At 37.4% G+C, this 57,671-nt stretch carries 54 protein-coding genes, 2 tRNA genes and 2 other annotated features (1 of these 58 running past the window's edge); of the genes, 49 read left to right on the top strand and 7 right to left on the bottom strand.

Translation table 11 applies throughout. The features are described from left to right. From C564_RS0103240 to C564_RS0103215, 6 genes are all read left to right on the top strand, one after another. Nucleotides 1-973 carry the 3' portion of a GerMN domain-containing protein gene (locus tag C564_RS0103240; RefSeq protein ID WP_003200757.1) on the top strand. Its footprint begins 74 nt before the window's first position, so the window shows 973 of its 1,047 coding nt (coding positions 75-1,047); the start codon falls outside the window, past its left edge; the stop codon is at nt 971-973. A gap of 136 nt (nt 974-1,109) precedes the next feature. Next, entirely contained in the window at nt 1,110-1,847 is a 738-nt protein-coding gene (gene rph, locus C564_RS0103235; RefSeq protein ID WP_003200759.1) for a ribonuclease PH, read from the top strand. Nucleotides 1,848-1,858: 11 nt separating this feature from the next. Beyond that, on the top strand, nt 1,859-2,470 hold the full coding sequence (locus C564_RS0103230) for an XTP/dITP diphosphatase (protein ID WP_018764401.1): 612 nt from the start codon (nt 1,859-1,861) through the stop codon (nt 2,468-2,470). Nucleotides 2,471-2,483: 13 nt separating this feature from the next. Next, the gene (locus tag C564_RS0103225) at nt 2,484-2,990 is read left to right on the top strand and encodes a metallophosphoesterase (RefSeq protein WP_003200763.1); all 507 of its coding nucleotides are present in this window, start codon (nt 2,484-2,486) and stop codon (nt 2,988-2,990) included. A 101-nt stretch (nt 2,991-3,091) separates the two neighbouring features. Then, nucleotides 3,092-3,165, top strand: a tRNA-Gly gene (locus C564_RS0103220). 1 nt (nt 3,166) lies between these two features. Further along, nucleotides 3,167-3,240 (top strand) — tRNA-Arg (locus C564_RS0103215). Nucleotides 3,241-3,292: 52 nt separating this feature from the next. On the opposite strand, the gene C564_RS0103210 is transcribed toward C564_RS0103215, so the two are convergent. Next, nucleotides 3,293-3,907, bottom strand: coding sequence for a PH domain-containing protein (locus C564_RS0103210; protein WP_003200781.1), 615 nt, complete (start codon nt 3,905-3,907; stop codon nt 3,293-3,295). Between the two features lie 520 nt (nt 3,908-4,427). Between C564_RS0103210 and C564_RS0103200 the strand changes: the two genes are divergently transcribed. The 7 genes from C564_RS0103200 to ysxC all read left to right on the top strand — a co-directional run bounded on the left by C564_RS0103200 (nt 4,428) and on the right by ysxC (nt 14,082). Continuing rightward, nucleotides 4,428-4,676 (top strand): hypothetical protein, encoded by a 249-nt coding sequence (locus C564_RS0103200; RefSeq protein WP_018764400.1) that lies wholly within the window; start codon nt 4,428-4,430, stop codon nt 4,674-4,676. Nucleotides 4,677-4,874: 198 nt separating this feature from the next. Beyond that, nucleotides 4,875-5,873, top strand: a complete 999-nt coding sequence (locus C564_RS0103195; protein WP_003200785.1) for a hypothetical protein — start codon at nt 4,875-4,877, stop codon at nt 5,871-5,873. Between the two features lie 333 nt (nt 5,874-6,206). Beyond that, nucleotides 6,207-7,490 carry a trigger factor gene (gene tig, locus C564_RS0103190; RefSeq protein WP_003200787.1) on the top strand — a complete coding sequence of 428 codons (1,284 nt, stop codon included), beginning with the start codon at nt 6,207-6,209 and terminating at the stop codon, nt 7,488-7,490. Between the two features lie 269 nt (nt 7,491-7,759). Further along, complete coding sequence (gene clpX, locus C564_RS0103185) at nt 7,760-9,019, top strand: ATP-dependent protease ATP-binding subunit ClpX (protein WP_018764399.1); 1,260 nt, start codon at nt 7,760-7,762, stop codon at nt 9,017-9,019. Nucleotides 9,020-9,125: 106 nt separating this feature from the next. Beyond that, nucleotides 9,126-10,796, top strand: a complete 1,671-nt coding sequence (gene lonB, locus C564_RS0103180) for an ATP-dependent protease LonB (protein WP_018764398.1) — start codon at nt 9,126-9,128, stop codon at nt 10,794-10,796. Between the two features lie 362 nt (nt 10,797-11,158). Next, the gene (gene lon / locus C564_RS0103175; RefSeq protein ID WP_018764397.1) at nt 11,159-13,489 is read left to right on the top strand and encodes an endopeptidase La; all 2,331 of its coding nucleotides are present in this window, start codon (nt 11,159-11,161) and stop codon (nt 13,487-13,489) included. Beyond that, a complete protein-coding gene (gene ysxC / locus C564_RS0103170; RefSeq protein WP_018764396.1) occupies nt 13,486-14,082 on the top strand; it encodes a ribosome biogenesis GTP-binding protein YsxC in 597 nt (198 codons plus the stop codon). Before lon ends, ysxC begins: the two co-directional genes overlap by 4 nt. Nucleotides 14,083-14,109: 27 nt before the next feature. Here ysxC and C564_RS0103165 read toward each other — a convergent pair whose 3' ends face one another. Both C564_RS0103165 and C564_RS0103160 read right to left on the bottom strand, forming a co-directional pair. Then, complete coding sequence (locus C564_RS0103165) at nt 14,110-14,526, bottom strand: organic hydroperoxide resistance protein (RefSeq protein ID WP_003200800.1); 417 nt, start codon at nt 14,524-14,526, stop codon at nt 14,110-14,112. 2 nt (nt 14,527-14,528) lie between these two features. Then, nucleotides 14,529-14,981 (bottom strand): MarR family winged helix-turn-helix transcriptional regulator, encoded by a 453-nt coding sequence (locus tag C564_RS0103160; protein ID WP_006096077.1) that lies wholly within the window; start codon nt 14,979-14,981, stop codon nt 14,529-14,531. A 626-nt stretch (nt 14,982-15,607) separates the two neighbouring features. On the opposite strand from C564_RS0103160, the gene hemA reads away from it, so the two are divergent. The 8 genes from hemA to ysxE all read left to right on the top strand — a co-directional run bounded on the left by hemA (nt 15,608) and on the right by ysxE (nt 24,127). Beyond that, the gene (gene hemA / locus C564_RS0103155; protein ID WP_018764395.1) at nt 15,608-16,945 is read left to right on the top strand and encodes a glutamyl-tRNA reductase; all 1,338 of its coding nucleotides are present in this window, start codon (nt 15,608-15,610) and stop codon (nt 16,943-16,945) included. 16 nt (nt 16,946-16,961) lie between these two features. After that, nucleotides 16,962-17,795, top strand: a complete 834-nt coding sequence (locus C564_RS0103150; protein WP_006096075.1) for a cytochrome c biogenesis protein — start codon at nt 16,962-16,964, stop codon at nt 17,793-17,795. A 15-nt stretch (nt 17,796-17,810) separates the two neighbouring features. Beyond that, a complete protein-coding gene (gene hemC / locus C564_RS0103145) occupies nt 17,811-18,740 on the top strand; it encodes a hydroxymethylbilane synthase (protein ID WP_003200809.1) in 930 nt (309 codons plus the stop codon). A 2-nt stretch (nt 18,741-18,742) separates the two neighbouring features. Continuing rightward, on the top strand, nt 18,743-19,501 hold the full coding sequence (gene hemD, locus C564_RS0103140) for a uroporphyrinogen-III synthase (RefSeq protein ID WP_018764394.1): 759 nt from the start codon (nt 18,743-18,745) through the stop codon (nt 19,499-19,501). Nucleotides 19,502-19,532: 31 nt separating this feature from the next. Continuing rightward, the gene (hemB, locus tag C564_RS0103135) at nt 19,533-20,522 is read left to right on the top strand and encodes a porphobilinogen synthase (RefSeq protein WP_006096072.1); all 990 of its coding nucleotides are present in this window, start codon (nt 19,533-19,535) and stop codon (nt 20,520-20,522) included. After that, on the top strand, nt 20,522-21,811 hold the full coding sequence (gene hemL / locus C564_RS0103130) for a glutamate-1-semialdehyde 2,1-aminomutase (RefSeq protein ID WP_018764393.1): 1,290 nt from the start codon (nt 20,522-20,524) through the stop codon (nt 21,809-21,811). The genes hemB and hemL overlap by 1 nt, the downstream gene beginning before the upstream one ends. Before the next feature lie 180 nt (nt 21,812-21,991). Further along, complete coding sequence (spoVID, locus tag C564_RS0103125) at nt 21,992-23,023, top strand: stage VI sporulation protein D (RefSeq protein WP_080740069.1); 1,032 nt, start codon at nt 21,992-21,994, stop codon at nt 23,021-23,023. Between the two features lie 78 nt (nt 23,024-23,101). Further along, a complete protein-coding gene (gene ysxE / locus C564_RS0103120; RefSeq protein WP_026008448.1) occupies nt 23,102-24,127 on the top strand; it encodes a spore coat protein YsxE in 1,026 nt (341 codons plus the stop codon). A gap of 27 nt (nt 24,128-24,154) precedes the next feature. On the opposite strand, the gene C564_RS0103115 is transcribed toward ysxE, so the two are convergent. Beyond that, a complete protein-coding gene (locus tag C564_RS0103115) occupies nt 24,155-24,349 on the bottom strand; it encodes a hypothetical protein (protein WP_018764391.1) in 195 nt (64 codons plus the stop codon). A gap of 278 nt (nt 24,350-24,627) precedes the next feature. Then, nucleotides 24,628-24,859: a binding site (T-box leader), on the top strand. 37 nt (nt 24,860-24,896) lie between these two features. Between C564_RS0103115 and C564_RS0103110 the strand changes: the two genes are divergently transcribed. From C564_RS0103110 to pheA, 24 genes are all read left to right on the top strand, one after another. After that, nucleotides 24,897-27,542: a valine--tRNA ligase gene (locus C564_RS0103110; RefSeq protein ID WP_018764390.1), complete on the top strand. Its 2,646-nt coding sequence runs from the start codon at nt 24,897-24,899 to the stop codon at nt 27,540-27,542. 115 nt (nt 27,543-27,657) lie between these two features. Next, on the top strand, nt 27,658-28,959 hold the full coding sequence (locus tag C564_RS0103105) for a bifunctional folylpolyglutamate synthase/dihydrofolate synthase (protein WP_018764389.1): 1,302 nt from the start codon (nt 27,658-27,660) through the stop codon (nt 28,957-28,959). 322 nt (nt 28,960-29,281) lie between these two features. Beyond that, nucleotides 29,282-30,241: a hypothetical protein gene (locus C564_RS0103100; protein ID WP_018764388.1), complete on the top strand. Its 960-nt coding sequence runs from the start codon at nt 29,282-29,284 to the stop codon at nt 30,239-30,241. Nucleotides 30,242-30,439: 198 nt separating this feature from the next. Continuing rightward, the gene (locus C564_RS0103095; protein ID WP_026008447.1) at nt 30,440-31,015 is read left to right on the top strand and encodes a Maf family protein; all 576 of its coding nucleotides are present in this window, start codon (nt 30,440-30,442) and stop codon (nt 31,013-31,015) included. Between the two features lie 47 nt (nt 31,016-31,062). Next, the gene (gene radC / locus C564_RS0103090; RefSeq protein ID WP_018764386.1) at nt 31,063-31,740 is read left to right on the top strand and encodes a RadC family protein; all 678 of its coding nucleotides are present in this window, start codon (nt 31,063-31,065) and stop codon (nt 31,738-31,740) included. A gap of 159 nt (nt 31,741-31,899) precedes the next feature. Beyond that, nucleotides 31,900-32,916 carry a cell shape-determining protein MreB gene (mreB, locus tag C564_RS0103085; RefSeq protein ID WP_003200832.1) on the top strand — a complete coding sequence of 339 codons (1,017 nt, stop codon included), beginning with the start codon at nt 31,900-31,902 and terminating at the stop codon, nt 32,914-32,916. A gap of 41 nt (nt 32,917-32,957) precedes the next feature. Then, nucleotides 32,958-33,812, top strand: a complete 855-nt coding sequence (mreC, locus tag C564_RS0103080; protein ID WP_018764385.1) for a rod shape-determining protein MreC — start codon at nt 32,958-32,960, stop codon at nt 33,810-33,812. Nucleotides 33,813-33,824: 12 nt separating this feature from the next. Further along, entirely contained in the window at nt 33,825-34,367 is a 543-nt protein-coding gene (mreD, locus tag C564_RS0103075; protein ID WP_003200835.1) for a rod shape-determining protein MreD, read from the top strand. A gap of 35 nt (nt 34,368-34,402) precedes the next feature. Beyond that, the gene (minC, locus tag C564_RS0103070; protein WP_018764384.1) at nt 34,403-35,089 is read left to right on the top strand and encodes a septum site-determining protein MinC; all 687 of its coding nucleotides are present in this window, start codon (nt 34,403-34,405) and stop codon (nt 35,087-35,089) included. 2 nt (nt 35,090-35,091) lie between these two features. After that, nucleotides 35,092-35,895 carry a septum site-determining protein MinD gene (gene minD, locus C564_RS0103065; protein WP_003200838.1) on the top strand — a complete coding sequence of 268 codons (804 nt, stop codon included), beginning with the start codon at nt 35,092-35,094 and terminating at the stop codon, nt 35,893-35,895. 209 nt (nt 35,896-36,104) lie between these two features. Continuing rightward, complete coding sequence (locus C564_RS0103060; RefSeq protein WP_018764383.1) at nt 36,105-36,848, top strand: M23 family metallopeptidase; 744 nt, start codon at nt 36,105-36,107, stop codon at nt 36,846-36,848. Then, nucleotides 36,841-37,701, top strand: a complete 861-nt coding sequence (locus tag C564_RS0103055; protein WP_018764382.1) for a M50 family metallopeptidase — start codon at nt 36,841-36,843, stop codon at nt 37,699-37,701. The genes C564_RS0103060 and C564_RS0103055 overlap by 8 nt, the downstream gene beginning before the upstream one ends. Before the next feature lie 67 nt (nt 37,702-37,768). Continuing rightward, nucleotides 37,769-39,160 carry an Rne/Rng family ribonuclease gene (locus tag C564_RS0103050; protein WP_018764381.1) on the top strand — a complete coding sequence of 464 codons (1,392 nt, stop codon included), beginning with the start codon at nt 37,769-37,771 and terminating at the stop codon, nt 39,158-39,160. Nucleotides 39,161-39,233: 73 nt separating this feature from the next. Beyond that, nucleotides 39,234-39,311, top strand: a sequence feature (ribosomal protein L21 leader region). A gap of 14 nt (nt 39,312-39,325) precedes the next feature. Then, nucleotides 39,326-39,634: a 50S ribosomal protein L21 gene (rplU, locus tag C564_RS0103045; protein ID WP_003200848.1), complete on the top strand. Its 309-nt coding sequence runs from the start codon at nt 39,326-39,328 to the stop codon at nt 39,632-39,634. Nucleotides 39,635-39,645: 11 nt separating this feature from the next. Beyond that, nucleotides 39,646-39,990 carry a ribosomal-processing cysteine protease Prp gene (locus C564_RS0103040; RefSeq protein ID WP_006096063.1) on the top strand — a complete coding sequence of 115 codons (345 nt, stop codon included), beginning with the start codon at nt 39,646-39,648 and terminating at the stop codon, nt 39,988-39,990. Nucleotides 39,991-39,993: 3 nt separating this feature from the next. After that, nucleotides 39,994-40,284: a 50S ribosomal protein L27 gene (gene rpmA, locus C564_RS0103035; protein ID WP_000944957.1), complete on the top strand. Its 291-nt coding sequence runs from the start codon at nt 39,994-39,996 to the stop codon at nt 40,282-40,284. Between the two features lie 64 nt (nt 40,285-40,348). Continuing rightward, on the top strand, nt 40,349-40,897 hold the full coding sequence (locus C564_RS0103030; protein WP_003208615.1) for a sporulation initiation phosphotransferase B: 549 nt from the start codon (nt 40,349-40,351) through the stop codon (nt 40,895-40,897). Continuing rightward, a complete protein-coding gene (obgE, locus tag C564_RS0103025) occupies nt 40,897-42,183 on the top strand; it encodes a GTPase ObgE (RefSeq protein WP_003200852.1) in 1,287 nt (428 codons plus the stop codon). Before C564_RS0103030 ends, obgE begins: the two co-directional genes overlap by 1 nt. 497 nt (nt 42,184-42,680) lie before the next feature. Beyond that, nucleotides 42,681-43,388, top strand: a complete 708-nt coding sequence (locus C564_RS0103015) for a response regulator transcription factor (RefSeq protein ID WP_003200854.1) — start codon at nt 42,681-42,683, stop codon at nt 43,386-43,388. Continuing rightward, the gene (locus C564_RS0103010) at nt 43,378-44,460 is read left to right on the top strand and encodes a HAMP domain-containing histidine kinase (protein ID WP_018764380.1); all 1,083 of its coding nucleotides are present in this window, start codon (nt 43,378-43,380) and stop codon (nt 44,458-44,460) included. Before C564_RS0103015 ends, C564_RS0103010 begins: the two co-directional genes overlap by 11 nt. 94 nt (nt 44,461-44,554) lie before the next feature. Beyond that, nucleotides 44,555-45,331: an ABC transporter ATP-binding protein gene (locus C564_RS0103005; protein WP_006096061.1), complete on the top strand. Its 777-nt coding sequence runs from the start codon at nt 44,555-44,557 to the stop codon at nt 45,329-45,331. Beyond that, nucleotides 45,306-47,219 carry an ABC transporter permease gene (locus C564_RS0103000; protein WP_018764379.1) on the top strand — a complete coding sequence of 638 codons (1,914 nt, stop codon included), beginning with the start codon at nt 45,306-45,308 and terminating at the stop codon, nt 47,217-47,219. The genes C564_RS0103005 and C564_RS0103000 overlap by 26 nt, the downstream gene beginning before the upstream one ends. A 49-nt stretch (nt 47,220-47,268) precedes the next feature. Beyond that, complete coding sequence (locus C564_RS0102995) at nt 47,269-49,182, top strand: ABC transporter permease (protein WP_018764378.1); 1,914 nt, start codon at nt 47,269-47,271, stop codon at nt 49,180-49,182. Nucleotides 49,183-49,278: 96 nt separating this feature from the next. Next, on the top strand, nt 49,279-50,130 hold the full coding sequence (gene pheA, locus C564_RS0102990; protein ID WP_016116472.1) for a prephenate dehydratase: 852 nt from the start codon (nt 49,279-49,281) through the stop codon (nt 50,128-50,130). 34 nt (nt 50,131-50,164) lie between these two features. Here the strand turns inward: pheA and C564_RS0102985 are convergent, their stop codons facing one another. The 3 genes from C564_RS0102985 to C564_RS0102975 form a co-directional block, all read right to left on the bottom strand. Continuing rightward, nucleotides 50,165-50,812: an MOSC domain-containing protein gene (locus tag C564_RS0102985; RefSeq protein ID WP_018764377.1), complete on the bottom strand. Its 648-nt coding sequence runs from the start codon at nt 50,810-50,812 to the stop codon at nt 50,165-50,167. Nucleotides 50,813-50,900: 88 nt separating this feature from the next. Next, a complete protein-coding gene (locus tag C564_RS0102980; protein WP_003208602.1) occupies nt 50,901-51,443 on the bottom strand; it encodes a transcription repressor NadR in 543 nt (180 codons plus the stop codon). Further along, nucleotides 51,443-52,585 carry an IscS subfamily cysteine desulfurase gene (locus C564_RS0102975; protein WP_026008446.1) on the bottom strand — a complete coding sequence of 381 codons (1,143 nt, stop codon included), beginning with the start codon at nt 52,583-52,585 and terminating at the stop codon, nt 51,443-51,445. Before C564_RS0102975 ends, C564_RS0102980 begins: the two co-directional genes overlap by 1 nt. A gap of 373 nt (nt 52,586-52,958) precedes the next feature. Here C564_RS0102975 and nadB point away from each other — a divergent pair, with 373 nt between their 5' ends. The 4 genes from nadB to safA all read left to right on the top strand — a co-directional run. Beyond that, nucleotides 52,959-54,485 carry an L-aspartate oxidase gene (nadB, locus tag C564_RS0102970; RefSeq protein WP_018764375.1) on the top strand — a complete coding sequence of 509 codons (1,527 nt, stop codon included), beginning with the start codon at nt 52,959-52,961 and terminating at the stop codon, nt 54,483-54,485. A 19-nt stretch (nt 54,486-54,504) separates the two neighbouring features. Next, nucleotides 54,505-55,338, top strand: coding sequence for a carboxylating nicotinate-nucleotide diphosphorylase (nadC, locus tag C564_RS0102965; RefSeq protein WP_018764374.1), 834 nt, complete (start codon nt 54,505-54,507; stop codon nt 55,336-55,338). 21 nt (nt 55,339-55,359) lie between these two features. After that, nucleotides 55,360-56,466, top strand: coding sequence for a quinolinate synthase NadA (gene nadA, locus C564_RS0102960; RefSeq protein ID WP_018764373.1), 1,107 nt, complete (start codon nt 55,360-55,362; stop codon nt 56,464-56,466). Between the two features lie 204 nt (nt 56,467-56,670). Further along, nucleotides 56,671-57,671, top strand: a 1,001-nt coding sequence (safA, locus tag C564_RS0102955; RefSeq protein WP_018764372.1) for a SafA/ExsA family spore coat assembly protein, incomplete at its 3' end; no start/stop codon positions are given.

The raw sequence follows: 57,671 nt of genomic DNA, 5'->3' as shown, positions 1-57,671 counted from the left end.
AAATCAGGAGAAAGAAACGGAACAAATTGATCCACCGAAAAAAGTTACGTATACAGATGGTGAGAAGAAAGAGACTGCTACAAAAGAAAAACAAGGGCAAACGAAGAAATATGATTTATACCTCGTTGATAAAAATGGTTATGTTGTACCGCAAACATTTGATTTACCTGCGCCCAAAGGGAATGCAGTTGTGAAGCAAACATTGGAATATCTTGTGAAGGATGGTCCTGTAACAAATATGTTGCCAAATGGATTTCAAGCGGTTCTTCCAGCGAATACAACGCTGTCAGTTGATGTGAAAAAAGATGGGACAGCAGTTGTTGATTTCTCAAAGGAAATAAAAAATTATAAAAAAGAAGAAGAGCGTCAAATCGTGGAATCTGTAGCATGGACATTGACGCAATTTAAAGAAATTAAGCAAGTCAAATTTCAGATGAACGGTAAAAATTTAGAAACGATGCCGGTTGCTGGTACACCGATTGGTGAAGGGGTTAGCCGTGCGGATGGAATTAACTTTGATGATGAGCAAGTGGCGGATGTAACGAATACGAAGCCGGTTACACTTTATTTCCTAGCGCGAAATAATAAAAAACAGTACTATGTGCCAGTAACACGCCGCGTGGCAGAAGGAAAGGAACATGAAGTAGCAACGGTTGTGAATGAGCTTGTTAAAGGACCGTCGGGTTCAGCTTTACTTAATGATTTTAATCCAGATGTAAAGCTCGTTAGTGAACCGAAAGTGCAAGATGGAAAGGTTACATTGAATTTCAATGAAAATATATATGTGAACAAAGGAAAAAGTATGATTTCAAATTATGTACTGCAATCACTCGTTCTATCTTTAACGGAAAAACAAGGTGTGAAAAATGTTTCTGTTGAAGTAAATGGAAAAGCAAATCTTGTTAACGAGAAGGGTGAGAAATTAACAAAACCTGTTGATCGTCCGCAAAACGTGAATACAGGTAGTTTTTAATCGTAAATAATTTGATATACTTATGTAGGAAAGGGGAATTGCTTTTTGAGTTCCCCTTCTTCTGTTGATATACATAATCATAAATTTAAAACGGGCTATACTAACAAGTAGCAGTTACTAGGTAGGGGGTTATTTTATGCGAGTAGATGGTAGACAAGCGGCAGAACTGCGCAATATACATCTTCATACAAATTATTTAAAACATCCAGAAGGGTCTGTACTAATTGAAGTTGGAGATACAAAGGTTATTTGTTCGGCAACGATTGAAGAACGTGTGCCACCATTTATGAGAGGCGAAGGAAAAGGGTGGGTAACAGCTGAATACGCTATGATTCCACGCGCAACAGAACAACGTACAATTCGTGAGTCCAGTAAAGGGAAAGTAACTGGTCGTACAATGGAAATTCAACGTTTAATTGGACGAGCATTACGTGCGGTTGTTGATTTGGAAGCACTTGGGGAAAGAACGGTTTGGATTGATTGTGATGTAATCCAGGCAGATGGAGGAACACGAACAGCGTCTATTACGGGTGCTTATGTCGCGATGGTGTTAGCATTTGAAAAGTTATTACAAGCAGAAAAAGTATCTAAAATTCCAGTAAAAGATTATTTAGCTGCAACATCCGTTGGAATTGTTGAAGACCAAGGTGTAGTTTTAGATCTAAACTATGCAGAAGATTCTCAAGCTGATGTTGATATGAACGTTATTATGACGGGGAAAGGCCATTTTGTTGAAGTGCAAGGAACTGGAGAAGAAGCAACGTTTAGCCGTGCAGAGTTAAATGAATTACTTGATGCAGCTGAAAATGGGATTTTACAACTCATTGAAAAACAAAAAGAAGCATTAGGTGACATCGTATCTCATATAGAGTAGAGGTGGGAAATATGAAACATGTTGTTGTAGCAACGAAAAATATGGGGAAAGTACGTGAATTTGCCGAGCTATTTGAGAGATTTGACTTAGAAGTAAAATCTCTTCATGACTTCCCTAATATTGAAGAAGTCGAGGAAACTGGTGAAACATTTGAAGAAAATGCACTTTTGAAAGCGGACAGTTTATGTAAACAGTTAAATTCAATTGTTATTGCGGATGATTCAGGGCTAATTGTTGATGCGTTGAATGGAAATCCTGGTGTGCGCTCTGCTCGCTATGCTGGTGAGCAAAAAGATGATCAGGCAAATATCGATAAAGTTTTAACAGGATTAGATGGCGTTTCGATGGAAAAGCGTACAGCGCGTTTTTATTGTGCGTTAGCGGTTGCTTTTCCAGAAGAAAATAAAGAGGCGGTTATTGTAAATGGAACGTGCGAAGGGAAAATTCTAGAGCAACGTCGTGGTGAAAATGGCTTCGGATATGATCCAATCTTTTATGTAGAAGAATACAAACGAGCGATGGCAGAGTTAACTTCAGATGAGAAAAATGAAATCAGTCACCGCGGGCGTGCTCTTCGTAAGTTGGAAGAAAAAATTTCAGCGTGGTTTTTAGAAGAAGAATAAGGGAGAGAGACCGATGAGAGCTTTAATTGTAAGCGATAGTCACGGTTCTACGAAAGAATTACAGCAATTAAAAGATACATATGAGGGAAATGTAGATGTTATGATTCATTGCGGTGATTCAGAACTAACGCCAGATCATCCAGATTTACGAGGGTTCCAAGTAGTAAAAGGGAATTGCGATCTTTATAATGGTTTTGAAGAAGAAATCATTACTGATGTAGATGAAATGCGCTTTTTTGCTACACACGGTCATCGATACAATATTAAAATGACTTTGCAAACACTTTTATATCGTGCAAAAGAAGTGGGAGCGAATATTGTATGTTTTGGACATTCTCATATGTTGGGAGCGGAATTTATTGATGGTATTTTATTCATCAATCCAGGAAGCATTTTACTGCCACGTTCCCGTAAAGAAAAAACATTTACTTTGTTAGAAGTAAATGAAAAGGACATTGAAATTCGATTTGAAACATTAGCTGGAAAAGTTGTCGCACATAAAACTTTTCAAAGAGGATAAGAAAAATTATCCTCTTTGAAAAAAGGTGTTGACTTTATCTGCGTGTGCAAATATAATAAACCTTGTCGATAAGATATCAGACGGAAATGAAAACAAAATATGCGGGTGTAGTTTAGTGGTAAAACAAGAGCCTTCCAAGCTCTGGTCGAGAGTTCGATTCTCTTCACCCGCTCCATGTCCCAGTAGCTCAGCAGGATAGAGCAACGGCCTTCTAAGCCGTCGGTCGGGAGTTCGAATCTCTCCTGGGACGCTAAAAAAACCTTGTTATCTTTTGATGACAAGGTTTTTTGTTTATTCAAAAATTAATCGTTAATAAATTTTTCAAAAACAAACCCATAATCTTTCACGTTATATTGCTTCTTCGTATCCACAAGCCAATTAAACGCAATTTGATTCATTTCTTTAAATTGCTCTGCTAAATTAACTTGTGCATTCGTAATACGACTAAATGTGTTAGAAGCCATATCTAAACTTTTATGAGCATATTGTAATGTAATATCATTTTCGTATGAAATTTCCTCAATTTTGAGAAGAGCTTTATATAAGTCTTTTAATTCCTCGATATGTTTTTTATGAACGTCAATTGAGTAATATTCATCTCCCATATGGAATTTAATTTCTACATCTAAATCGATTGTACCAGCAGTTTCTAACGCTACATTTTTAATTTGATGTTTGCTGTAGCTGAAGCGGCGTAATGTACGTTTTTTACTTGCTGCACTCGTACCATCTAAGTGAATTAACCCTTTGTTTGTAAAACAATATTCATCTGATTTTGATTTGATTAGAAAATAAATTTTTTCTCCATCTTCATGCATCACATAATCATCAGCATCCACTTTATCATAATCTTTCGGTGTGATTACAGAACCTACATCGCTTAGCCCGAGAACATCAGCAGCTACTTTTTTGAACATATGGATCATCCCCTTTAATTTCTGGATTTTGAATTACATAAAAATATTTTAACATTTTTCAACAAGGGAATTAGGCTGTATTTAAAAAATTATAAGAAGGTGAAGGAGAGAAATATCCCGAATGTGATGTAATAAATAATTACAAAAGTGTTTCGTAAATCAATTAGTTTAAGAATAAATCCACCAAAGAAGTACTAAGAAAAGAATGTTAATTTTGCAGACGATTATAGAGAACTCCCGTAAAACCACTTTCAATTATGTTAGGTGGTTTTTTTCTTTTGAAATCTTACAATTCTGTAAGGTAAGTGTAAGAAAGTTCGATGGTAACAAAATGCCAGTTCTTTATAATTAAGGTAACGAAGATGACACGAGGAGGAAGAAAAACATGAAAGGATTAGTCGTAACGGCTTTAACAGTAGCTTTCGGGTTTGTTGCATATGAGAAATTAACAGATGTAATTGAGGTTGTAAAACATTTAGTAGCATAGAGAGAATTGTTATGAGAGGGAAAGGGTAAATGAATGGAATGGTTACTCGGAATTATAGGTGTTTGTAGTGTTATATTATTGTCATTTGTCCCTAGCGGAATACTGAGTCCTACTACAAGTTTATTTTTTATGTGTTTACTTGCCTGCATTATGCTTATTATTATGTTTTTGATGAAACGAAGTAAGCCAATCTTCTTTTTTAGCATGGTTGTTGTTACAATTATTGTTCTCCAAATGATTACTCTTTTCGTATATCCTACAATTATAAAAGCTGCCCATTAATGAGGAAATCCTCTGCGTTATTTGCTGAGGGTTTTTTATATGTATAAAGAGGATTTTCTGATATGATTTTTTCGTTTTAATTATAAAAGTCAAATATTTTCATATTTCAAATAAATGTATTTGGAATGTTGTTTTCTTAACAGCCATTTGTTATATTTACTTTGAAGATATTTAAAATCTAAAAAAAGAGGCGGACGTATGGATAAAAAAGAAAATACGGTCGTATTGTTTCCGCAGTTGTCAGAGCGTTATATTGATCAAGGGTTTATGGCGCTGCGGGAGCGGAAGTTCGAAGATGCATTGCGCTGTTTTGAAATATTACGCCAGTATAATGGAGAAACAGAGCAAACAGAATTAGCTTCAGTTATTTGTTTATTAGAATTAAAGCGAATGGAAGAATCAAAAGACCGATGTGAGAAGTTGCTTGAAACAGGAACAGTCTTGTTTGGGGATATTCTTGAAACATACGTGACTATTTTAGTTCAAACAAATGATTATGTAGGTGTAATTGAGACTGTTGAAGAGGTTTTGCAGAAGAAAGAATTGACTATAGAGCAAAGAGAAAAGTTAGCGCAGCTTGCCCAATTTGCGGAGAATATGCTAAATGGTGAGGAAACGACGCTAGTAGAATCAGATTTTGATCTGGAAGAATTTTCGAAAAAACTATTTGTAGAAAATTTTGGGCAGCAGCTACAGGTAATTCATGCTCTTTTAATTAAAAACCTCGAAAAAGCTTTGCCAGCTTTACGGAAATTTCTCGTTGATAGCACGCGACATCCATATTTAAAAACTTCTATTATATACAAAATGGTAGAGAAGCGTATGAAAGAAGAAATAGAAGTAGAGAAATTTGGCGAAAGAATAATGATTATTCCAGCTCATTTGGATCATAATGATGAGTACTCGAAGAAAGTTATACATATATTATCTAATCGTTTAGAAAGTGATAATCCAAATATGTTTGAGGCGATTATTACATATTGGAGAGAAATGCAAGCTAGTATTTTCCCGTTCCCATTACTAATAGATAAAGTAGAAGTATGGGCAGCGGTTTTAGAGCGAATCGGGAGAAAGCGTTTCGGATTGATCATCGATGAAGAGGAACTTATGGCGGCGTATAATATTACCGTTGAAGAGTTTCATATTGCCTATCAATGGTTTTTACGCGTGGAGAGAGAAGGGCATTTACCTGTATAATTATGAAAAAGAATCGTTCAGTTATTGAAACGAGAATATTCTATGTTATAATGTAAGGGTTGCAAAAGGCTGAATTATGCCTGCTTGTAAGAGGAGAGAAGTATAATTCTCTTACTTAATATGTTTCATATTATTCTCGAACAAAATATACCGTGTTTGTCTTATAGACAAATAATAGATTGAGAATCGCGTGTCTTAAGGCTTATTGCTAGAAGATTAGAAAGCTTAAATAAATTGGCTTTCATGCTTTTGTTGTTTCTAAAAAAGAAATAATGAAAATCTCAATCTGTAGAGGTATGTGCATACATTATTATAGTTGGAGGGAAAGAATAAATGGCTGCAAAATGGGAAAAATTAGAAGGTAACGTTGGCGTTTTAACAATCGAAGTTGATGCTAAAGAAGTAAACAACTCTATCGACGCTGCGTTCAAAAAAGTAGTAAAAACAATTAACGTACCTGGTTTCCGTAAAGGAAAAATGCCTCGTCCGTTATTCGAACAACGCTTTGGTATTGAATCTTTATACCAAGATGCTTTAGATATTATCTTACCAAAAGCATACGGTGAAGCAATCGATGAAACTGGTATCTTCCCAGTTGCTCATCCTGAAATCGACATCGAGAAGTTCGAGAAAAATGAAAACTTAATCTTCACTGCAAAAGTTACTGTAAAACCTGAAGTTAAATTAGGTGAATACAAAGGACTAGCAGTAGAAAAAGTTGAAACAACTGTAACTGACGAAGATGTAGAGAACGAATTACAATCTTTACAAGAGCGTCAAGCTGAACTAGTTGTTAAAGAAGAAGGTACTGCTGAAAACGGCGATACAGCTGTAATCGACTTTGAAGGTTTCGTTGATGGCGAAGCATTCGAAGGCGGAAAAGGCGAGAACTACTCTCTAGCAATCGGTTCTGGTACATTCATCCCAGGTTTTGAAGAGCAATTAATTGGTCTAAAAGCTGGCGAGTCAAAAGACGTTGAAGTATCATTCCCAGAAGAGTACCATGCAGAAGAACTTGCTGGTAAACCAGCAACATTTAAAGTAACAGTTCATGAAATTAAAGCAAAAGAACTTCCAGCTTTAGATGACGAGTTCGCTAAAGATGCAGACGAAGAAGTTGCAACTCTTGAAGAGTTAAAAGCAAAACTTCGTACAAACTTAGAAGAAGGCAAAAAGCACGAAGCTGAGCACAAAGTTCGTGACGAAGTAGTAGAAAAAGCTGCTGATAACGCTGAAATCGAAATTCCAGAAGCTATGATCGAAACTGAGTTAGATCGTATGATTCGTGAATTCGAACAACGCTTAAGCCAACAAGGTATGAACCTTGAGCTTTACTACCAATTCACAGGTACTGACGCTGACAAGCTAAAAGAACAAATGAAAGAAGATGCACAAAAACGTGTAAGAATCAACCTTGTTCTTGAAGCGATCATTGAAGCTGAAAACATCGAAGTTACTGAAGAAGAAGTAACTGCAGAAGTTGAAAAAATGGCTGCAATGTACAATATGCCAGTTGACGCTATCACACAAGCTCTTGGAAGCTTAGATGCTTTATCTGAAGACATTAAAGTTCGTAAAGCTGTAGACTTCTTAGTAGACAACAGCAAAGCTGCATAATAAAATAACAAGGCGCGATTTTGGATCGTGCCTTGTTTTATAAATATAGATATAAATATATTTATAAAACTTTTCGATGAAGAAGGAAATGATCCTTCTAAAGTCGAATATACATATTTCAAAAGTTTTAAAAATTTTTTATTTGTACATAACTAGTCATATTATTTGTATTTCTCGCCACGTAGTGACATAATATGTATTTACATACGATACATTTATCGTGTACATACGAAGGCAAGATATTAGCACTTTGTAAGGGGTGTGAAAATATGTTTAAATTTAATGATGAAAAAGGGCAATTAAAATGTTCTTTCTGTGGTAAAACACAAACGCAAGTCCGAAAGCTTGTTGCTGGTCCTGGTGTTTACATTTGTGATGAGTGCATTGAGCTTTGTACAGAGATTGTGCAAGAGGAGCTTGCGAAGGACGAAGAAGTAGAATTCAAAGATGTACCGAAACCGGTAGAAATTCGTGAAATCTTAGATGAGTATGTAATCGGACAAGATAATGCGAAGAAAGCATTAGCGGTAGCGGTATATAATCATTACAAACGCATCAATTCTAACAGCAAAATTGATGATGTAGAATTGGCGAAAAGTAATATCGCACTTATCGGGCCAACAGGTAGTGGTAAAACATTATTGGCACAAACATTAGCGCGTATTTTAAATGTTCCATTTGCAATCGCGGACGCAACATCTTTAACAGAAGCTGGATATGTAGGGGAAGATGTAGAAAACATCTTACTAAAACTTATTCAAGCAGCTGATTACGATGTAGAGAAAGCTGAAAAAGGAATCATTTATATTGATGAGATTGATAAAGTGGCGCGTAAGTCAGAAAATCCATCAATTACACGTGATGTATCTGGTGAGGGTGTACAGCAGGCCCTTCTGAAAATTTTAGAGGGTACTGTAGCAAGCGTTCCGCCTCAAGGTGGTCGTAAACATCCGCATCAAGAGTTTATTCAAATTGATACAACGAACATCTTATTCATTTGTGGTGGTGCGTTTGATGGCATTGAGCCAATTATTAAACGTCGCCTTGGTGAAAAAGTAATTGGATTTGGTTCAGAGAAGAAAAATGCTGATGTAAATGAAAAGCATGTTTTATCTCACGTATTACCAGAAGACCTTTTACGATTTGGTTTAATTCCAGAGTTTATTGGTCGTCTTCCAGTTATTGCGAACCTAGAACCACTTGATGAAGGTGCTCTTGTTGATATTTTAACAAAACCGAAAAATGCGCTTGTAAAACAGTTCCAAAAATTATTGGAGCTTGACGATGTTGAGTTGGAATTTGAAGAAGGAGCACTGATTGAAATTGCGAAAAAAGCAATTGAACGTAAAACAGGTGCTCGTGGACTTCGCTCTATTATTGAAGGCTTAATGCTAGATGTAATGTTCGAGCTTCCATCTCGTAAAGATATCGAGAAGTGTATTCTTTCAAAAGAAACAGTAGCGGACAATGCACCGCCAAAATTGGTGTTACAAGACGGTACTGTACTCGATACAAAAACATCTGCATAGTGTAAAAATGAAACAGCAATTTTTATAATTGCTGTTTCTTATTATGTTTAGCACTATTCCTCCCAGGAAATACTAAATGGTAAAACATAGCGGGAGGAAATGAATTATGAGCTGGACAAACATATTCTTACTTGTTCAACTTGTTTTTGGTGTAATTGTCGGATTGTATTTTTGGCATTTGCTCCGAAACCAGCGAACACAAAAAGTTTCAATTGATCGAGAATCGAAAAAAGAATTAGAACAACTTCGCAAAATGCGCGAGATTTCTTTGACAGAACCACTTGCCGAGAAGGTACGTCCTACATCTTTTTTAGATATTGTTGGCCAAGAGGACGGAATTAGATCATTAAAGGCAGCACTGTGTGGACCGAACCCGCAGCATGTCATTATATATGGACCTCCTGGGGTAGGGAAAACAGCGGCAGCACGTCTTGTGTTAGAAGAAGCGAAGAAAAATCAAAAATCACCATTTCGTATGAATGCAACATTTATTGAACTAGATGCAACAACTGCCCGCTTTGATGAGCGTGGCATTGCTGATCCTTTAATTGGCTCGGTACATGATCCGATTTATCAAGGTGCAGGTGCAATGGGGCAAGCAGGAATTCCACAACCGAAAAAAGGTGCCGTAACGGATGCACATGGTGGCATTTTATTTATTGATGAAATTGGTGAATTGCATCCAATCCAGATGAATAAGATGTTAAAAGTATTAGAAGATCGCAAAGTATTTTTGGAAAGTGCATACTACAGTGAAGAAAATTCAATGATTCCAACATACATACATGATATTTTTCAAAAAGGCTTACCAGCAGATTTCCGCTTAGTCGGAGCGACAACTCGTTCTCCAGATGAAATTCCTCCTGCTATTCGTTCTCGTTGTTTAGAAGTTTTCTTCCGTGAACTTGATACAGAAGAAATTCAAAAAGTAGCGAAGAATGCAGCTGAAAAAGTGAAAATGGAAATTGGAAAACAAGGTGTTGAAATGATCGGCATGTATGCAAGAAATGGAAGAGAAGCCATTAATCTTGTGCAAATTTCTGCAGGAATGTCGATTAATGAGGGACGTTCTTTTATTAAAGATGAGGATATTGAATGGGTTGTACATTCTAGTCAGCTTACTCCAAAATATGAAAAGCGTATTTATCCAATTCCGAAGATCGGTCTTGTAAACGGTCTTGCAGTATATGGACCGAATACAGGGGCGCTATTAGAAATTGAAGTAATGGCAATTCCAGCTGCGGAAAAAGGTACGATAAATGTTACAGGAATTGTGGAAGAAGAGAGTATTGGTAGTCAAACAAAATCGATTCGCCGTAAAAGTATGGCAAAAGGATCCGTTGATAATGTATTAACCGTGCTCCGCTCCCTAGACTTGTTACCAGAAGGATATGATATACATATTAATTTCCCAGGTGGTATTCCAATTGATGGTCCTTCAGCAGGCATTGCAATGGCAACAGGTGTATATTCAGCGCTTCACCAAGTGTATGTGAATAACGAAATAGCGATGACCGGAGAAATAAGTATTCATGGAGAAGTAAAACCAGTAGGCGGCGTATATGCAAAAGTAAAAGCAGCAAAAAAGGCAGGAGCGAAAAAGGTTATTATTCCTGCTGAAAACATGCAGCCATTTTTATATACGATAAAGGGTATCGAGATTATTCCCGTTCGAAAATTAAAAGAAGTTTTTGCGTTAACATTCGTCCAGGAAAAATTGCATCGTGAAATTGATGTGCATCGCGAGCTAGATGAAGGCGATGTACAATCGATGTAGATTAAATCGGGTTCTAAGAAGTGATTTCCTTTTAGGTAAATGGGAAATAGAACATGTAATATTTGCCAGACTTCGTTTAAGTTTGTATGCTTAAGCGAGGTCCCTTTTTCTTTTATCCCGCTATTCGTGGGCAATAAGCCCCTACTTCAAAGCTCAGAGAGAAGAGGAGGAAATAGGTAGGGCAACTTACCTGTAAAAGCCCGATTGGTGATGGTTAACTAAGGCCCCTACGGCTGGAAGTTTCACTTTATAGAGAAAGAAAAAGTAGGAGATTTGCAATTGCAAGGAATCTCTGCAATTGCATCCAAGTGTATTGTAATATAAAATAGTTGAACAGGAGTTTAATTTATTATGGAGGTGCTATGTCTAGTATGAATACGAACGAAAGAATTGTGCCCCTCCTACCATTAAGAGGCGTTCTCGTATATCCAACGATGGTTCTGCATCTTGATGTAGGACGTGATAAATCAATACAAGCACTAGAGCAGGCAGCAATGGATGAAAATATCATCTTTTTAGCGATGCAAAAAGAAATGAATATCGATGATCCAAAAGAAGATGACATATATAGTGTGGGTACAGTAGCGAAAGTAAAGCAGATGTTAAAACTGCCGAACGGTACGCTTCGTGTCCTTGTAGAAGGTTTACATAGAGCAGAAATTGTAGAATTTATTGAAGAAGAAAATGTAATACAGGTTTCTATTCAAACAGTAACAGAGGAAGAAGAAGGCGATCTAGAAGAAAAGGCTCTAATGCGCACGTTACTTGAACATTTCGAGCAATATATTAAAGTTTCGAAAAAAGTATCGAATGAAACGTTTGCGACAGTAGTAGATGTTGAAGAACCTGGCCGCCTAGCTGATTTAATTTCTTCTCATCTACCAATTAAAACAAAACAAAAGCAAGAAATTTTGGAGATTAGATCAGCGAAAGAAAGATTACATACGCTCATTTCCATTATTCAAGATGAACAGGAACTACTTAGTTTAGAAAAGAAAATTGGACAAAAGGTGAAACGTTCGATGGAACGTACGCAAAAAGAATATTTCTTGCGTGAACAAATGAAGGCGATTCAAACAGAACTTGGTGATAAAGAAGGTAAAGGCGGCGAAGTAGAGGAACTTCGCGAAAAAATCGAAGAGGCTGGAATGCCAGAAGAAACGAAGAAAGCTGCCCTAAAAGAATTAGATCGTTATGAAAAGTTGCCAGTAAGTTCTGCAGAGAGTGGTGTCATTCGCAATTATCTGGATTGGTTATTAGCACTTCCGTGGACAGAAGCGACAGAGGATATGATCGATTTAGCACATTCTGAAACAATTTTAAATAGAGATCATTATGGTCTTGAGAAAGTGAAAGAACGTGTACTGGAATATTTAGCTGTACAAAAGCTAACAAATTCTTTAAAAGGACCAATTCTTTGTCTAGTAGGCCCTCCGGGTGTTGGGAAAACATCTTTAGCTCGTTCGATTGCCACATCGTTAAATCGTAATTTTGTCCGTGTTTCCCTTGGTGGTGTTCGTGATGAATCTGAAATTCGTGGTCACCGTCGTACATATGTGGGAGCAATGCCAGGGCGTATTATTCAAGGGATGAAGAAGGCAAAAACAATCAACCCAGTCTTTTTATTAGATGAGATTGATAAGATGTCCAATGATTTCCGCGGCGATCCGTCTGCTGCATTATTAGAAGTATTAGACCCGGAGCAAAACCATAATTTTAGCGATCATTATATTGAAGAGCCGTACGACCTATCAAAAGTAATGTTTGTTGCAACTGCAAATACGCTTGCGAGCATTCCAGGTCCGCTCCTTGATCGTATGGAAATTATTTCGATTGCTGGTTATACAGAGATTGAAAAGGTACATATTGCTCGTGAACATTTATTGCCGAAGCAATTAAAAGAACATGGCTTGCGAAAAGGGAATTTACAAATTCGTGATGAAGCCCTGCTTGAAATTATTCGCTACTATACGCGCGAGGCTGGTGTTCGAACGTTAGAACGTCAAATTGCAAAGATTTGTCGTAAAGTAGCAAAGATTATTGTAACAGAAGAGCGTAAACGTATTATTGTAACGGAAAAAAATATTACAGACCTACTTGGTAAACATATATTCCGTTATGGGCAAGCTGAAACGAAAGATCAAGTTGGAATGGCAACTGGTTTAGCGTATACAGCTGCTGGCGGTGATACACTCGCAATTGAAGTATCTGTATCACCAGGAAAAGGAAAATTAATTTTAACAGGGAAACTTGGGGATGTTATGAAAGAATCCGCACAAGCTGCATTTAGTTATATTCGCTCTCGTGCAGAAGAACTTCATATCGATTCAAATTTCCATGAAAAGAATGACATCCATATTCATGTTCCAGAAGGAGCAGTGCCAAAGGATGGTCCATCAGCTGGTATTACGATGGCAACGGCGCTTATTTCCGCATTGACAGGTGTACCTGTCAGTAAAGAAGTAGGGATGACAGGTGAAATTACCCTTCGTGGTCGTGTATTACCAATCGGTGGTTTAAAAGAAAAAACATTAAGTGCTCATCGCGCAGGCTTAACAAAAATTATTTTGCCAGCCGAAAATGAAAAGGATTTAGATGATATTCCAGAAAGCGTAAAAGAAAACCTTACGTTTGTGCTTGTGTCTCATTTAGACGAAGTATTGGAGCACGCATTAGTAGGAGTGAAACAATGAAAGTAACAAAAGCAGATATTGTCATTAGTGCTGTTAAACCAGAACAATATCCAGATGGTGACTTACCAGAAATTGCATTAGCAGGTCGTTCTAATGTTGGGAAGTCTTCCTTTATTAATAAAATTTTAAATCGTAAAAAGTTAGTGCGTATTTCTTCTAAACCAGGAAAAACGCAGACACTCAACTTTTTCTTAATTAATGAAATGATGCATTTTGTCGATGTTCCAGGTTATGGATATGCGAAAGTATCGAAAACAGAGCGAGCGGCATGGGGCAGAATGATTGAAACCTATTTTACAACGCGTGAGCAATTAGATGCGGCTGTATTAGTAGTTGATCTACGTCACCCGCCGACAAACGATGATGTTATGATGTATGATTTCTTAAAGCATTATGAAATTCCAACAATCATCATTGCAACAAAAGCCGATAAAATTCCGAAAGGGAAATGGCAAAAGCATTTGAAGGTTGTGAAAGAAACGCTTGATATTGAACAAGGTGATGAAGTTGTTCTATTTTCATCGGAAACAGGGCTTGGAAAAGAAGAAGCGTGGAAAGCCATTCATAAGTTTACAAAAACAAAAAACGTGTGACGATTCGTCGCACGTTTTTTTGTTTACTTATAGTACGTTTAATGTAACTTCAATATTTCCTCTAGTCGCTTTTGAATATGGACATACGCCATGTGCAGCTTCTACAAGCTCTCGTGCTTCAGCATGAGAAACGCCAGCTACACGTACATCAAGTACAGCAGATAATCCAAAACCACCGTCCGTATCTTTCCCAATTGAAATATGAGCTGTCACTTCTGTACTTTCTACTTTTACACGTTTTGTACGAATAACAAGTTGTAATGCACTATCAAAGCATGCTGCATAACCAGCTGCAAATAATTGTTCTGGGTTCGTTGCTTCGCCGCCCATACCGCCTAATGCTTTTGGCATCTTCACATCAAGGTTTAGAATGCCGTCTTCAGAAACAACTTTCCCGTTTCTTCCACCTGTTGCAGTTACAGTTGCTGTGTATAATTTTTCCATCCTTATTCCCCTTTTCTATCATTTATTGGTTTCATGGTTTCAATTAATTTATTTAATTGAACTAATAATGATCGGTATTCTTGCTCTGTAATTCCTAAATTGATAGCAATGGTTTTTGGCAATGAACATGCTTTTTCTTTTAAAGCGTGTCCTTGTTCTGTTAGTTCAATGCACACCTTGCGTTCATCTTCCTTAGAACGAACACGTTTAACTAATCCTAATGTTTCCATGCGTTTTAACATAGGGGTTAAAGTGCCGGAATCTAAAAATAGACGTTCACCAATTTCTTTTACAGTTAATCCATCTTGCTCCCAAAGTACTAATAATGTAATGTACTGTGGATACGTAATACCCATTTCTTCTAAATAAGGTCGATAAAAGCGTGTTACTTCCCTAGAGCAAGCATAAATAGAAAAGCAAAGCTGATTATCGAGATGCAAAGGATTATCTTTCATGAGCATCCCTCCTTTTTAATTGTGCACAATTAAATTTTGTAAAATAAATATAACGAAAAAGAAATGAGATGTCAAATACATTGCAACGAAAAAATTTTGAGTAATGTGTCACATGAAAGAAGTTGTTACATTTTGGAACAATCATACATATTTTTCTGTATGATGAAAGAAGATAGAGAAAGAGAGTATTTCAATTCGTATGGAATAGTTTCCATCACTTGATTCTGATAGATTTTTTTGGTAACGTACAAATAGAGTTATTATTTTATAATGATTATAAAGTAAGGTATATATACATTTTGATTTTCTAACATATAAGTCGCTGTTATGAAGAACAAAAGGTGACATGTACTCGTTTTCTCTCTTTGTTTTAACTTGGCATGGGGCAGGGAGAGGATCTGACCGCTTCTATGCGTGGCTGGATGCTCTCTCCCACCTAAAGATTAGGTTTTATGTCGTTTTTTCAATTTGCATTTATATAGTCAGATGAGTAATGTATTTCCTGCTAGGTGTGAAAAGCAGAAAAAATAATTTGTTGATGTTCACACGATTGTCAGATTCATAACAGGAAAGTTGTATTATGATAGTAGATAAGGTGATAAAACGGTTGAAGGGGGACATGCTGCGTGCATATTCTTGTTGTTGGTGTAAATTATCGAACAGCCCCTGTAGAATTTCGTGAGAAACTAACATTTCAGGCAGCGGAGTTAGAGCAGGCAATGACAACGTTACAAAATCAAAAGAGCGTGTTAGAAAATGTCATTGTATCAACGTGTAACCGCACAGAAATCTATGCTGTCGTCGATCAATTACACACGGGACGATATTACATTAAGAAATTTTTAGCTGATTGGTTTCAGCTTGGTATAGAAGAGGTTTCACCATATTTGTCTATTTTTGAACAAGATGGTGCCGTGGAACATTTATTCCGTGTAACGTGCGGATTAGATTCTATGGTAGTGGGTGAAACACAAATCTTAGGACAAATTCGAAATAGCTTCTTAGAGGCGCAAAAAGTGAAAGCAACAGGGACAATTTTTAATGAATTGTTCAAACAAGTCATTACGTTAGCAAAGCGTGCGCATTCAGAAACAACAATTGGTGAAAGTGCCATGTCTGTTAGCTATGCTGCTGTTGAACTTGGAAAGAAAATTTTCGGCGATTTAACAGACTGTCATGTTTTGATTCTTGGCGCTGGAAAGATGGGTGAACTTGCCCTGCAAAACTTATATGGAAGCGGAGCTCGTAAAGTGACCGTTATGAACCGTACGTTTACGAAAGCGGAAACAATGGCCGAGAAATATATGGGGCATGCAAAACCGTTAAGTGAATTGCAGTGTGCGCTTTTAGAAGCGGATATTTTAATTAGTTCAACTGGTGCTTCAGATTACGTGATTACGAAAGAAATGATGACAAGAGTGGAGCGTATACGCTGTGGTCGTCCATTATTTATGGTAGATATTGCAGTGCCGCGTGATATTGATCCGACAATCGATGAGCTAGAAGGTTCTTTCTTGTACGATATTGATGATTTACAAGGTGTAGTAGAAGCCAATCGTGCTGAACGTTTGAAAGAGGCGGAAAAAATTCAGCTTATGATTGAAGAGGAAATCGTTATATTTAAAGCTTGGTTAAATACGCTTGGCGTTGTTCCTTTAATATCAGCTTTACGTGATAAAGCATTAGCGATTCAAAGTGATACGATGCAAAGTCTTGAACGAAAAATTCCAACGCTTAGTGATCGTGAAAGAAAAGTGATTAGTAAGCATACGAAAAGTATTATCAATCAACTGCTAAAGGATCCAATTTTAGTAGCGAAAGAGTTAGCGGCCGAAGAGGGAGCTACGGAAAAGCTCGCTTTATTTGCGAAAATTTTTGATTTAGAAGTGCAAGAAGCGGCCATGGAACATATTGAAGAACCAGAGCATAAACGAGTGTGGACAGCATCCGTTCCATCTTTATAACTGGAAGGATGATCGGATGGGTTTTTTAAATAATAGTATTATTTATCATATCGCAATTATTTTATATGCTTGTAGCATTAGTTTATATTTTATAGATTATTTCCAAAGTAACCGAAAGGCGAATCGAATTGCTTTTTGGTTACTTGCGATTGTATGGGTATTACAGTCTATTTTTATGTTACTTCGAGCTATGGAATCAGAGACGAATCCGATTTTGACATTATTGTCAGGGATTTATTTTTATGTGTGGCTATTAATTACAATGTCACTCGTAATCAATCGATTTATGCGCATTGACTTTTTAGTCTTTTTTACAAATGTCATTGCTTTTGGCGTAAGCGCTTTTTCTATTTTCACTCCGCTCGGAAAAATGTCGCCTGTACTCGCACATCAATTAGTTTCAGAGCTTGTATACGTGCATGTAGGAATGGCGATTATTTCCTATGCGGCGTTTACAGTATCGTTTATTTTTTCCATTATGTACTTGTTGCAATATCGATTATTAAAACAAAAAAAATGGAATGCAAGATTAAGAAGGTTAGGAAACTTACCGAAGCTTGAGTCGATGTCATATGGATTAAATTTATTTTCTGTTCCGTTTTTCCTATTAGCTATTTTGCTTGGATGTATATGGGGATATACAAAACTAGATAATTTCCATTGGTATGACACGAAAGTAATCGGGTCTTTTGTTGTTTTGTTTGTCTATTGCATGGGTCTATATTTACGAGGGTCAGATATATTGCAAGGTAAGAAAATTATAAACTGGAACATTGGAGCCTTTCTCGTTATGTTAATCAATATTTTTCTATTAAGCAGTTTATCCAACTTCCACTTTTGGTATTTATAATGAGGAGAGAACATTATGCGCAAAATTATTGTAGGTTCAAGAAAGAGTAAGCTAGCATTAACACAAACAAATTGGTTTATTGATCAATTAAAAGCGCTTGGTTTACCATATGAATTTGAAGTGAAAGAAATTGTTACAAAAGGTGATGTTATTTTAGATGTGACGCTTTCTAAAGTAGGTGGGAAAGGCTTGTTTGTAAAAGAAATTGAACACGCACTACTTATGAAAGAAATCGATATGGCTGTACATAGTATGAAGGATATGCCAGCTGTACTTCCAGATGGATTAACAATTGGGTGTATACCAAAGCGTGTCGATCCGCGTGATGCGTTCATCTCAAAAAACGGGGAATCATTTGAGGACTTAGCAGAAGGTGCAATTCTTGGTACGAGTAGTTTACGACGTAGTGCGCAGTTACTCGCTGCTAGACCAGATTTACAAGTGAAGTGGATTCGTGGAAATATTGATACGAGATTACGTAAATTAAAAGAAGAAGATTATGATGCAATCATTTTAGCAACGGCTGGATTGCAGAGAATGGGCTGGGATGATGATGTAATTACAGAACACTTAGATGAAACATTATGTGTACCAGCTGTAGGACAAGGTGCCTTAGCGATTGAATGTCGTGAGGATGATGCAGATCTATTGCAATTATTATCACATATGAATGATGCTGTAACAGAACGAACAGTAGCGGCTGAACGAGTATTCCTTCATAAACTTGAAGGTGGTTGCCAAGTACCGATCGCTGGTTATGCAACGCTTCAGAAGAATGATGAAATTGAATTAACAGCTCTTGTCGGTTCTATGGATGGTTCAGTCTTGTTAAAAGAAATTGTCACAGGTGTGAATCCAGAGCAAGTTGGCTTAGAGGCAGCGGATCGTTTAATTAAGCAAGGAGCAAAAGAGCTCATTCTTGCTGCGAATAAGGAGCAACATTAATCATGGATGCTCTTGCTGGCAAAACAGTACTGATTACGCGTGCCCAGCATCAAGCAAAACAAATGAGTGTAGCGGTGAAAAAACAGGGCGGAATTCCATTGGAAATTCCGCTTTTGCATATAGAAGGTGTATCTCAGCAGGAATTTCAAGGTATATCTCAGCAGCTTCATACATATGACTGGGTTATTTTTACGAGTAAAAATGGTGTGAGTTTTTTTTTAGATGGTTTGTGTCAGGAAATACCCCCTACTGTTCGCATTGCTGCAGTAGGGGTGAAAACAGGACAAGAATTAGAAAAGCGGGGTTATGAGGTTCATTTTGTCCCAAAGACTTTTGTCGCGGAAGCTTTCGTTTTAGAATTTGTAAGAGAGTTAAACGGGACAGAACGCATTTTATTTCCAAAAGGGAATTTAGCTAGAGATATTATTCCAAATAAACTCCGCGATCTTGATGTGTTTTTAGAAGAATTTGTCGTGTATGAAACGAAAACAAATCATGAGAAGCAGCTAGACCTTATCGCAGCTCTAGAGTTAGGTAAGGTAGATGTTGTTACATTTACGAGTCCCTCTACTGTTACAAGCTTTGTGAAATTACTTGAGGGCACAAACTGGAGAGAATGGACAAAAAAATGTACAATTGCTTGTATAGGACCGATAACAGAGCAAGAGGCAAGGCGTTATTTTGCTGGTGTAATCGTTCCAAAAGAATATACAGTAGAAGCATTAATACAGTGCATTTCAAAATATAATCAAAATGCATAGTCTAAATAAAAAGAATGGGAGATAGAAATCTATGAATTCTTTACAATTTAATCGTCATCGTCGTTTAAGACAAAGCAAAAATATGCGTGCGCTTGTACGTGAAACATTTTTACATACAGAAGATTTTATTTATCCTATTTTTGTATTAGAAGGAGAGAATGTTCGTAACGAAGTTCCTTCTATGCCGGATGTATATCAAATTTCTTTAGATCTTCTGCAAGCTGAAATGCAAGAAGTGGTAGATTTAGGTATTCGTTCTGTTATCGTATTTGGTTTGCCTGCTGAAAAAGATGAAGTTGGATCTTCTGCATTTTGTGAACACGGCATTGTACAACGTGCGATCAAACAAATTAAAGAGCAGTTTCCAGAGTTAGTAGTAGTGGCGGATACATGTTTATGCCAATATACAAGCCATGGGCATTGCGGGGTTATTGAGGATGGAATCATTTTAAATGATGAATCACTTGAAGTTCTTGCAAAAACAGCAGTGAGCCAAGCAAAAGCAGGAGCAGATATTATCGCACCATCTAACATGATGGATGGATTTGTAACGGCGATTCGCCATGCGTTAGATGAGAACGGTTTTGCACACGTACCGGTTATGTCATACGCTGTGAAATACTCGTCTGCATTTTACGGTCCATTCCGCGATGCTGCGCACGGTGCACCGCAATTTGGTGATCGTAAAACGTATCAAATGGATCCAGCAAACCGTATGGAAGCATTCCGTGAGGCTGAATCAGATGTAATGGAAGGAGCGGATTTCTTAATTGTAAAACCGGCCCTTTCTTACTTAGATATCATTCGCGATGTGAAAAACAATTTCAATTTACCAATCGTGGCTTATAATGTGAGCGGAGAATACTCAATGATTAAAGCGGCAGCGCAAAATGGTTGGATTAATGAAAAAGAGATTGTACTTGAGAAACTATTGAGCATGAAACGTGCAGGAGCAGATTTAATTATTACGTATCATGCGAAAGACGCAGCACGATGGTTACAAGAAGGAGGAATACAATAATGAAAAAGTTTGATAAATCGATTGAAGCGTTTGAAACAGCGCAAGATTTAATGCCTGGCGGCGTAAATAGCCCAGTTCGTGCATTTAAGTCCGTTGGTATGAATCCGCTTTTTATGGAGCGCGGAAAAGGCTCTAAAGTGTATGATATTGACGGGAACGAATATATCGACTACGTATTATCATGGGGACCGCTTATTCACGGACATGCAAATGAACGTGTTGTGGAATCATTAAAAGCTGTTGCTGAAAAAGGAACGAGCTTTGGTGCGCCAACAGAGATTGAAAATAAATTAGCGCAGCTTGTAATTGAGCGTGTGCCATCGATTGAAATTGTACGTATGGTAAATTCAGGAACAGAAGCGACGATGAGTGCCCTTCGTCTAGCACGTGGTTATACAGGTCGTAATAAAATTTTGAAATTTATTGGTTGTTACCATGGTCATGGTGATTCGCTATTAATTAAAGCAGGTTCAGGTGTTGCGACGCTTGGTTTACCAGATAGCCCAGGTGTACCTGAAGGTGTAGCGAAAAATACGATTACAGTAGTGTATAACGATTTGGAGAGTGTAAAATATGCGTTCGAGCAATTCGGTGACGATATTGCTTGTGTTATCGTAGAGCCAGTGGCAGGGAATATGGGAGTAGTTCCACCACAACAAGGATTTTTAGAAGGACTTCGTGAAGTGACAGAGCAAAATGGTGCATTGCTTATTTTTGATGAAGTGATGACAGGATTCCGCGTTGCTTACAACTGTGGACAAGGTTATTACGGTGTAACACCTGATTTAACTTGTTTAGGAAAAGTAATCGGTGGCGGCCTACCAGTAGGAGCATACGGTGGTAAAGCGGAAATTATGCGCCAAGTTGCACCGAGCGGACCGATTTACCAAGCAGGTACATTATCTGGTAATCCTTTAGCAATGACTGCAGGTTATGAAACATTAGTACAATTAACGCCAGAGTGTTATCAAGAGTTTGAGCGTAAAGCTGAAATGTTAGAAAATGGCCTGCGTAAAGCGGCTGAAAAACACGGTATTCCGCATCATATAAACCGCGCAGGTTCAATGATAGGTATATTCTTCACGAATGAACCAGTTATTAACTACGATGCAGCAAAAACGTCTAACTTAGAGTTCTTCGCAGCTTACTATCGTGAAATGGTAGAGCAAGGTGTATTCTTACCACCTTCTCAATTTGAAGGATTATTCTTATCAACAGCACATAGTGATGCAGATATTGAAGCGACAATTGCAGCGGCAGAAATTGCGATGTCGAAATTAAAAGCGTAAATAAAAAGGTTGCCGGGATCGTCCTGGCAACCTTTTTATTAATGACTAGAGATCATGTCGCATATTGTCGGAATGCCGATATATTTTAAAAAGCGTCGATATATGAAAAATGAATAGGAAGATCACATGTGCAGTTCGATTTTTTACTCATAAAATGATTCCGAGACACATAAACCTGTAATGACATACAGTTTGGGAGGGGGAAAAGAAGTGGCAACAGATCATTCATTACGTTTTTCATTAAAAGAATCGGTTTGGTTCCAAAAAGGACAGGAAGTCGAAGAACTTTTGTCAATTTCGTTAGATCCAGACGTTGAGATAGAAGAGCTTGAATACGAAGTAATTGTGAGAGGTCAATTGGATTTAACGGGAGAATATGTTGCAAGGCAAGATGATTCTGCGTTTTCATTACGAGATTTATCTCCAGCGAAATCCATTGATTATGTAGAAACGCGAGAAGATGGTGTAAACGAACTTGTGCACTCTTTTCCGTTAGAAATTTCGATTCCACGAAACCGAGTGAAACAAGTTGAAGAATTGTATGTTTCCATTGAGGAATTCGATTATGAATTAAAGGAAAATGGTTGTTTACAGCTATTAGCGGACATATCGATATCTGGATTATGTGAGGATGAGAGAATACAGAATGAAGTGCAAGAGGAAGAGATAGAGAATGTGGAAGTTGATAGAACCGAGGAAATAAAACTGGTGGATGAGGATACATTGCCGGTAGAAGTGGAAGAAGTAACAGTTCATACAGAATCAAACGGATGGGAAGATTATGCATTTGAGCCTTTCCAATTAGAGGAGCGCAAAGAACAAGAATTAGAAGAAGAGGTAGAAGATCTAGAAGAACATGAAGAGGAAGAACGAGAAGAGGAAGCAAAAGAAACTACACCACAGTTTGAATTCTTTGGCCGGAAGGATTTTCAGAAAAAGAAGGAAAAGGAATTACAGGAAGAAGCAGAAACGGCATACTCACAACGGGATGAAAATGCATTATATTTAACAAAATTGTTTACGAAAGAGCCGGAAGAAGAATTTACGAAATTACGTATGTATTTTGTGCAAGAAGGGGATACAATTGAATCGGTTGCGGATCGATATGAAACGTCGGTCCAGCATTTACATCGTGTGAATCAAACAGATGATGTATATTTAACTGCAGGGCAAATTATATATATACCTGTGTCAAAAGCAAAAACAAAGTGAGTGGAGAATTTTCTCCACTCATCTCTTTTCTTTTACCATAGTTCATCTTACGTTTTTGAATGAGAAAGGATCATTCGTATGGATATAGAATTGCGAGATCGTTATGCGCCGATCGTACAGCGGTATCAATTGGATGCCCACCATATGGAAGAGCATGGGAGTGTAATAAAAATTTATACGAATCAAGGTCCATATGCATTGAAAAAATTACCATCTCATCGATTGAAGCGAAATAATTTAATGTATCATGTTCAATTTTTACGTGAAAAGGGATTTACACATTATGTACCGATTTACCATGCGACAGATGGAAATCATATTTTGAGTGACGAAACATATAGTTATTATTTAATGCCTTGGCTTGAGCGAGCAGAAGGGAACGGAGAGGACAATGATCAATATCATAAAATGTTTCAGACGCTAGCGCTGCTTCATCAAAGGACGGTAAAAGAAGAAACGTATACTGAAGAAGCGTTAGAGGAGCATTATACAAATGTCTCTGATCGTTGGGAGAAAGATGGAGAATTCTTAGAGCAATTCCTCGTAGAGTCTGAGGCGAAATGGTATATGTCGCCGTTTGAATTGCAGTATTGTACGTATTTTCATCATGTGATGAGGGCGCGTGAATTTGCAACGAAACAGCTTTCGGAGTGGAATGAAGCGATGAAAGAAAAAGAAAAAACACGAGTTTCTTTTATTCATGGCAATGTATCGATGAATCATTTTTTATTCGATTATGAACGAAATGGTTATTTTATTAGTTTAGAAAGGTCTCAATTTGCAACACCAGTTCAAGATCTTGTTCGCTTTTATTCCCGCTCATTGAACACATATCCAATTACGAGAAGCGATCGCTTTGAATGGTATCAGGTGTATCAAAAGAATTTTCCGTTTACGAAAGAAGAACAACTCCTTATGTTTGCGTATCTAACATATCCGTCCCCATTTATTCGACAAATCCAATCTTATACAAGCAAACAGCAGAGCCGTAGTGAAAAGCAAGAACTTCAAGGTGTGAAAATGTTACAACAAGCGCATTGGCTTGTAAGTAATATAGAGTATTTTATTTCACAATTTCAAGCAGCGCAGCAAGGGAATGAGTAACAGCCGTAGTCTCAAGTGTCCTTGAGGCTACGGCTGAAAATGCAAGCGAATCGTTGCTACAACAAAGATGATAAGGATGATGAAATCTAAGAAAGTTGGAAGTAGTAATGTACGAATCCCTTGGAAAATCGTAAGGGGAATTGCAAAATCAGCAAACATCGTTTGTAAATTTCTAACCCATGAAGGGGCCGAAAAATTGTAGGTGCGTCGGTATCGTCGCATAATCATTCCTCCGTATAGAAAGGCTATTGCTGCACATGAACCTTAAAAGATGAAAGGGTAATATTACAGTATGCGGGGTAAGTACCTAAGGTGCTTGTGCTGCATACCTTCATTTTCCGTGTATATATTACAGGGAATTTAGTTAAGCTGATTGGTAATTGTATGTTGTTTTTATCAAAATAGAATTTATTAATTGTAGAAACTTGCTGAAAAATATTTTTATCTTGACGAATATGGTTTCGTTTTTTACACTATTGTATATAATAAATAACAATTATATAAATGCGTTGAAGGGGAAGAGTATAACATTAAACGTCTGCAGAGAGGAGAATTATTAGCTGTGAGATTCTCTAGATAGTCATGTTAGAAGGTAGCTCTGGAGCATCTTTTCTGAACGGAGTCATTCTCATTAGGAAAAGACGGATCTGTCCGTTATCAAATTAAGAGTATAAGCAAATTTTGAATTTGTTTGTAAATAAAGGTGGTACCACGATGTCCCTCGTCCTTTTTGGATGAGGGGCATTTTTTATTTTAAGGAGGGAAAATAATGTCAAATACGGAAAAGAATTTACCGACTAAATATGATCATATGTCCGTTGAAGAAGGCCTTTATAAATGGTGGCTAGACGGCAAATATTTCGAAGCAAAAGGAGATGCGGAAAAACAGCCGTATACAATTGTAATCCCGCCTCCAAACGTAACAGGTAAACTGCACTTAGGGCACGCTTGGGATACGACGCTTCAAGATATTTTGACGCGTACAAAGCGTATGCAAGGTTACGATGTATTATGGCTTCCAGGAATGGACCATGCTGGTATCGCAACACAGGCAAAAGTAGAAGGAAAACTTCGTGAAGAAGGTATTTCACGTTACGATCTTGGCCGTGAGAAATTCCTTGAGAAAGCATGGGAATGGAAAGAAGAATATGCTTCTCACATTCGTCAGCAATGGGGAAAAGTTGGTTTAGGATTAGATTACTCTCGTGAGCGCTTTACATTAGACGAAGGTTTATCTGATGCGGTTAATAAAGTATTCGTTCAATTATACGAAAAAGGTTTAATTTACCGCGGTGAATATATTATCAACTGGGATCCAGCAACACGCACAGCTCTTTCTGATATTGAAGTAATTCATAAAGAGATTCAAGGTGCATTCTACCATATGAACTACCCATTGACAGATGGATCTGGTCACATTCGACTTGCGACAACTCGTCCAGAAACAATGCTTGGCGATACAGCAGTAGCAGTTCATCCAGAAGATGATCGTTACAAGCATTTAATCGGAAAAACAGTTACACTTCCAATCGTAGGCCGTGAAATTCCGATTATTGCTGATGAGTACGTAGAAAAAGATTTCGGAACAGGCGTTGTGAAAATTACACCAGCTCACGATCCGAATGACTTTGAAGTAGGTAACCGTCATGACTTACCTCGTATTTTAGTAATGAACGAAGATGGAACGATGAACGAAAAAGCTGGTAAGTATAACGGTATGGATCGTTTCGAATGCCGTAAAGAGTTAGTAAAAGACTTACAAGATGCTGGTGTATTAGTAGAAATCGAGCCTCATATGCATTCAGTAGGACATAGTGAGCGTAGCGGTGCAGTTGTTGAGCCTTACTTATCAACACAATGGTTCGTAAAAATGGGACCACTTGCAGAAAAGGCAGTAGAACTTCAACAAAAAGAAGAAGAAAAAGTAACGTTCGTACCAGAGCGTTTCGAGAACACATACTTACGCTGGATGGAAAACATTCACGACTGGTGTATTTCTCGTCAATTATGGTGGGGACACCGCATTCCAGCTTGGTATCATAAAGAAACTGGTGAAGTATACGTAGGTACGGAAGCACCAGCAGATATTGAAAACTGGAATCAAGATAACGACGTACTTGATACATGGTTTAGCTCAGCGTTATGGCCATTCTCAACACTTGGTTGGCCGAATGAAGATGCAGAAGACTTCAAACGTTACTATTCAACAGATGCTCTAGTAACTGGTTATGATATCATCTTCTTCTGGGTATCTCGTATGATTTTCCAAGGTTTAGAGTTTACAGGAGAGCGCCCATTTAAAGACGTATTAATTCACGGTTTAGTTCGTGATGAGCAAGGACGTAAAATGAGTAAATCTCTTGGTAACGGTATTGATCCAATGGATGTTATTGATAAGTACGGTGCAGATGCAATGCGCTTCTTCTTATCAACAGGAAGTGCACCAGGACAAGATTTACGCTTCAGCATGGAGAAAGTAGAATCTACTTGGAACTTCATTAATAAAATTTGGAATGCATCCCGTTTCGTATTAATGAACATGGATGACATGAAACATGAAGATATCGATTTAACTGGTGAAAAATCAGTTGCAGATAAGTGGATTTTAACCCGCTTAAATGAAACGATTGAAAGTGTAACACGTAACATGGATAAATATGAGTTCGGTGAAGCTGGCCGTTCATTATACAACTTCATTTGGGATGATTTCTGTGATTGGTATATTGAAATGGCGAAACTTCCATTATACGGTGAAGATGAAGTGGCTAAGAAAACAACTCGTTCAATTCTAGCATACGTACTAGACCAAACGATGCGTCTACTACACCCATTCATGCCATTCGTAACAGAGAAGATTTGGCAACACTTACCGCATGAAGGTGAATCTATTACAGTAGCAGCATGGCCGACAGTTCGCGAAGATTTACAAGATAAAGAAGCGGCAGCAGAAATGCACCTTCTAGTTGATATCATTCGCTCTGTTCGAAACATTCGTGCTGAAGTAAATACGCCAATGAGCAAAAAAGTTCAAATGCAAATTAAAGCAAAAGACGAAGCAGTACTAGCACAGCTTATGAAAAACAGCTCTTACATTGAGCGTTTCTGTAATCCAAGTGAATTAACAATTAAGACTGATTTACAAGCGCCAGAAAAAGCGATGACTGCAATCGTATCAGGTGCAGAGTTATTCTTACCGTTAACTGATCTTATCAATCTTGATGAAGAGAAAGCGCGTCTTGAAAAAGAACTTGAGAAGTTCGATAAAGAAGTAGAACGTGTACAGAAGAAACTTGCAAACCAAGGTTTCGTAGCAAAAGCACCAGCGGCAGTTATTGAAGGAGAGCGTGCAAAAGAGCAAGATTATCTAGAAAAACGCGAAGCAGTTCGTCAACGTCTAGCTGATCTTCAAAAATAAAGTCATTCGAAAGAGACTCGCCATATTGGTGAGTCTCTTTTATTTGCGTATAATAGAGCTAGGATAATTCTTTGTTTTAGTTCTTTTTTATTGATTTGAAAGGGGAATGGCAAGCGTGGTACATACATACGAAGAAGCGATAGATTGGATTCATAGCCGATTAAAGTTTGGAATTAAACCAGGATTAGAGAGAATGCAGTGGATGCTAGGGGAGCTTGGAAATCCTGAGCGTCACATAAAATGCGTTCATCTTGCAGGAACAAATGGAAAAGGTTCAACTTTAACATATATGCGTTATATGCTAGAGGCGGGAAAATATAAAGTTGGTACATTTACGTCTCCATACATTGAAACATTTAATGAGCGAATTAGTGTTAACGGTACACCGATTGCAGATAAAGAAATTACTGTGCTTGTAAATATGGTAAAACCGGTTGTTGAAAAATTAGATGAAACAGATTTAGGAGAAGCAACGGAGTTTGAAATTATTACAGTAATGGCAATCTGCTATTTTGGTAAAATAAACTTCTGTGACATCGTCTTGTTTGAAACAGGGCTTGGTGGTCGTTTTGATTCTACAAATGTAGTTCATCCAGTTCTTACAATGATTACAAATATCGGCCATGATCATATGCATATTTTAGGGAATACATTAGCTGAAATTACGTACGAAAAAGCAGGAATTATTAAATCAGGAGTTCCTGTTATTACTGGTGTGCAGGATGAAGAAGCACTTGAGGTTATCCAAAAGGTTGCTCAGGAAAAGAATGCAAATCTATATGAGTTTGGAAAGCAATTTACAGCTGTTCATCGGCGTTCCGATGAAGATGGAGAGCATTTTGATTTTTCTTGCCCGTTTGCTTCATTTGAGGAAGTTCAGATTTCGATGAAAGGAAGTCATCAAGTCGGAAATGCAGCATTGGCGTTGATGGGGATTATGTATCTTAAAACATACCTATCATTCTTAATGGAGGAAGAGCATATTGGCGTAGGATTAAGTGAAGCATATTGGATTGGCCGATTTGAACGACTGCAAAGCAATCCGGACGTAATTATAGATGGCGCTCATAATCCAGAAGGAATTGCAAGCCTTGTGAAAACAGTAAAGGATCATTATAACGATAAAAACATCCTTGTTTTATTTACCGCTTTAGGTGATAAACAGCTAGACAATATGGTAGGGCAATTAGAAACAATTGCAGATGAAATGACTTTTACAACATTCACATTTGATCGTGCGATTTCTGCTGAGGAGCTTGCAGCTTACTCACGTAAGGAAACAAAACAAGTTTTTGAGAATTGGAAAGAAGCTATTGATGCGAAAATGAACAACCTCCAAGAAAATGATGTTTTCATCATAACAGGCTCTCTTTACTTTATTTCAGAAGTTAGAAAATACATTCGTGAAAAAAACTAGGACAGCAACTTGCTGCCCTAGTTTTTTGTTCTACAAATGAAGTCAAATACATACATATAAAGTGAAACTTCCATCAGTGGAGGTTTTTTTATTTCCCACTGATGGTTAGCCTTCACCAATCGGGCTTTTAGGGGCAGTTTATCCCCTAGCAACCTTCATAATTTTGATCCGCAATTTTGAGGTAGGGGATATTACTGCCTATTAATGCGGGATAAGATAACTATATGGGAAAATTTGACGAATCCCTCCGACAGATATCTCGTTTTTTTGTGAAGTGAATATGATATGATGCGGACAATGATAAGAGGTGAGGTGTGAGGGTATGGACAAGCAATCACGAACAATCTCGGTTAAAGTAAACGGAACGGAAGCAAAGTATGAAGAAAAGCAGAAAGAAAAGGAAGAATTTGATTGGATGGTAGTTGATAGTGAAACGTCGCAAAATGTAGTGCCCTTTCAAAAAAACAAGTTACCATCTATCCGGCAGCACCGAAAGAAATGGAATAATGTGCTTGTTTTTACAGTTGCTACTGCGGTTATCATTGGCACAGTGTTAGGGATGGGAATGCTTCACTTGTTAACGGGACAAGGTACAGTTCGGGAAGCTACGATAACAAGTGGAGAAAAGAATAATGGAGCAGAGCAAAAAGAAGTAACAGCTGGAGAGAAAAAAGAAGAAAAACAAAAGGTGGAGAATACAGCTGCTTTAGAACCAATCACTTTATATTTCGTTCAGGGAGGTCTCTATTCTTCTGAAGAAAAAGGACAGGCAGCTACTCAGGAATGGAAAGACAATGGGAGCATAGCAGCGATTAAACCGACTGATGATAAGTATTCACTTGTAGTTGGAATTGCAAGTGATGAGCAATCGCTAGATAAATTAATCGGACAATATAAGAAAGATGGCGTATCAGTTTTGAAAAAGAAATGGGAAATTACAGATCGGGCATTGCTGAAAAGCGATAAAGAATCTGGTCCATTGTTAAGTAAGTTGCAACTCTTATACGTCCATTTTGTAAAATACGCGACTAGTATACAACCTGGAAGTAAAAGTAATTCAAAAGAAATAGAAGCGATTGAAAAGGAATGGAAGGCAATTGAAAAAGAGGGGAAATCAATTAAGCGTGAGGATGTAAAAAAAGTATATACGTATGCATCAGTAGCTGTGCAAACAATAAAAGAAGGAAAGACTGATAAAGAAGCAGTAGCTAAATTGAATCAAGTTATCATTGATGGTTTGCTTTCTTATGAAAAAGTGGTTTCGCAAAAAGCCAAAGAGTAGGATAATGGAATAAGAGGAAAGAAGTATGCATACTTCTTTCTTTTCTTTTGAATTATATAGCTATAGAAATGTTTTCACCTTATAGTGAGAAAACATCATTTCTTAAAAAGAAAATGATGTTTTTGCAATTTGTAGGAAAGGTATTTGTTTGATACGATCAAGCTATATTTTTCTGCTTTATGTAAGAAAGGAGCATATATGAAAAAACTTATTTTAGCATCTGGGTCGCCGCGCCGGAAGGAATTACTTGAACTAGCGGGTGTACCATTTGAAATTGTTGTGAGTGAAATAGAAGAAACAATCGGTGCGTATTCATCGCCCGCTGATATTGTGATGTCACTTGCTTTGCAAAAAGCGTCTGCTGTAGTAGAAAATCACGAAGATAGTGTGGTATTAGGTGCAGATACAATTGTTACATATGAATCGCGTATTCTTGGAAAGCCTAAAGATGAAGCGGAAGCGAAAGAAATACTGCAGCTATTATCAGGAAAAACACATGAAGTATATACAGGCGTTGCGCTCATTTCAAAAGAAAAAACAGTAACTTTCTACGAACGTACAGAAGTTACGTTTTGGGAGTTAACAGAAGAAGAGATTGATGCGTATATTGCGACGAAAGAACCACTTGATAAGGCTGGAAGTTACGGTATTCAAGGAAAAGGTTCTATCTTTGTTCAACATATTCAGGGAGATTACTACAGTGTAGTGGGATTACCAATTGCACGACTTGTTCGTGAATTAAAACAGTTCGATAATGATGCATCCCATGCGTAAAATTGCATGGGGTTTTCTTTGCGAAAAATTGAAAAAGGAGTGAAAATATGAACGGTATTCGTGATGTTTTGAAAGAAGAACAACCACGGGAGCGTTTATTAGTAGAAGGAGCAAGCAGTTTATCGAATCGGGAACTTCTCGCAGTGCTACTTAGAACTGGTTCTAAAGAAGAATCAGTTCTAACATTAGCGGATCAAATTTTATATCATTTTGACGGATTACGAATGTTAAAAGATGCTACAATAGAAGAGATGACGAGTATTCATGGTGTAGGAATAGCAAAGGCCTCTCAGTTAATCGCTGCTTTTGAACTAGGGAGAAGGATGGTGCGTTTAGAGTACCAAAATCGATATAGTATTCGGAGTCCAGAAGATTGCGCTAGTTATATGATGGAAGAGATGCGTTTTTTACAACAAGAGCACTTTGTCTGTTTATACTTGAATACGAAAAATCAAGTTATGCATCGGCAGACTGTGTTTATTGGGAATTTAAATGCCTCAATTGTGCATCCTCGCGAGGTTTTCAAAGAAGCTTTTCGTCGCGCAGCAGCCTCTATTATATGTCTGCATAACCACCCTTCAGGAGATCCTACGCCGAGTCGGGAAGATATTGAAGTGACAAAACGATTGGTAGAATGTGGAAGGATCATTGGGGTTGAAGTCCTTGATCACATTATTATAGGCGACCATAAATTCGTGAGTTTAAAAGAAAAAGGTCATATTTAAGACTATTCTTTTTACTTATTTTGTTTTATAATGTGATTTATGAGTTTTTTGTAGGCATTCGCTTACAATAAAGGATAGAAAATATAAAAACGTACTGTTTTATTATAAATATAAAGTAAGAAAATGAGTCCGTGAAAATGAGAAAGGAAGATAGATGATATGTTTGGATTTGGTGGTTTTACTCGTGATCTTGGAATTGATTTAGGAACAGCAAACACGCTTGTATACGTGAAAGGAAAAGGTGTAGTTTTACGTGAACCTTCAGTTGTAGCATTGCAAACTGATTCGAAACAAATCGTTGCAGTTGGTAGCGATGCAAAACAAATGATTGGTCGTACACCAGGAAACGTAGTGGCTCTTCGCCCTATGAAAGATGGTGTAATCGCTGATTATGAAACAACAGCGACAATGATGAAATACTATATTCAACAAGCGCAAAAATCAAATGGATTTTTCTCTCGTAAGCCATATGTAATGGTATGTGTGCCATCTGGTATTACTGCTGTAGAAAGACGTGCAGTAATCGATGCAACTCGCCAAGCAGGTGCGCGTGATGCATATCCAATTGAAGAACCATTTGCAGCAGCAATCGGTGCAAACTTACCTGTTTGGGAACCAACTGGTAGTATGGTTGTTGATATTGGCGGCGGAACAACAGAAGTTGCGATCATTTCTTTAGGCGGGATTGTAACAAGTCAATCTGTTCGTGTTGCTGGTGATGATATGGACGATTCAATCATTCAATACATTAAGAAAAGCTACAACTTAATGATCGGTGAAAGAACAGCAGAAGCATTAAAATTAGAAATCGGTTCTGCAGGCGAGCCAGAAGGTATTGAGCCAATGGAAATTCGTGGCCGTGATTTAGTAAGTGGTTTACCAAAAACAGTATTAATCAAGCCAGAAGAGATTGCAGATGCGTTAAAAGATACAGTAGATGCAATTGTAGAATCAGTGAAAAACACATTAGAAAAAACGCCACCTGAATTAGCAGCGGATATTATGGACCGTGGAATTGTATTAACAGGAGGCGGTGCATTACTTCGCAACTTGGACAAAGTAATTAGTGAAGAAACGAAAATGCCAGTTCTTGTTGCAGAAAATCCACTTGACTGTGTAGCAATTGGAACAGGTAAAGCTTTAGATAATATCGACCTTTTCAAAACTGCTCGATAATATTCCAAAATAAAAATCAATGAAATTAAGAGGGTGTGAACGTGCCACAGTTTTTCTTAAACAAAAGATTAATTGTTTTGCTAGTTAGTATTATTCTTCTCGTGGCATTGATTGGAATCTCACTGAAAGAACGGAAAAATCTAACATGGCCAGAGCAGTTTGTAAAAGATACTGTCGGTGTTGTAGAACGTGTATTCCAAAAGCCAGCGAATTATGTTGCCGGGTTCTTTGAGAACGTAGAAGATGTAAAGCGCACGTATGAAGAAAATAAAACATTAAAAGAAAAATTAGATAAGTATGCGGAATTATCCGTGAAAGTAAAAGATTTGGAAAAAGATAATGCGAAGCTTCGTGAAACGATTGATAAAAAAGATTCTCTTCGTGACTATAAGCCAATCCAAGCTACAGTGATTGCACGCAATCCGGACAAGTGGTATGACTTAATCGGAATTGATAGAGGTGCACAGCAAGGAATCCAGAAGGATATGGCTGTTATGACTTCAAAAGGGTTAGTCGGACGAGTGAAAAGTGTGTCTCAATTTACATCAACTGTAGAATTATTGAGTTCACTGAATCGAACAAATCGTATTTCTGCTGTAGTAGAAGGGCAAGAGCGTATTTTTGGATTGATTGAAGGATACGACAAGGAAAAACAATCTCTTGTTTTCACAAAGATTCCATCTGATGTAAAAGTAGAAAAAGATCAAACGGTTGTAACATCAGGATTAAGTGATATTTTCCCGAAAGGGTTAGTAATTGGGAAAATTGTAGATGTTGCACCAGATGAATATGGATTAACACAAACAGCTTACGTAAAACCTGCTGCGGATTTAAATGATGTAGACCATATTATGGTTACAAAAAGAGTTATGCCCTCAGCAGCGTTAGAACAGTAAGGGGGAGAAGATATGGCTATTTTGAAAAGAGCAATTCTTCCTCTGCTGCTTCTTTTTGTGTTTTTATTCGAAAATATGTTTTCTACTGTAGTTCCAACAGCATTGTTTTGGAAAGACAGTATTGCAGCTCCGCATTTCTTTATGATTGTGCTATGTTTTATTACCGTTTATTTTAGTCCTTTACAAGGTATTTACTATGGGCTATTATTTGGTTTTTTATTTGATACTGTATATACAGAACTTGTTGGTGTATATATATTTGCTTATCCAATTTTGGCGTATCTTGTGTATAGTACGATGAGAGTATTGCAATTGAATTTATTTATTGTTTCTTTTATCGTATTAACGGGAATTGCAGCCTTAGAGTATTATGTATATGGATTTTTAACGCTACTAGGACGTATTCATGTACCGGCGCATATCTTTTTCTCAGATCGTCTCCTTGCTACTTTATTGTTAAATGGAATTTTCTTATTACTAGTTTGTTTCCCACTGAGACGATATCTTGTGCGTCTTTCAAAAGCGATGGAAGAAAAAGAAAAAAGGATTTTCTAATTTTATGTCGAATTGAATCGTTGGGGTGAACTTTAGTGGAAGAAAAAAAGCAACAAAATATAACGATAAAAGGGACAAAAGATGGACTGACATTACATTTAGATGATTGCTGTTCATTCTCTGAATTACTGCAAGAACTGGACGAAAAGCTTTCCACTCACTATTACGATGGTGATGGACGTTCATTAATCGAAGTACATGTTAAGGTTGGTAATCGCTATTTGACAGATGTACAGCAAGAAGAAATTCGCACTTTGATTCGTAATAAAAAAAATCTTGTTGTGGATTCCATTGAGAGTGATGTCATAACAAAAGCTGAAGCAATAGCGTGGAAAGAAGAAACAGAAATTGTCCCTGTTTCCAAAATTGTTCGCTCAGGTCAAATATTGCATGTAAAAGGAAATCTATTGTTAATTGGAGATGTCAATCCAGGCGGAACGGTTATCGCTGGGGGAAATATTTTTGTCGTTGGATCATTACGAGGAATTGCGCATGCTGGATATTATGGGGATACAGATGCTGTCATTGCAGCATCTGTTATGAATCCAATGCAACTTCGAATTAGTGATGTGACAATGCGGGCTCCGGAAGAGAAAGAAGACGGAGCAGAGGCGGCGGAATGTGCGTATATTGATGAGAACAATCACATTGTTGTCGATCGCCTGCAACTTCTCACTCATCTTAGACCTAATTTAACAAAGTTAGAAAGGGGAATTGTATAGCTGTGGGAGAGGCAATAGTAATTACATCTGGAAAAGGCGGGGTAGGAAAGACTACAACGTCTGCAAACATTGGTACAGCCTTAGCATTATCCGGGAAAAAAGTATGTTTAATTGATACGGATATTGGTCTAAGAAACTTAGACGTAGTAATGGGGCTAGAAAATCGTATTGTATTTGATCTTGTTGATGTCGTCGAAGGTCGTTGTCGTTTACCTCAGGCTCTTATAAAAGATAAGCGCTTTGATGAACTTTATTTATTACCTGCAGCACAAACGAGCGATAAGTCAGCGGTAACACCTGAACAAATGGATGAGTTAATACAACTATTACGTCAAGATTATGATTATGATTACATATTAATTGATTGTCCTGCTGGTATTGAGCAGGGATTCAAAAACGCGGTGGCAGGTGCGGATAAAGCAATTGTTGTAACGACGCCTGAAGTATCTTCTATGCGTGATGCAGACCGTATTATTGGGCTTTTAGAAAAAGAAGATATCGAACCACCAAAACTTGTTATTAACCGTGTGCGTAGCCATATGCTACATGAGCAAGATATGCTAGATGTAGATGAAATTGTACGTACACTTTCGATTGAGTTGCTCGGAGTTGTCGAGGATGATGATGAAGTTATTCGTGCTACAAATACAGGTGAACCTGTAGCATTGCAGCCGAATGGAAAAGCATCATTAGCTTATCGGAATATTGCAAGACGTTTGCTAGGTGAATCTGTCCCTTTACAAGCGTTTGGGCAAGAAAAAGTATCTGTTTTTACAAAGATGAAAAATTTCTTTGGAATTCGTTAAAAGCACTTCGCATGTATGCGAGGTGCTTTCTTTTTTATTCTCATGAATATCTTCCTCTTAGGGTTCATACATATGTACAAACTGTATAAAGTTTGGAAAATAGAGAACTTTTATTTTCCTTGCTATTTGCGGGGGAAATAATCAGTAGGGAAGATAGTTTCACTTTACTTGCCTCTTGCAAGAAGAGGTGGCAAAAGGAAGGGGACAGGATGAAGAATAGACGTGTAGAAGAGATTAAAAAACGGATTGCAAAGAGAAAAGAAGAACAAGAGAGACTCGAGGAAGAACAGTATTTTTCTGAAGGAAACTTTGATGGAGAAACGATGTTCATTGAAGAAGGTGAAAAAGAGGTGCATCCTCTTTTTCGAAAGGAAGTATTTTTATTTAAATTTTTATTAGCGGCGATTCTCGTTCTCTCGGTAGCCATTTTATTTAAAAATGCACCAGCTTCTTTTGATGGAGCAAGAACGGTTGTAAAACAAGTTATGCAAGAGGAATTTCAGTTTGCTAGTGTATCCAAGTGGTACGAAAATCAATTTGGAAAACCGCTCGCTTTTCTACCTGCAAATGAAAAGAAGCAAGGCATACAGCAAAAAGATTATGCAGTTCCGGCTTCAGGGAAAGTTATGCAAAGTTTTCAAAAAGATGGCCAAGGTGTATTTGTACAAACAGCCGCGAATACAACTGTTGAATCGGTAAATGAAGGGGTTGTTATTTTCGCTGGTAAGAAAGAGGGGTTTGGGAATATAGTTGAGATCCAGCATGCAGATGGTACGGAGTCATGGTATGGAAATTTAGGTGAGGCATCTGTAAAATTATATGATTATGTTGAAAAGAAACAAAAGGTTGGAACAGTTGGGACCAATGCGGATAACAAGAATGGCAAGTTCTATTTTGCAATTAAAAAGAATGAAAAATTTATCGATCCGATTCAGGTGATTTCATTTGAATAAATATAGTGAAGTATTGTCAAAAATTACAGTGCATCCACTGTTTTGGGGAATTATAGCTATTGGGATTTTTACGGCGCGTTTTAAAGAATTACTACTTTTATTTTGTATCGTTTTGATTCATGAGCTTGGGCACGCCTTCGCAGCTGCTCATTATAAATGGAGAATCAAGCAAATACAACTTTTGCCGTTTGGCGGGGTGGCAGAGCTTGAGGAACATGGGAATAAGTCGTTAAAGGAAGAATTAATCGTTGTAATAGCAGGACCTATTCAACATGTATGGATGATTGGGCTAGCTTATGTTTTGGCTAGGGCAGGATGGTTTAGTGAGGAACTTTATCATTTCTTTGTATGGAACAATTTAATGATTCTAGGGTTTAATTTACTACCAATTTGGCCACTAGATGGTGGAAAAGTATTGTTTAATGTTTTATCACATCAATTTCCTTATTTACAAGCGCATGAGAAAATGATGAAAATATCATGTGTTTTTTTTAGTGTAATATTAGGTTGGCAACTGTTTTGGAATAGTAATAGTATTATGATGTGGGTGCTGCTTCTGTTTTTAGCTATTTCTTTATATCAAGAATGGAAGCAACGGCGCTATGCGTTTATGCGTTTTTTACTAGAACGTTATTATGGAAACAAGCGAGATATTGAAAAGATTGCTCCAATTGAAGTGCGAACTGAGGATCGATTATACACGATTTTCACAAAGTTTCGGAGAGGGTATAAGCACTCGATTATCGTTCATGGTAAATATAAAGAGCATTATACATTAGACGAAAACGAATTGCTTTATGCTTATTTTACCGAAAAACGAACTACTTCATCTGTGGAAGAGTTAATCGGTTAGTGTTGACGAGGACACTAACCTTTTATATTGTAAGAGGAAAAGAAAATGAAAAAGTGAGGAAAGTATTTTGAAGACGTTATACATCAACTATACTGGTTCGGAAAAACGGGTTGCTGTAGAAGAAAAACAAAAGATTGTTGAGCTTTTATGGCAACGAAATCAAGAGCAAGAGATTGTTGGGCATATTTATGTGGGACGTGTCGTACGAACGATTGCTGGGATGAATGCAGCGTTTGTAAATATCGGTTTAGAAAAACATGCCTATCTTTCATATGATGATGTTCCATCAACATATCGAGTACACGAAGGACAGGCATTGCTCGTGCAAGTGGTAAAAGAAGCGATTGATACAAAAGGGCCAAAATTAACAGCGAATGTAGAATTTACCGGGAAATATGTCGTTTATATGCCTTATGATGAAATGCGCGCTGTTTCCCGGAAAATAAAAAATAATAAAAAACGGCAACAATTGCTTGAAATTCAAGTAGAGGGAACCGGAGGATATATTTTCCGTTCAGCTTGTGACAAAGGTGCAATTGATGAAGTGCAGATTGAAATGCAACATTTTCAAGATCTGTATAAAGAATTAAAAAGAAAAGAAGAGCATGGAAAGGCACCGTTATTACTCCATCGTCCAGCAACCTTTTTAGATCGTGTATTTAAAGAAAATCCGATTGAAACAATTGAAAAAGTAATTGTAGATACACGCAGTATAGTACCGGAATTGCAAGATAAAGTAGGAAAAGAAAAGGTTTCGTTTTACAATGAAACAACTTCTATGTTCATTCACTATGGTGTGGAGCGTGAGATTGAAAAAGCACTGCAAAAAATAGTGTGGTTATCAAACGGTTCTTATTTAATTATTGAGCAAATGGAGACAATGACGGTAATTGATGTGAACACCGGTAAATTTACTGGAAAGCAGAATTTGCAAGATACGGTATTACGGACGAATGAAATAGCTGCGGAAGAAATTGCTCGTCAATTAAGACTACGTGATATTGGTGGTATGATTTTAATTGACTTCATTAATATGAAAAAAGAAGAAAATAAAGAAAAAGTAAGAGAGAGGCTCATTTCCTCATTACAAAGGGATCGTACATATACACGTGTTCTTAGATTTACAGAGCTCGGTATTTTAGAAATGACACGTAAGCGAAAAAAACACTCGCTCCGTGATGTATTATTAGACGCTTGCTCAGCGTGCCAGGCGACAGGATATGTAATGTCTCATGAATCAATTGCATACGAGCTAGAAAGAGAACTTGTTACATATAGTAGTTCGGAGGACGAGGCGGTATTAATTGCAGCTTCAAAAGAAGTACAAAAAATATTTTTACAAAAAGAATTGCAAAAAAATATACCGTTCCAAGTTTATTTCACAGATGAAGAAGCTGAGAAATATGCAATTATTCGATTTGGAACGAGGCAAGAAATGATGCTGCGTAAAAATAGTTAGCAGAACATTTATTGACAATAGTCAACGTTTCGTGATAACATCTTTATGTTATAGTTTATAGCACCTAAACTGCTATATGCTACAACCGCACAAGACAGGTTCCAAAAAGGCATTTTATGTCTACCTCGTTTTGGCGAGTCTTAGTAATTATGAGGAGGTGCAAGTATGTACGCAATTATCGAAACAGGTGGAAAACAAATTAAAGTTGAAGCTGGTCAAGAAATCTACATTGAAAAATTAGATGCTGAAGCTGGTGAAACTGTTACTTTTGACAAAGTTCTTTTCGTTGGTGGCGAAAACGTGAAAGTTGGTAGCCCAGTTGTAGAAGGTGCAACAGTTACTGCGAAAGTTGAAAAACAAGGTCGCGCTAAGAAAATCATCGTTTTCAAATACAAAGCGAAAAAGAACAATCGTAAGAAACAAGGTCATCGTCAACCTTACACTAAGCTAGTGATTGAAGCAATCAACGCTTAATTCTGGTTAAGATGATTAAAATTACGATAAGTCGCACGAAATTAGGAAGTATCCAATCATTTAAAATGACTGGGCACGCCGATTATGCGCCACATGGACAAGACCTTGTCTGTGCTGGAACAACTGCGGTCGTGTTTGGATCTATAAATGCAGTGGAAGTACTTTGTAATGTGCAAGCAACTATTGAGCTCGGAAGTGATGGTGGATTCTTAACGTATGAGTTGCCTAATGATTTAGATGCTCATACAGCAGAGAAAGCTCAAACGCTTTTAGAAGGATTGGTTGTTTCGCTTAAGACGATTGAACTTGATTACGGAAAGTATATCCGTTTAATAGAAAAAATGCAGGAGGTGTAACGTATGTTAAGATTAGATCTTCAGTTTTTCGCATCTAAGAAAGGTGTAGGTAGTACAAAGAACGGTCGTGACTCTCAGTCAAAACGTCTTGGTGCTAAACGCGCAGATGGTCAAACGGTTTCAGGTGGTTCAATTCTTTACCGTCAACGCGGTACAAAAATTTATCCAGGTGTTAACGTTGGTCGTGGTGGCGATGACACTTTATACGCGAAAGTTGACGGCGTAGTACGCTTCGAGCGTCTTGGCCGTGACCGCAAACAAGTGAGCGTATATCCTGTTGCTCAAGAAGCATAAGAAACTCACGGAAAACTCTAACCTGAGTGCAGGTTAGAGTTTTTCTATATTAAGGAGTATCTGGATGAATAAAAAATGGACAATTATAGATGCGTTGAGCCATTCTAGGCATGATTGGCTCAATCGTATGCAGATGATTAAAGGAAACCTCTCCCTTGGAAGAGTGGAAGAGATTCATGGGCTCATCGATCGTTTTGTCCAAGAAGCGAGACAAGAATCCAATCTGATGGGGCTATCGATGCCTTTATTTTCAGAATGGATTTTAACATATAATTGGAAACAGCAGCCGTGCTTATTGGAGTACGAAGTATTAGGGAAATTACATAACTTATCTCATTACGATGAAGAAGTGTGTACGTGGACGAATGAATTTTTCTCAATGCTTCAGCATAGTTTAGACGTTTATGTTGAAAATTATGTTTGTATCACAATTGAATGTGACGCGGAGAATGCTCGTTTCTTTTTTGATTTTCGTGGCAAGCTAACGAATGTAGAAGAACTACAAACGTGGCTTACAAACCAAAACAATGAATCGTATTTCATTTCTTATACAGTGCGAGATGATGAAATCTCGGTTATATTACAACCAATCGAAAAAAGTGTGGTGAAATAATGTTTGTAGATCAGGTCAAGATATATGTAAAAGGCGGCGACGGTGGAAACGGAATGGTTGCGTATCGTCGTGAGAAGTATGTTCCAAAAGGTGGCCCAGCAGGTGGCGATGGCGGTAAAGGTGCAGATGTTGTTTTCGTTGTTGACGAAGGCTTACGTACATTAATGGACTTCCGCTACCAACGTCATTTCAAAGCTGATCGCGGTCAACACGGGATGAGCAAAGGGCAACATGGCCGTAAAGCTGACGATTTAATCGTAAAGGTTCCACCAGGAACAGTTGTAAAAGATGAGGAAACTGGTCAAATTCTTGCGGATTTAGTAACGCATGAGCAATCAGCTGTTATTGCAAGAGGTGGTCGTGGTGGCCGTGGTAACTCACGTTTTGCAACACCGACGAACCCAGCACCAGAAATCGCTGAGAACGGGGAACCAGGTCAAGAACGTGATGTAATCTTAGAATTAAAAGTATTAGCGGATGTTGGACTTGTTGGATTCCCAAGCGTAGGTAAATCAACATTATTATCCGTTGTATCATCAGCACGTCCGAAAATTGCAGAATATCACTTTACAACAATCGTTCCAAACCTTGGTGTTGTTGAAACTGGTGATAACCGCAGCTTCGTTATGGCTGACCTTCCTGGATTAATCGAAGGAGCACATGCGGGCGTTGGACTTGGACACCAATTCTTACGTCATATCGAACGTACACGTGTTATCGTGCATGTTATTGATATGTCTGGTTTAGAAGGCCGTGATCCATATGAGGATTATGTTACAATCAATGCTGAATTAAAAGAGTACAATCTGCGTTTAACAGAGCGTCCACAAGTTGTTGTTGCAAACAAAATGGATATGCCAGATGCAGAGGAAAACTTACAAGCATTTAAAGAGAAAGTAGGAGACGAAGTTCAAATCTTCCCAATCTCTGCCGTAACAAAACAAGGTGTTCGTGATCTATTATTTGAAGTAGCAAACTTAGTGGAAACAACACCAGAATTCCCAGTACATGATGTTGTAGACGAATCTGAAGCGAGTGTAATGTACAAATTTGAATCTGAAGGATCTAAGTTTGAAATTACACGCGAAAGTGACGGTACATTTGTCATTTCTGGTTATGATATTGAGAAAACATTCAAGATGACAGACTTCTCACGTGATGAATCTGTACGTCGTTTCGCTCGTCAAATGCGCGGAATGGGTATTGATGAAGCTCTTCGTGCACGCGGTGCAAAAGATGGTGACATTGTAAAAATTCTTGAATATCAATTCGAATTTATCGATTAAGACTGCCAAAATACGGCAGTCTTTTTTATAATCGAGAAAGGAGTGTAAATAAAGCGATAGAAATACAGATTGGAAAACCGATAGAAAGCTTAATTTTTAGGTGGGAGAGAGGATCTGGTCGAGCGTAGAAACGGTCAGATCCTTTTTGAGCCCCATGCCATGTGAGAACAGAGGGAGAAAAAGAGTGGGGATTTCCTCTTGTTTTCAAGGCCGCAATTTGTATGTTAGAAGTCAAAGCGATAGAAATACAGATTGAAAAACCGTTAGAAAGTCTAATCTTTAGGTGGGAGAGAGGATCTGGTCGAGCGTAGAAACGGTCAGATCCTTTTTGAGCCCCATGCCAAGTTAAAACAAAAGGAGAAAGCAAGTAGAGGTCATCTTTTGTTTTTCATAGCCATGACTTATACGTTGGAAAATCAAAATAGATATTCATTTTTAAATTCAGAAGAATGAAAGAAATAGTCACTCCGTAGTAAGAAACAAGGGAGAGGGAGTATATGTATAAAATATTAATTGTAGAAGATGACGAAAAGATTGCTGGGATACTAGAAGAACATTTAGAGAAGTATGGCTATCAATCATTTCGAGTGGCAGATTTACGCCATATAAAAGATGAATTTGTGAAAGTGAATCCACATTTAGTTTTACTCGATATTAATCTCCCGTACTTTGATGGTTTTTACTGGTGTCGTCAAATTCGAACTGTATCTAATGCACCAATCATTTTTGTCTCTGCACGAACCGGAGAAATGGATCAGGTCATGGCAATTGAAAACGGTGGTGACGATTATATTGCAAAGCCATTCCATTTAGATATTGTTATGGCGAAAGTAAAAAGCGCCTTGCGTCGTGGATACGGTGAGTATGCTTCATCGGCAGAAAGCGATTGCTTTGGTGTGAGGGGATTGCTGCTATTTCCATCACAACATACAGTTGAGTGGCAAGGGAAACAAATAGAGCTCACAAAAAATGAATTTTATTTATTAGAGTGTTTAATGAAGCAGGCAAATCAATATGTAACGCGTGAGGAGCTCTTAGAGGCATTATGGGATGAACTAGCATTCGTTGATGATAATACATTAACAGTGAACGTAAAGCGTGTCCGAAAGAAGCTAGAGGAGCTTGGGATTGTAAATGCAATCGTAACAAAGCGGGGATACGGTTACGCACTTCTTACAGAGTGGGGAGATGGGCATGAAGCTTAAGGGTTACCTCATTGATCGTTTTCCTTTAATTGTTTCATATATTGTGAGCCTTTGCTTATTTGGACTTGTATTACAACTACAAGGACTTTTAGAGAAACGATCGATACAGTGGAGTACATGGTTGTACGGCCTTTTACTAGCGACTATCGTATTTATTATATACCTGATTTATGATTATCGAAAACGCAGCGTGTTTTTAAACAGAATCGAACAATACATTGCTGGAGGACATACGTTACATGACTCTTTATTAATTGATGCTTCCTATACGGCTGAACAAGAAATGATTGTAGAAGCATTCATTTTGCTTAGACAGCAATATATGAATGAGGTTCACCAGCAGCATGCGAAAGATCAACAGCAAATGATCTTTATGAACCAATGGATTCACCAAATGAAAACACCAGTTTCAGTGATTGAATTACTGTTGCAGAAATTTGGTAAAGCGCATCGCGAAGCAAGAGAAACGGTTGAAAGTATTCGTGAAGAAAATAATCGTATTTTACATGGTTTAGATTTAGCGTTACATATGGCAAGGTTAGAACAGTTTGCAAAAGATTACAAAGTGGAGGTAGTAAATGTACTAGAGGTTGTTCGAGAGGTTATTAACCAAAATCGAAAATCTTTCATTCAATCTTCTGTATATCCGAAAGTAATGTTTGAAGAAGAAACGTGTACGATCGCTTCCGATCGAAAATGGATTAGTATTGCAATCAATCAAATTGTTATGAATGCAATTAAATACACAAAAATCTCGCAAATGGATAAGAAAGAAATTCAGTTTCAAATAGAGGAGAAGGAACAGACAGTTTTATTACATATTTGTGATACTGGAATTGGTATTCCAAAGCAAGACATCAAACGAGTTTTTGAACCATTCTTTACAGGAACAAATGGAAGAAAAACAAGAGAAGCAACAGGAATGGGATTATATATTACAAAGGAAATTTGTGATAATCTTCATCACGGAATTTACGTGCAATCAACCGAAGGAGAAAGTACAACATTTACATTCCAATTTGCAAAAGATGAAGAATATCATGCATTGATGAGAAAAATGACAAAATTGTAAGATAACAAACGGTTTTGTAAGGAAAATCCCTCGTTTCTTTTTCTTATTTTTCTTATAGTAAATGTAAGAAGAAAGCACATAGGGGGATTTAGAAATGAGTGTTCTTGAAGTAAAAGGTTTAACGAAGGTGTATCAATCAAAAGGATCAGTGGCAACGACTGCTTTACACGATATAAATTTTAAAATTGAAGAAGGCGAATTTGTAGGTATTATGGGTCCTTCAGGAAGTGGGAAAACAACACTTCTAAATTTATTAGCAACAATTGATAAGCAAACTTCAGGCCATGTTTATGTGAATGGTGAAGAGATTAGTCAAATGCGTGCTACAAAACTAGCGGAATTTCGCCGTACACATTTAGGGTTCATCTTCCAAGACTTTAACTTACTTGATACGTTATCGATTAAAGAAAATATTATTTTGCCATTAGTTATGGCGAAGCGCCCTGTAAAAGAAATTGATACGAAAGTACTTGAAATTGCGAAGTTTTTAAATATCGAAGGAATTTTGAATAAAAAAGTATATGAAGTATCGGGTGGACAACAACAACGTGCGGCAGCTGCACGAGCAATTATTCATGAACCGACATTAATTTTAGCAGATGAGCCAACTGGGAATTTAGATTCTAAGTCTGCGAAATCTTTAATGGGCGCACTGCAAGATTTACATGAACAGAAAAAAGTAACAATTGCCATGGTAACACATGATCCAGTAGCAGCTAGTTATTGCGAACGTATTCTCTTTATACGCGATGGAGAAATTTTCTCGGAAATTCATAAAGGAAAAACAAAGCAAGCCTTTTTCCAAGAAATTTTAGATGTACTTGCGATGTTAGGGGGGGAATATCATGAACTTTCGCCAGCTCGCGCTTAATAATGTAAAAGGAAATTGGCGTAATTATAAAGCTTTTCTTATTAGTAGTTGTTTATCAATCTTAGTATTTTTCATGTACGCTTCCTTCATTTATCATCCAGATGTAGTGAGCGGAAACATTAGCATGAAGACGATGGTTACAAAAGGGCTAGAATCAATGAACTATATCATTGTCATCTTTTCAGCACTATTTATTTTATATGCTAACTCAACGTTTTTACGAGCGAGAAAAAAGGAGTTTGGTTTATTAACATTAATAGGTGGAACAAAAGCGCAGCTTGGTCGTATGATTATACTAGAGCAAATGATTTTAGGTGTAATCGCAATTGTAGTAGGGATCGCTCTTGGTATGCTTTGTTCAAAGCTCTTCTTTCAAGCTTTAAGTGTATTACTTGGTGTAGATAAAACACTTCCACTTGTATGGAATGGAAAAGCAGTTCTGATTACAGCTAGTGTATACTTCGTTCTCTTTTTCATCCTATCATTATTCGGTCTTTGGACGGTCGGTCGTTTGCAAATTATTGATTTATTAAGAGAAGCAAGAAAACAAAAAGTAGAGCCTTTCGCATTTACATGGCTATGTGTAGTCGGGATATTATGTATTATTGTCGCGTATGTACTTTGTTTCCAAGTTACGCTTATGAATTTCGTTATGCTATTTTTACCGATTGTAGGACTGACAATTGGAGGAACGTACTTACTATTTACACAAGGTAGCACTGTTGTATTAAAGGCGTTACAAAAACGAAAAAAATCTTTTTATACATATCCCAATATGTTTGTACTTAGTAATCTCATTTATAAAATGAAAGATAATGCTCGTTTTCTCTTTGTTATATCCATTATTACAGCTGTTGTTTCTTCCGCGGTTGGTACACTGTATGTATTCTTTGAAGATATGAGTTATAAAACAGTAGCTAGTACGCCGCATGCTATTTCATATGAGGAAAAGGGAGTAAATACACATAACATCATTAGTGAAGAGAAAATGCAAGAGTTATTGAAAAATCATGGGTTTGAAGATGCACGAAAAGTAACATATGTAAAACTTCCAGCAACACAGAAAATAGAGGGGTTGAATGGCAATCATGAGATGCCTTTAGGTATTATCTCAGAAAAAGAATATAATGCAGAAGCACGTAAGCAAAAGAAAGAGGAAGTTCATAATGCACCAGGAAGCGCAACGATGGTTTTAATTGATATGATGAATGACTTTGTGAAGTTAGATCGTACAAAACCATTTGAGTTCACGCTGAACGGACAAAAACAGTCTATTAAGCTAAATGATCCAATTTCACAATCTGTTTTTAACGATGAAGGGTACCTTATTGTTAATGATCAAGACTTTGTGAAATATGCAAAGGTTGTATCAGATGAAGAAAAGACAAAATATTACGGATATTATATTGGAGACTGGAAAGGAACAGAGAATCTTGTAGTAGACTTGAAAAAAGAAATTGCACAAGAACAACAACAGAATTTCCATAATTCAGTTCTTACTTATAAAGCAATAAAGGAACAAGGGGCAATTACAATGTTCATCGGTTTCTTTGTAGCAGTACTATTTTTCTTCTTTGCTTGCAGCATGACATACTTTAAATGGTTTAATGATAAAGAACAAGATCGTATTCAATTTAAGTCATTAAAGAGAATCGGTATGACAGATAAAGAAATTCATAAAATTGCTATTCGCCAAATGGGAGTCATTTTCTTTATTCCAATTCTCATTGGTACATTGCATAGCGGATTTGCTCTTCATACATTAGGGAAAATGCTTTATTTAGATTTATGGAAATCAGGTGCGATTGTTATTGGAGCATATATTGTAGCTTCGGCAATTTACTTTATGATTGCACAAAGAGGATATTTAAAACACGTAAAAAGCTAGGGAAACCTCTAGCTTTTTACGTGTGTAACAGGTTACAGGGGGAATGCAGATGAATGTCAGGCAGCTAGCGATACAAAATATAAGGGGGAATTGGCGGAGTTATAAAGCATTTCTATTAAGTAGCTCTTTTTCTATAGCAGTTTTTTATATGTATACATCTTTTGTTCATCATCCGGAAGTTGCACACAGTAATGTCCACATTGGAATTCGATCAGGTTTACAAGGGTGTAGTTATCTTATTCTTATGTTCTCGGCACTGTTTATGTTAAGTTCTAATGCTACTTTTCTTGATGCGAGAAAGAAAGAATTAGGATTGCTTAAATTAATGGGATCTACAAATGCTAGAATCTCAATTCTACTATTCTTAGAACAGGCTGTAGTGGGCTTGGTATCAACTTGTATTGGGATTGGGATTGGGATGTTATTTTCAAATTTATTTTTAATGACATTAAGTGTACTCTTAGATTTAGAGAATAGGATTTATTTCATCTTTCAAATAAAACCATTCTTGATTACCGTTGTTGTATATTCAATTCTGTTTTTTTCTTTAGCACTATTTAGTTTGTGGAATGTGCGGAGGTTAGAAATTGTTGATTTATTATTGGATAAGAGGAAAGGACGTAGAGTTTTTAAAGTAGGGAAATGGCGATTTGGTTTAGGGATTATTTTACTTTTATGTGGATATACCTTTGCGGTAAAGGTAACGCTAGGAGAGTTATTTCTCTACTTTTATCCAATCCTTAGTACTGTAATTATAGGAACTTATTTTTTATTTACTCAAGGCAGTTTATTTGTTTTGAAAGGACTTCAAAAACAGAAGAATATCTATTATACATATCCAAATCTATTTGTGCTTCGCAGCCTTGAGCATAAATTGAAAGATCATGCGAAGTTTTTATTTTCCATTTCTATTTTGACAGCAACAGTTATTACAGCAACAGGGACTGCATATGCATATTTTTCTGACCTTCCCAAAAGCGCTATGTTTTCATTTCCTCATGAAATTTCCTATACAGAAAAAGGAATAGAATCTCATGAGGTGATTTCTCCCGATGAGCTCTTAGCACTATTTGAAAAATATGGTTATGAAAATGTAGAGAAAGTACAGTTTATCGGATTACCAGGAAAATTTATTACAACACATGACGGACGTCTGTTTCCGATTACTGTTATTTCACAAACGGATTATAACAAAGAAGCAAAGAAGCAAGGAAAAAGCATGGTAAACAATAAAAAAGGTTATGGCACATTTATAAACCCAATGGCTTTTGATGGTCAGGATGTGTATAACAAGGAAATATTCTATTTTCAAATGCTAGGAGTACCATATCAAATTAAATTGCATGAATCTAAATCAGATATGGTTTTTAATGGAGATGGCGCTGGGCACCATAATCAATTATTAGTTGTACGGGATGAACAGTTTAAACAATGGGAGATTGTTATTCCTAATCATGAAAAATATGTATATTATGGTTATAATATTCCAAATTGGCAGGAGCAAAAAAAATTCGCGTTAGAAGTGAGGGGAAAAGTGTCTCCAGATTATTCTTCTTCGATGAGAAATAAGATCAGTATATATATCCAATTTAAGGAAGGGGGAGCAGTGTTATTATTTATCGGATCATTTATTAGTATTCTCTTTTTCTTAGCAACTTGCAGTATGACATATTTTAAATGGTTTTCAGATATTGAGCAGGATCGTAAAGAGTATCAGTCTTTAATAAAAATAGGGATGGAGAAAGGAGAAATAAAACGGATTGTTAGACGGCAAATGGGGAGTTTATTTTTTATTCCTATTGTGGTCGGTATAGTGCATAGTATATTTGCTTTCTATGCATTGAGTAATTTAATGGAAATGAATGTGTTATTTACAAGTATAAAGATCATCGGTATATATTGTGCAGCAACAGCTATCTATTTCTTCTTCGCTCAAAAAGAATATATGAAACATATAGACTAGCAAACGCTAGCCTTTTTAAAATATTCAAAATTCACATAGAAAAATAAAAATATTCATGGTATAACAGTAAGAAAACGAAAAAGAGGGGAAAAGACGATGATTCGAGTTGGCTATTTAGGACCAGAAGCAACATTTACAAATATGGCGGTGAGTCGTTTTTTTCCGGAGGCAGAGCATGTGCCGTATCGCACGATTCCTGATTGCATGGATGCTGCAGCAAATGGAAATGTAGACTTTGCAGTTGTACCGTTAGAGAATGCGATTGAAGGTTCTGTTAATATTACTGTTGATTATCTTGTGCATGAGCAGCCGCTCTTCATTGTAGGAGAAATTACAGTGCCTATTCAGCAACATTTACTTGTGCATCCAGATTATGAAGAGGTGTGGAAAGAAGTATATGCAGTTCATTCTCATCCGCATGCGATTGCGCAATGTCATAGGTTTTTAAATGAAGAATTAAAAGGTGTAACGGTTCGGGATATGACTTCCACAAGTGCAGCGGCGCAATATGTGAAAGAACATCCGGAAGAAAGGATCGCTGCAATTGCAAATGAAGCGGCAGCAGAGAAGTATGATTTAGCAATTGTGCAGCGTAATATTCATACGCATAAAAATAACCATACGCGTTTCCTCGTGTTACATAAAAAACAGCGGGCACTATTACCGAAAAACGGTGAGAACCGCGGGGAGAAAACGACACTTATGATAACGTTACCTGCTGATTATGCAGGAGCACTTTATCAAGTATTATCAGCTTTCGCATGGAGAAAATTAAATTTATCGAAAATCGAATCTCGTCCAATGAAAACGGGACTTGGTAATTACTTTTTCTTAATTGATGTGGATAAGACATATGATGATGTGTTGTTGCCAGGAGTAACAATGGAGCTTGAGGCACTTGGTTTTTCTGTGACGGTGCTGGGGAGTTATTCGTCTTATTGGTTGTAAACAAAAATAAACCTCATTGCATATGCAGTGAGGTTTATTTCAATTTTGCTAAGCGATCTACTAATTGCTCGCGCCAAGCTTCTGCTAGTTCTGGAACAGCAATAATTTTCTCCATTGCCTCTGTATCTTTCCGTCTATGAAAATATACTTCGTTAGAAAACAGAATAGAAACTTGATTTGGATGGCGCTCTAGTAGTTTCATTTGTGAGTCTTTGCGAACAACGCCTTCTTGAAGAACACGGCATAAATAGCCGGTATAACCGGTTTCTACAATGCGCGGTAAAATACCGGGGATGCCAACTCTTTTTGAGATAGTACTACACGGTATCCGGCCTTGTGTAATTTGAATGACAGCCTTACCTAATTGATATGTATCGCCGATGAAAATATCATGTTCTAACATATTTGTTACGGTAATATTTTCGCCAAATGCAGAGGGTGGGAGTGTTGTTTGAAATTCTTGTTCCCATAGCGCGTAATGTTCATACGGATAGACACAAACAGCGCGATCAGGTCCGCCGTGAAACCTTAGGTCAGCTACACCATCTCCAAGAAATCCGTCTTTTGATAGAAAGGCTTCTTCTGTAAGCTCTTTACAGATGCCTGTTGTCATTTCTTTATTTTCTCCATATTGCATTTGTTTTGGTTTGCCAATGCTAAAGTGAACGAGTTTGATTCCCATATCATCTCTCCTTTACCAATTGATTTCAATATTATATCATTTCATAAATAAAAGCACAGAGAAGAATGAAACTCTCTGTGCTTTTATTTTAATAAACAAGAAATCCAGCGCGATCTAGCGCATCACAAGCAGCGTTTAATTTTTCTGTGGAATCTGCTTCAATTGTATGTAAGTGGATGCCATCTGTTAATTGAGATAGATAGGAAGCATTTGTATCTTCAATTTTTTGCAAATATTGTTCAACATCAAAACGATTGCTCACCATAATAGAAGCTGTTATGTCGCCGTATACAGGATGTTCTACTTTTACATCCTTAATTGTAACACCGTGGTCGACTAGCAATGTTAATTCTTGGCGTACTTCATCTGGTTTATGCTGGCAGACGATAACACGTTCAAATGTATTTTTCTTTGCTTGTGGTTTTAAATATAAATATCCTTGTGCAGTTGCGATAATTGGTTCGTTTCGCGCTTTTAGTAAGGAAATATCTTGTACGATGACTTGCCTGCTGACATTTGTTTTCTTAGATAATTCACTCCCGGATAACGGTTCGTTAGCAGCAAGGAGCCATTGTAAGATGAACTGTCTTCTTTCTTCTCCTAAAATCTTTTTCTGGTCATTTTGTTTCATTATAATTTAACACCTCTATAAAATTGATTTCCAATTGTGCATAGTGCATGAATGGTTGTATCAATATGTTCTTTCGTTGTATGACGTCCAAATGAAAAGCGGACATACTGTTTTGCCTCTTCATACGTTTTTCCAATTGCAAGCATTGTTTTTGAAGGTTCTTGTTTGCCGACTTGACATGCGCTTCCTGTTGAAATGGCAATGCCATGGCGATTGCATTCTAACATCGTGTACTGACCTTCTATTCCCTTTATTGTAACCCCAATAATATGAGGTAAACAAGAAGTAGAATGTCCTTCTACTTGAATTTCAAGGGGAATTGCTTGTAATTGTTCTGTAAAATAGGATCGTAATTGCTCAAAACGAGCGCGTTCTTCTTCACGATCGTCCAATATATGCTCTGCTGCTGTCAGAAACGAAGCGATACCGGGAGCGTTAACTGTACCAGGGCGAAATCCTTTTTCGTGAGATGTCCCTGGGAAGACTGGTTCCCAGCGAACTTTTGGGTTTATATAGCAAGCTCCGACACCCTTTGGTCCGTAAATTTTATGTGCGGAAACAGAAAGGCTATCAATTTGCATCGTTGTGACATCAATTGGGAGTTTACCAAATGTTTGTACACAATCTGTATGAAATAAAATATGGTGTTTTTTTAGTAGTGCTCCAATTTCTGAGATAGGTTGAACGGTTCCAATTTCAGAATTACCGTGCTGAATACTTGCTAAAACTGTATCGTCTGTAATTGCTGCTTCTAAAGCCTTAAGGTTAATAAGCCCGCATGAATCCACAGGAATTTCCGTGATTGTATATCCTTGCTTTGTTAATGACTGAAAGTAGCTGCGAATCGATGCGTGCTCCATCGGTGTTGTAAGTATGTGCTTGCCGCTTTTTGCATTTAAGAGCGACTGGATTGCAAGATAATTAGATTCAGAACCACCGCTTGTGAAAAATACGCCTTGTTCTTTTCCTCTAATCATTTGTGCAAATGCTCCCCTGCAAACTTGTAGTAAAGACGAAGCTGTCCCTCCGATATCGTGTAAACTTTGTTCATTACCGAAGTATTGCTGTGCTGCTTTCGTATATGTGTCAATCGCTTCTTTGCTCATTGGTGTTGTAGCTGCATAGTCAAGATATATCATAATGTATAGTCCTCTCTATAGTAGAGTTACATTCGTTTTTTTATTTTAAAGTGTATATAAATTCAAATTAAAAAACCGACATAAACCCTTTCTTTTTAGGTGGGAGAGAGCATCCGGCCATGCATAGAAGCGGTCAGATCCTCTTCCTGCCCCATGCCAAGTAAAAACAGAGAGAGAAAATGAGTGTAAGTCCCCTTTTCTCCTTCATAGCAGCGATTTATATGTCGAAAAAATAAAATGGATTTATATAGTATGAGAATTTCGTTAAACTCCTTGGTGAAAATATTACTTTCTAAAAAACTCTTGTCATTATTTTAAAACTATGTAAATATAGATGTCAAGACAGTTGGAAAGTGTAAACTAGGAGGCAATGATCATGCCAAGTGCAGATGTCTTAATTATCGGAAGTGGTGTTGCAGCACTTAGTGTTGCGAAAGAGATTTGTCACGAAAAGAATGTGATGATTATCACAAAGAAAACAGGCCGCAATAACAATACGCATTTAGCGCAGGGCGGAATTGCAGCAGCTGTAGCTACATATGACAATGCGAATGATCATTACGAAGATACAATAGCGGCCGGTTGTGGCTATAACAATGAAGAAGCAGTTCGATATTTAGTGGAAGAAGGGCCGAAAGAGATTCGTAAGCTCATTGCAAATGGGATGGAATTTGATGGAGATGAAAACAGACCCCATCTTGGAAAAGAAGGTGCGCATCGAAAACGACGTATTTTACATGCTGGTGGAGATGCAACAGGACGAATTTTATTAGAGCATTTGGTTCAGGAAGTCGCTCCGTACGTTACAGTAGTGGAGCGAGAAATGGTGCTCGATTTAATTATAGAAAATGATACATGTAAGGGCGTTTTGACCCGTGATAGCGAAGGAAATATACATCGTTACTATGCTGAACATATTGTATTAGCTACAGGGGGTGTTGGAGGGGTGTATGCATTTACGTCTAACGACGAGACGATTACAGGTGACGGACTCGCGATGGTATACAGAGCTGGTGGCGAACTTGTTGATTTAGAATTTGTGCAATTTCATCCAACGATGCTATATGTAGGCGGACGTTGCTGTGGACTTGTTTCAGAAGCGGTACGGGGTGAAGGAGCTGTTCTGTTAAATGAAAAAGGACGGCGTTTTATGCTGGATGTACATCCGCAACATGATCTTGCACCGCGTGACGTAGTGGCACGTGCGATTCATGAACAGCTTCTTGCAGGTGAAAGTGTATACTTGGATATTTCTTTTATTCAAAACTTTGAAGAACGTTTTCCTACTGTATCGGCATTATGCAAAAAGAATGGTGTAGATGTAAAAAAAAATAGAATTCCAGTTGTTCCTGGTGCTCATTTTCATATGGGTGGCATTAAAACGAATTGTGATGGAGAAACATCTATTCCGCATTTATATGCTGTAGGTGAAGTAGCTTGTAACGGTGTGCATGGTGCAAACCGATTAGCGAGCAACTCATTGTTAGAAGGGCTTGTGTTTGGAAAACGAATGGGAACACATATTTTAGCTCATCCGGTACAAGAAAAGATAAATAATAGCGAAGAAATACATGGAATATCAAGAGTTCCTCAGTTACCTACGAAAAAAGAAATACAAAAACATATGATGACGTACGTAGGAATTGTACGAACAGAAAAGAGTTTATTATATGCGAAGCAATGGTTTGAACATTATCGTGTACAAAGTGTTCGAATGCAATATGAAGCTTTTACAAATGAAGATATAACAATTATAAATATGCTAACAGTTTGTCAGCTCATTACAGAAGCGGCACTGCAAAGAAAAGAGAGCATAGGTGGACATTATCGTGGTGATTATCCAAGACGAAATCAAGTAACGAAAAAAATTATTCTTGCTAATAGAAAATTACAACTTGTGTAATGAGGGGAAGAGGGATTGTATGAACGCGTTAAAGGTAAGAAAAGCATTAGAAAGTTTTTTTCTAGAAGATATTGGAGAAAAAGATGTAACATCTCAGCTTATTTTTCCTGATAATTTAAGGGCAAAGGGAATGTTCCTTGCGAAAGAAACGGGGGTATTCGTAGGGACAGCAGTAATTGAACAAGGATTTCGATTATTAGATGACAGCATTCAAATTACACTTCATAAAAAAGACGGAGATTTCGTAGAAAAAGGTGAGATTTTAGCAAGTGTCGAAGGACCAATTGCATCTTTATTAACAGCGGAGCGTGTAATTTTAAATATTATTCAACGCATGAGTGGTATAGCAACGATGACGCGCAAAGCTGTTCTGGCACTAGAAAGTGATCATACACGTATTTGTGATACGAGAAAAACGATGCCAGGGCTTCGCATGTTTGATAAATATGCGGTTGTTTGCGGAGGTGGATATAACCATCGCTTCGGATTATACGATGGTGTCATGATTAAAGATAACCATATTGCTTTTGCAGGGTCTATTACAAAAGCTGTTACATCTGTGAAAGAAAAGCTTGGGCATATGGTGAAAGTTGAAGTGGAAACGGAGACAGAAGAACAAGTGCGCGAAGTGATTGCCGCAGGAGCGGATATTATTATGTTTGATAACCGTACACCAGAAGAAGTTCGTGAGTTTTCTAAAATTGTTCCAAGTACAATTGTGACAGAAGCATCCGGCGGCATTACAATTGAAAATTTATCGAACTATGGTGGAACAGGGGTAGATTACATTTCACTCGGATTATTAACACATTCTGTAAAGGCGTTAGATATTAGCTTTAATATTGAAGTTTAAGGTGAGAGGGGGAGATTACAAATGAGTATTTTAGAGAAAGTTCAGCTAATTGAAACGATGTTGCCAGAGCGTTATCAAACGTTGTCAGTACAAGAAATGGAAGAGCGCGTTCGTGAAATTAAAGAAAAATTAGGGGAAGCATTATTTATTCCAGGGCATCATTATCAAAAGGATGAAGTTGTTCAATTTTCAGATGCTGCGGGAGATTCATTGCAACTTGCGCAAGTAGCGGCTAGCAATAAAGCAGCGAAATATATTGTCTTTTGCGGTGTGCATTTTATGGCTGAAACAGCAGATATGTTAACGGCCGATGAACAGGTCGTTATTTTACCAGATATGCGTGCTGGCTGTTCCATGGCGGATATGGCAGATATCGAACAAACAGAACGAGCTTGGAACGAACTTACGCAGTTATTTGGGGATACGATGATTCCATTAACATATGTCAATTCTACGGCAGCTATTAAGGCATTTTGTGGACGAAATGGCGGGGCGACAGTAACATCTTCAAATGCAAAAAAAATGGTATCTTGGGCATTTGCGCAAAAAGAGCGTCTTGTTTTTTTACCAGATCAACATTTAGGAAGAAATACAGCGTATGACCTAGGTATTTCATTAGATAAAATGGCGGTTTGGGATCCGCATACAGATTCATTAGAATATGATGGGAATATAGAAGATGTGAAGGTGATTTTATGGAAAGGTCATTGTTCGGTTCATCAAAATTTTACTGTGAAAAATATTGAAAGCGTACGAAAAAATCATCCTGATATGAATATTATTGTTCATCCAGAATGCTGTTATGAAGTGGTAACAGCTTCTGACTATGCAGGGTCAACAAAGTATATTATTGATATGATCGAACAAGCGCCATCTGGAAGCAAATGGGCAATTGGTACAGAGATGAACTTAGTAAACCGGATTATTCATCAACACCCGGATAAAGAAATTATTTCATTAAACCCTTTTATGTGTCCTTGTTTAACGATGAATCGTATTGATTTACCACATTTATTGTGGGTGTTAGAAACGATAGAGCGTGGAGAAGAAGTCAATGTTATTCAAGTAGATAAGCAGGTGACAAAAGAAGCAGTTCTTGCCTTAAATCGTATGTTAGAGCGTGTGTAAAAGCGACGGATTTCCGTCGCTTTTTTATTAAACATAATTAGCTAATTGCAGTCATACATTGTGTTGAGGGAATCATTGTATTTTTTCATATTCGTGCAATATTGTGTATGACTAAATGGTAAGAGCAAGAGTGTTAAATTATAGAGGACAGTTTCACTTTACATTATTTTGGCTTATAGATAAGTAATACAGGAGGGGGAAAATTTGAAAATTCATATCGTGCAAAAAGGGGATACCCTTTGGAAAATTGCGAAAAAGTACGGAGTAGATTTTGAAACGTTAAAAAAGGCGAATACGCAGCTTACTAATCCCGATTTGATTATGCCAGGTATGAAAATAAAAGTGCCATCTAGCAGTGTGCATGTGAAAAAAAATATGGGTGCTGGTTCAGCTCCTCCAAAAGAATATGTAAAAGAGGTACAACAAAAAGAATTTGCAGCGACACCTACGCCGCTTGGAATAGAAGATGAAGAAGAAGCACCATATCAATCTGCGCCGATTACGCAGCAACCGGCTATGCAGCAAACGCAAAAAGAAATGCAAATGAAGCCGCAAAAAGAAATGCCCATTCAAAAAGAAAAGCCGATTCAGAAAGAAGTACCAATCCAAAAAGAAAAGCCGATTCAGAAAGAAGTACCTATTCAAAAGCCGCCTGTCGTTGAAAAACCAGCTGTAATTGAAAAGTCACCAGTTGTAGAAAAGGTAGAGAAACCTGTGGGAAAAGAAAGCACAAAGTTTTCAGTGAATATATTACCACAGCCGCCACAACCACCGATTAAGCCTGCAAAAGACTATAAAATTTCAGATGTAATAAAAAAAGGAAGCGAGTTAATTGCCCCGCAAATTATTAATAAGATGAAACCGAACAATATAGTGTCACCACAAACGAAAAAAGAAAATGTAAGTAATATAGTGGTGCCGCAAACGAAAAAGGAAAATGTAGGTAATATAGTTGCGCCGCAAACGAAAAAAGAAAACGTCAGTAATGTTGTTTCGCCACAAGTGCAAAAAGAAAATGTGGGCAATATAGTGTCACCACAGACGAAGAAGGAAAATGTGGGTAATATAGTTGCACCGGATGTGACAAAAGAAAGTCTTATTATTCCACAAGTAACACCACCGAATATCATGCCAATGATGGATAATAACCAAATGCCGAATATCATGCCGATGATGGATAATAATCAAATGCCGAATATCATGCC

It is taken from the genome of Bacillus sp. 105MF (assembly GCF_000374885.1).
Classification (GTDB): Bacteria; Bacillota; Bacilli; order Bacillales; family Bacillaceae_G; genus Bacillus_A; species Bacillus_A pseudomycoides.
The sequence above is the reverse complement of the archived record's forward strand: the minus strand, read 5'-3'. Positions and strand labels throughout refer to the sequence as shown.

Coding starts and splice junctions, on each gene's coding strand:
- C564_RS0103200 (WP_018764400.1), top strand. CDS start 4,428: ATGGAATGGTTACTCGGAATTATAGGTGTTTGTAGTGTTATATTATTG.
- spoVID (WP_080740069.1), top strand. CDS start 21,992: ATGACATACAGTTTGGGAGGGGGAAAAGAAGTGGCAACAGATCATTCA.
- C564_RS0103195 (WP_003200785.1), top strand. CDS start 4,875: ATGGATAAAAAAGAAAATACGGTCGTATTGTTTCCGCAGTTGTCAGAG.
- ysxC (WP_018764396.1), top strand. CDS start 13,486: ATGAAAGTAACAAAAGCAGATATTGTCATTAGTGCTGTTAAACCAGAA.
- C564_RS0102980 (WP_003208602.1), bottom strand. CDS start 51,443: ATGAAACAAAATGACCAGAAAAAGATTTTAGGAGAAGAAAGAAGACAG.
- nadA (WP_018764373.1), top strand. CDS start 55,360: ATGAGTATTTTAGAGAAAGTTCAGCTAATTGAAACGATGTTGCCAGAG.
- C564_RS0103160 (WP_006096077.1), bottom strand. CDS start 14,981: ATGAAAGATAATCCTTTGCATCTCGATAATCAGCTTTGCTTTTCTATT.
- C564_RS0103000 (WP_018764379.1), top strand. CDS start 45,306: ATGAACTTTCGCCAGCTCGCGCTTAATAATGTAAAAGGAAATTGGCGT.
- nadC (WP_018764374.1), top strand. CDS start 54,505: ATGAACGCGTTAAAGGTAAGAAAAGCATTAGAAAGTTTTTTTCTAGAA.
- C564_RS0103230 (WP_018764401.1), top strand. CDS start 1,859: ATGAAACATGTTGTTGTAGCAACGAAAAATATGGGGAAAGTACGTGAA.
- C564_RS0103115 (WP_018764391.1), bottom strand. CDS start 24,349: ATGCGACGATACCGACGCACCTACAATTTTTCGGCCCCTTCATGGGTT.
- C564_RS0103060 (WP_018764383.1), top strand. CDS start 36,105: ATGAAGAATAGACGTGTAGAAGAGATTAAAAAACGGATTGCAAAGAGA.
- rpmA (WP_000944957.1), top strand. CDS start 39,994: ATGTTAAGATTAGATCTTCAGTTTTTCGCATCTAAGAAAGGTGTAGGT.
- C564_RS0103165 (WP_003200800.1), bottom strand. CDS start 14,526: ATGGAAAAATTATACACAGCAACTGTAACTGCAACAGGTGGAAGAAAC.
- C564_RS0103100 (WP_018764388.1), top strand. CDS start 29,282: ATGGACAAGCAATCACGAACAATCTCGGTTAAAGTAAACGGAACGGAA.
- C564_RS0103110 (WP_018764390.1), top strand. CDS start 24,897: ATGTCAAATACGGAAAAGAATTTACCGACTAAATATGATCATATGTCC.
- C564_RS0103210 (WP_003200781.1), bottom strand. CDS start 3,907: ATGTTCAAAAAAGTAGCTGCTGATGTTCTCGGGCTAAGCGATGTAGGT.
- tig (WP_003200787.1), top strand. CDS start 6,207: ATGGCTGCAAAATGGGAAAAATTAGAAGGTAACGTTGGCGTTTTAACA.
- mreB (WP_003200832.1), top strand. CDS start 31,900: ATGTTTGGATTTGGTGGTTTTACTCGTGATCTTGGAATTGATTTAGGA.
- C564_RS0103010 (WP_018764380.1), top strand. CDS start 43,378: ATGAAGCTTAAGGGTTACCTCATTGATCGTTTTCCTTTAATTGTTTCA.
- C564_RS0102995 (WP_018764378.1), top strand. CDS start 47,269: ATGAATGTCAGGCAGCTAGCGATACAAAATATAAGGGGGAATTGGCGG.
- hemD (WP_018764394.1), top strand. CDS start 18,743: ATGGATGCTCTTGCTGGCAAAACAGTACTGATTACGCGTGCCCAGCAT.
- rph (WP_003200759.1), top strand. CDS start 1,110: ATGCGAGTAGATGGTAGACAAGCGGCAGAACTGCGCAATATACATCTT.
- hemL (WP_018764393.1), top strand. CDS start 20,522: ATGAAAAAGTTTGATAAATCGATTGAAGCGTTTGAAACAGCGCAAGAT.
- lonB (WP_018764398.1), top strand. CDS start 9,126: ATGAGCTGGACAAACATATTCTTACTTGTTCAACTTGTTTTTGGTGTA.
- lon (WP_018764397.1), top strand. CDS start 11,159: ATGTCTAGTATGAATACGAACGAAAGAATTGTGCCCCTCCTACCATTA.
- hemB (WP_006096072.1), top strand. CDS start 19,533: ATGAATTCTTTACAATTTAATCGTCATCGTCGTTTAAGACAAAGCAAA.
- C564_RS0103030 (WP_003208615.1), top strand. CDS start 40,349: ATGAATAAAAAATGGACAATTATAGATGCGTTGAGCCATTCTAGGCAT.
- mreD (WP_003200835.1), top strand. CDS start 33,825: ATGGCTATTTTGAAAAGAGCAATTCTTCCTCTGCTGCTTCTTTTTGTG.
- C564_RS0103040 (WP_006096063.1), top strand. CDS start 39,646: ATGATTAAAATTACGATAAGTCGCACGAAATTAGGAAGTATCCAATCA.
- radC (WP_018764386.1), top strand. CDS start 31,063: ATGAACGGTATTCGTGATGTTTTGAAAGAAGAACAACCACGGGAGCGT.
- C564_RS0103095 (WP_026008447.1), top strand. CDS start 30,440: ATGAAAAAACTTATTTTAGCATCTGGGTCGCCGCGCCGGAAGGAATTA.
- obgE (WP_003200852.1), top strand. CDS start 40,897: ATGTTTGTAGATCAGGTCAAGATATATGTAAAAGGCGGCGACGGTGGA.
- C564_RS0102985 (WP_018764377.1), bottom strand. CDS start 50,812: ATGGGAATCAAACTCGTTCACTTTAGCATTGGCAAACCAAAACAAATG.
- rplU (WP_003200848.1), top strand. CDS start 39,326: ATGTACGCAATTATCGAAACAGGTGGAAAACAAATTAAAGTTGAAGCT.
- C564_RS0103225 (WP_003200763.1), top strand. CDS start 2,484: ATGAGAGCTTTAATTGTAAGCGATAGTCACGGTTCTACGAAAGAATTA.
- clpX (WP_018764399.1), top strand. CDS start 7,760: ATGTTTAAATTTAATGATGAAAAAGGGCAATTAAAATGTTCTTTCTGT.
- ysxE (WP_026008448.1), top strand. CDS start 23,102: ATGGATATAGAATTGCGAGATCGTTATGCGCCGATCGTACAGCGGTAT.
- C564_RS0103015 (WP_003200854.1), top strand. CDS start 42,681: ATGTATAAAATATTAATTGTAGAAGATGACGAAAAGATTGCTGGGATA.
- hemC (WP_003200809.1), top strand. CDS start 17,811: ATGCGCAAAATTATTGTAGGTTCAAGAAAGAGTAAGCTAGCATTAACA.
- C564_RS0103005 (WP_006096061.1), top strand. CDS start 44,555: ATGAGTGTTCTTGAAGTAAAAGGTTTAACGAAGGTGTATCAATCAAAA.
- pheA (WP_016116472.1), top strand. CDS start 49,279: ATGATTCGAGTTGGCTATTTAGGACCAGAAGCAACATTTACAAATATG.
- C564_RS0103150 (WP_006096075.1), top strand. CDS start 16,962: ATGGGTTTTTTAAATAATAGTATTATTTATCATATCGCAATTATTTTA.
- nadB (WP_018764375.1), top strand. CDS start 52,959: ATGCCAAGTGCAGATGTCTTAATTATCGGAAGTGGTGTTGCAGCACTT.